A 57,671-nucleotide genomic window follows, 5' to 3' on the forward strand; every position below is an offset into this window, starting at 1 on the left:
CCCGGCCCCGCTCGGCCCGATCCAGTCCTGGCTGTTCGAGCGGATGGACGATCCGTGGCGGCTGACCATGTCCGTGCACCTGGTGCTGTCCTCAGTGGACGTCCCGAAGCTCGTCTCCGCCCTGAACAGTGTCGCTGAACGGCACGATGCCCTCCGCATGCGGTTCTCCCGCGCGGACGGCGGCTGGGTGCAGGAACCCGCGCCCGCCGAAGCGCACGACATCCTCCGGCACGTCGATCTGTCCGAAGTGGACGACACGGCGGCCGCCATGCACACCGAGGCGGTGCGGGCGCAGACCTCACTCGACATCACCACCGGACCGCTGTGGCGCGCGGTGCTGTTCACCTTCCACGACAAGCCGCCGCAGTTGTTCCTCACCGCCCACCACCTCGTCATGGACGGGGTGTCGTGGCGAATTCTGCTGGCCGACCTCGAACGCGCGTACCTCGGTGAATCTCTCGGCCAGGTGCGCACATCGTTCACCCATTGGGCTCATTCTCTGGCCGAGAACGTGAAAATGGGACACCTCGACAGGGAAACCGCGTACTGGAAAAATTCTCTGCGCGGTGCGCGGGCGGATATTCCGGTTGACCGTCCGGGCCGTAACGCCGCGAAATCGGAGCGCGGTGTCTCGGTGTCACTTGGCCGGGCCGAGACCACCGCGCTCCTCAGCGACGTTCCCGGCGCGTACCGCACGGAGGTCAACGACGTCCTGCTGAGCGCGCTCGGCCGCGTGCTGACCCGCTGGGCGGGGTCGCGGGTCATGATCGCGATGGAAGGCCACGGCCGTGAGGAAATCGCCGGGCCGCTCGACCTTTCGCGGACGATCGGCTGGTTCACCGCGCAGTACCCGATCGCGCCCGCGGTGTCCGAAGGCGACTGGGGCGACGTGCTCAAATCCGTCAAGGAACAACTGCGCGCGGTTCCGAACAAAGGCGCCGGTTACGAGGCGTTGCGGTATCTGAGCGCCGAAGACGCGCCGGGTTCCGCGGTGCGCGCGATACCCACGCCCCGGATCTCCTTCAATTACCACGGCCGCTGGGACATGGGCGGTGCCGAGGACGGGTGGTTCCAGGGGCGGGGCGAAAGCATCGGGCACGACAGCGACCCGGAAAGCGTCCGCCCGTATCTGCTCGACGTCGTCGGCGTCGTCGAAGGCGGCGAATTGCATCTCACCTGGCAGTATTCCGACGAGGTGCACGAGGAAAGCACGATCCGCGCGCTCGCCGAAGACACGCTCGGCGCTTTGCGGGGCATCATCGCGCATTGCGCCGGGGCGGGCGGGCGCACACCGTCCGACTTCCCGCTGGCCAGGCTCGTTCAGGCCGATGTCGACCGCTTCGCCGGGGACGGCCGCGACGTCGAGGACATCTACCCGCTCACCCCGTTGCAGACGGGCATGCTGTTCCACAGTCTGGTCGACACCGGTTCGACCGCGTACTTCGACCAGTTCCGGCTCCGGCTGGCCGGGGTGAGCCGTCCGGAGGCGCTCGCCGAGGCTTGGCAGCGCGTGGTCGACCGCACGCCGATCCTGCGCAGCAGTACCGCGTGGGAGGGCATCGAGGCGCCGATCCAGCGAGTCCATCGTGAGGTCCGGGTCCCGGTCCGGCAGTACGACTGGCGCGCGCTCGCCCCGGCGGAGCAGCACCGGGAACTGGCGAAGGTGCTGGCCGAGGACGTGGCGGCGGGGATGGAGCTGACCGCGCCGCCGCTGATGCGCCTGGCGATCGCCCGGCTCACCGAGGACGAAGTGCAACTGGTGTGGACCTCGCACCACGTCCTGCTCGACGGCTGGAGCACGGCGCAGGTCTTCGGCGAGGTGTGCGAGCAGTACGCCGCCATCGTCGAAGGCCGGGCCGCGCGCCTGGTGCCGCGCCGTCCGTTCCGCGACTACCTGGCCTGGCTCGCCGACCAGGACCGCGCCGAGGCGGAGGACCACTGGCGCGCGGTGCTGGACGGGTTCACCACGCCGACCTCGCTGCCCTTCGACCGGCGGCCGAGGGAAGCGCATCGAGCCGAATCGGGCGAAGCGATCCTGGTCGAACTGTCCCCGGAGGAGTCCGCGCGGCTGCACGAGACGGCGAAGTCCGCGGCGCTGACGGTCAACACCGTCGTGCAAGGCGCCTGGGCGCTGCTGCTCGCGCGCTACAGCGGGGAAACCGACGTGCTGTTCGGCGCCACCGTGTCCGGCCGCCCGGAAGGAATGCCGGGCGTCGAGGCGATGATCGGCATGTTCATCAACACCGTCCCGGCCCGCGTGGAGATCCGCGGTCACCAGCCCGCCGTCGACTGGCTGCGGGAAACCCAGACGGCACAAGCCGACGCGCGCCGGTACGACTTCCTCGCCCTGTCCGAACTGCAGGCGTTCACCGGCGTGCCCGCCGGTACGGCCCTGTTCGACAGCGTGGTGGTGTTCGAGAACTACCCGATCGAGGACAGCGGTCAGGCCGACGTGCGCGTGCTGGACGTCGAGTCGCTGGACACGACGAACTTCCCGCTCAACCTCACCGCCTATCTGCACGACAAGCTCGGGCTCGAACTGTCCTACGACCCGCGGTTGTTCGACACGGCCACGATCCGCCGTCTGGCGGATCAGCTCGCGGGCTTCCTCCGCGCCTTCGCCGACGACCCGCGGTGCCGCGTCGACGCGCTGTCCCCGCTGTCGCCGTCCGAACGGCGCGAACTGCTGGCCTCGAGCAGCGGGCCGGTGATCGACGTGCCGTCCGGCACGGTCCTGGACGTCTTCGAAGCCACGGTCGCCCGTGTGCCGCACGAGACCGCCTTGGTCTTCCGGGACACGGCCTGGGACTTCGCCGAGGTCGACGCCCGCGCCACGCGGCTGGCGGGGGAGCTGGCCGCACGAGGCGCCGGTCCGGAATCGGTGGTGGCCGTCGCGCTGCCGCGGTCGGCCGAGGCCGTCGTCGCGATCCTCGCGATCTTCAAGGCGGGCGCGGTGTATCTGCCGATCGACCCCGGCCTTCCGGAAGAACGCAAACGTTTCCTGCTCGACGACGCGCGGCCGGTGGTCGTCCTCGGCGAGCCGGGGCTCACGTCGGCGACCTCCGCCGGGACGCGGGCGAGTGTGGACACCGCCGCGTACGTCATCTACACCTCGGGTTCGACGGGAACGCCCAAGGGCGTCGTCATCGAGCACCGCGGCCTGATGAACATGCTCGCCGCGCACCGCCGCGGTTTCCTCGGCGGGGAGCGCCGCCGGATCGCGCTCACCGCCTCGTTCTCCTTCGACACGTCCTGGGAAGGAGTGCTGGCTCTGATCGACGGTCACGAGCTGCACGTGCTGGACGACGACACCCGGCTCGACCCCCGTGCCGCCGTCGACTACGTCCGGCACCACCGGATCGACCTGCTCGACCTGACGCCGACGTATCTGCAGCAGCTGATCGAGGCCGGACTGCTGACCGGGGAACACCGTCCCGGCACGGTTCTCGTCGGCGGCGAGGCGACCGGCGAGCGGCTGTGGCGTGAACTGGTGGAGTCCGGGGTCACCGCGCACAACTACTACGGGCCCACCGAAGTGACCGTCGACTCCGTCCACACGCCGGTGACGGGGGACCGGCCGCTGATCGGCCGTCCGCTGGCCAACCTGCGGGCGTACGTCCTCGACGCGACCGGCGTACCGGTCCCGGCGGGGATGCCGGCCGAGTTGTTCCTCGCCGGCGTCCAGCTCGCCCGCGGCTACCTCGGCCGTCCGGGGCTGACCGCGGATCGGTTCGTGGCCGATCCCTTCGGCCCGGCCGGCACTCGCATGTACCGCACCGGCGACCGCGTGCGCTGGACCGCGGACGGACGGCTCGACTACCTCGGCCGCGTCGACGACCAGGTGAAGATCCGCGGCTTCCGGATCGAGCCCGGAGAGGTGGAAGCCGTGCTGCGGCGGCATCCCGCGGTCACCGACACCGCGGTCGCCGCGCGCGACGGACGCCTCGTCGCCTACGTCGTCGGCGACACCGAAGGCCTGCGGGACTGGCTGCGGGAGCGCCTGCCGGATCACCTCGTCCCGACGGCGTACGTCGCCCTCGACGTACTTCCCTTGACTCGTAACGGAAAGGTCGACAAGCGGGCGCTTCCCGCGCCTGGCCGCGACACCGCCGCGGAATACGTGGCGCCCCGGACCGAGACCGAACGCCGTCTCGCCGCGATCTGGGCCGAAGTACTGAAACTGGACCGGGTCGGCGTCACGGACAGCTTCTTCGAACTCGGCGGTGACTCGATCCTGAGCATGCGGATCACGTCGCGGGTGCGTACCGAGCTGGGCGTCGATGTCTCGCCCCGCGCGTTGTTCAGCGCGCCGACCCTCGGCCGGTTCGCCGCGGCGCTGCCGGAGCAGCAGGCCGGTACCTCGCCCATCCCGGTCGTCGCCCGCGACGGTGCCTTGCCGTTGTCGTTCTCCCAGCAGCGGTTGTGGTTCCTCGACGAGTTCGAATCCGGTGGCACCGAATACCTTTCACCCACGGCGTTGCTGCTCCGCGGCGAGCTCGACGTCGACGCGCTGAACCGGACGCTGGACTTCCTGGTGGCCCGGCACGAATCGCTGCGGACGACCTTCGACGCCGTCGACGGCCGTGGCGTCCAGTTCGTGCACGAGCCGTACCACGTCGACCTGCCGGTGGAGGACTTCGACGAGAACACTCTGGTGCGGGAAGCGTCGCGGCCGTTCGAGCTGCGCACCGGACCGCTGCTGCGGGCCCGGCTGTTCCGGCGGTCGGCCGACGAGCACGTCCTCCTGCTGGTGCTGCACCACATCGTCACCGACGGCTGGTCTTCGGGCGTGCTGGCCGCCGAACTCGACGACTGCTACGCCGCTTTCGTCCGTGGCGAAGAGCCGCGGTTGCCGGAGCTTCCGGTGCAGTACGCGGACTTCGCTTCCTGGCAGCGCCGGCTCCTCGACGGCCCCGAGCTCGCCGGGCAGCTGGACCATTGGCGAGACCGTCTCGCCGGGCTGGAACCGCTCGAGCTGCCCACCGACCGGCCCCGGCCCGCGGTGCGCACGACCGAGGGGGAGTGGGCCGGATTCGACGTCCCCGCCGACGTCGCCACGAAACTCCGGGAGCTGGCCAACGCCCAGGACGGCACCCTGTTCATGACCCTCGTGGCCGCCTGCCAGGTGCTTCTGGCCGGTTGGGCGGGTCAGGAAGACGTCGCCGTGGGTACCGTGACCTCCGGCCGGGAGCGCGCCGAACTGCAACGCCTCGTCGGGTTCTTCGTCAACACCCTCACCCTGCGGTCCACTGTGGACAGCGGACGGTCGTTCCGGGAGTTCCTGGCGCGGGTGCGGAGCACGGTGCTCGACGCGTTCGCCCACCAGGACGTCCCCTTCGAACGCGTGGTGGACGCCGTGCAGCCTGCCCGCGACCCGAGCCGGACCCCGCTGTTCCAGGCCATGGTGGTTCTGCAGAACACCGGTGACCGGCCCGGCTCCGGCAAGCTGGTCGCGGAGGAGGTCGCGCTGCCCGCGGTGTCGGCCACCTTCGACCTGCTCGTGCAGTTCGAGCAGGACGGCGACGCGCTGCACGGGGCGATCAACTACAGCACCGGACTGTTCGACGCGGCGACGATCGACAGGCTGATCGCGCGGTTGCGGACCCTCCTGACCGCGCTCGCGGCCGAACCGGATCGCCCGATGGCCACCTTGCCGTCGCTGCCCCAGGTCGAACTCGACCAGCTGCGAGCGTGGAACGACACCGCGCGCGACGTCCCGGCCGCCTCCCTGGCCGAACTGGTCGAGACACAGGCCCGTCGGACACCCACGGCGCCCGCGCTCCTGTCGGACGAGGGCTCGCTGACCTTCGCTGAACTGAACGCGCGGGCGAACCGGCTGTCCCGGCTCCTCGCGACGAGGGGCGCCGGTCCCCAGCGGATCGTCGCCGTCCGGTTGCCGCGTTCGGTGGACCTCGTGGTCACCGAACTGGCCGTGGCCAAGACCGGAGCCGCGTTCCTGCCGGTGGATCCCGGCTATCCGGCCGAGCGCATCGAGTTCATGCTGCGCGACGCGGACCCGGTCCTGGTGGTGGACGGCGCGCTCGACGCGACCGGGTACGACGACACCGATCCGGGGACGCCGGTCGATCCGGCGCAGCCCGCGTACGTGATCTACACGTCCGGTTCGACCGGGCGGCCCAAGGGCGTCGTCGTTTCCCACGCCGGGCTGGCTTCCTTCTCCGCCGCCGGAATCGAGCACTGCGAGGTACGTCCGGGGGATCGCGTGCTGGCGTTCAGTTCGCCCAGTTTCGACGCGTCGATCCTGGAACTGTGCCTGTCCCTGCCCGCGGGCGCCGCGCTCGTCGTCCCTCCCGAGGGGCCGTTGCTCGGCACCCAGCTCGCCGAGGTCCTGCGGCGGCGGCGGATCAGCCACGCCCTGATCCCGCCGATCGCGCTGGCCACCGTTCCCGAGGTGGACCTGCCGGACTTCCGCACCGTGCTCGTCGGCGGGGACTCCTGCCCGGCGGCGCTGGTGGACCGATGGGCGCCGGGCAGGCGGATGATCAACGCGTACGGGCCCACGGAGTCCACCGTCGTCACCTCGTGGAGCGCGCCGCTGACCCCCGGCGGCACGCCGCCGATCGGCGCGCCGATCCCGAACACCGAGGTCCACGTCCTGGACACCGCGCTGCGGCCGGTGCCGATCGGGACGACCGGCGAGCTGTTCGTCGACGGCGCCGGTCTCGCGCGGGGATACCTGAACCGGCCCGGTTTGACCGCGGACCGGTTCGTCGCGAACCCCTTCGGCACGCGGGGAAGCCGGATGTACCGGACCGGTGACCTGGTCCGCTGGACGGTGCCGGGTGGGCTGGAGTTTGTGGGACGCGTGGACGAGCAGGTCAAGGTCCGCGGCTTCCGGGTGGAACTCGGTGAGATCGAAACGGCGCTGCGCCGGCATCCCTCGGTACGGGACGCCGTCGTGGTCGCCCGCGAGATCGCCGGCCACAAACGGCTCGTCGCCTACGTGGTTGGCGAGGCGACGGACCTCCGGGCCTTCCTCGGGGAGACGCTGCCGGACTACCTCGTGCCGTCGATCTTCGTCCCGGTGGACGCGATCCCGATCACCGCCAACGGCAAGGTGGACCGCGCGGCGCTCCCCGCCCCGGATCCGTCTCTGGCGCAGAGTGCGGACTACGTGAAGCCGCGCACCGAAACGGAAGAGACCCTGGCGAACCTCTGGGCCGAAGTCCTCGGCCTGGACCGGGTCGGGGCCACGGACAACTTCTTCGATGTCGGGGGCGACTCGATCCTGAGCATCCAGGTCGTCCACCGTGCCCGGCAGGCGGGCCTGGCGATGCGGTCGAAGGATCTGTTCACCCACCAGACGGTCGCCGAGCTGGCGACGGTGGTGAAACCGGTCGACACGGCGGCCGAGGATCGCGAGGTCGTCGTCGGTGACGTTCCGCTGACGCCGATCCAGCGGTGGTTCTTCGCCTCCGAACCGGCGAATCCGGCGCACTTCAACCAATCGGTGGTCGTCGAACTGGCCGGACCGGTGGAGGAGGAGTCACTGCGGCTCGCGCTCGACGCCGTCGTCGCCCAGCACGACGCGCTGCGCCTGCGCTTCGAGCGGACCGCCGCCGGGTGGACGCAGTACAACGAACCGGCCGAGCCGAGGCCGGTGCTGAAGAGGGTGCCCGCCGCCGATCTGGAGAGCGAGGCCGAGTCGGCGCAGGCGGACTTCGACCTGGCCCGGCCACCGCATCTGCGCGCGCTGCTGACCGAACCGGCGGGGACGGAGAATCCCCGACTGCTGCTCGCCGCGCACCACCTGGTCGTCGACGCGGTGTCGTGGAGCATCCTGCTCGAAGACCTCGAACGCGCGTACCGGCAGATCGAAGCCGGGGAGAAGGCGGACCTCGGGGCCAAGACGACGTCCTTCCGGGACTGGGCGCACCGGCTGCGCGAGTTCGTCGCGGAGGGCGGTTTGGACGGTGAACACGCGCATTGGGCGCGTGAGCTGCCCGGTCGCACGATCCCGCGAGATCAGACCGGCGCTCCGCCCGCTCCGCCGGAATCGGTGACCGTCGAGATCGACGAGCGGGACACCGACGCCCTGCTGCATCTGGCGCCCGGCGCGTACCGCACCCGGATCAACGACGTTCTGCTGACCGCGCTGGCCCGGGCGCTCACCCGCTGGACGGGACAGCGAGCCGTCGCCGTCGATCTGGAAGGCCACGGACGCGAAGAGATCCTCGACGACGTCGACCTTTCGCGGACCGTGGGATGGTTCACCACCCTGTTCCCGGTCGGTCTCACGGTCGAGGACTCCCTCGGCTGGAGAGAACTGGTCAAGGCGGTCCGGAAACAGCTGCGTGCCTTGCCGGGCAACGGTTTCGGCTATGGCGCCCTGCGGTACTTCCGGTACCCGGAGCTCGGTGACACGGCGTCGGAGGTCGCGTTCAACTACCTGGGCCAGGGCGATCACGCGGGGGAGGGGAGCGGGCTCTATCTCCGGGCCCACGCGCCTCTCGGCCGCGAGCAGGACCCCGCGAACCGCCCGCCGCACGTCCTCGAGGTGGTCGGCGGTGTGCGTGACGGCCGTCTGGAGTTCTCCTGGTACTACCAGCCTCACCTGAACACGCGGACCACGGTGGCGGCCGTCGCCGCGGACTTCGCCGAAGCCTTGCGCGCCATCGCGTCGGACTGCCGGGGTGAGGAGGCGTGAGCGGACTGAGGAGCAATCGCGACTACCGGCTCCTGTGGACCGGGCAGGTCGTCTCCGAGGCCGGTTTCAGTACCACGATGATCGCGTTCCCCCTGCTGGTCTTGGCGATCACCGGATCCGGTGTGCAGTCGGGGCTCGTGGTCGGCTCGGTGGCGATCGCCCAGCTGGTCGCCGGGCTGCCCGCCGGCGCGCTGGCGGACCGCTGGCACCGCAAGCGGATCATGCTCGGCTGCGAGGCCGTGCAGGCGATCGCGGCCGCCGCGCTCGTCCTCGCGCTGTGGTGGGACGGTGCCGGAGTCGGCCTCCTGGTCGTCGTCGCCGTGGTGATGGGGGTGTGCCGTGCCCTGTTCGAACCGGCGGAGGAGGCGAGCCTGCCCCTCCTGGTCCAAGCCGGGGAAGTACCGACGGCGGTCTCGCTGAACGCCGCGAGGACCAGCGCCGGGCAGTTGTCGGGCACCGCGCTCGGCGGGTTCCTGTTCGCCCTCGGCCGGGTCGTCCCGTTCGTTTTCGACGTCCTCACGCATCTTTTCGCGTTCGTGGCGCTGCTGTTCGTCCGGCTGCCCGCACGGCCTGCCGCGGTTTCCCGGCCGCCCGCGCATCTCGGCCGGGAGATCGTGGAGGGGCTGAAGTGGGTGTGGGGGCAACCCCGGCTGCGGGTCACGACGTTCTGCGTGGTCAGCCTGAACCTGTTCTTCTCGGCCTACTACCTGGTGATCATCGTGCTGGCCGACCGTCGGGGCATGCCCGCCGGCGAGATCGGTGTCATGGCGGCGATGCTCGGCGCCGGCGGGGTGCTCGGCGCCTTCGCCGCGCCCGTCCTGTATCGCAAGATCAGCCCGTACCTGTTGATCACCGGGGTGTTCTGGGCGCTGACCGTGCTGACGCCCATCGCGATCTTCGTGCACAGCGGTTATCTGATGGGACTGCTGTTCGCCGCGATCGCCTTCCTCCCGCCGTCGGTCAACACCGCCATCAGCACCTACCAGCTGTTGAACACGCCCGACGAGCTGCGTGGCCGGCTCGGCGGCGTACTGGGGGTGACCGGCGGCCTGGCCGCCGCGCTCGGCCCCGCGCTGGGCGGCTGGCTGGTCGAGGTGCTGACCGGACCCGCCGCGGTGCTCGCGTGCGCGGGCGCCATCGCGGTCGTCACCGTGTTCACCACGCTCAACCGCACCCTGCGCGGCCTCCCCGCCGCGTCCGAACCACTCGAAGCGGAAATCACCGGAAAATAAGGAGAGAAACCCGATGGACGACAACACCACCTTCCAGGTCCTGATCAACGACGAAGAGCAGTACTCGCTTTGGCCGTCGGACAAGGAGGTGCCGGAAGGCTGGCGCCCCGACGGCAAGACCGGCAGCCGCCAGGAGTGCATGGATCACGTGGACGAGGTCTGGACGGACATGCGCCCCCGGAGCCTCCGGGAGCGGATGGCCGCCGAGTGACCGGTCCCCGGGGACGGTGGCCCACCGTCCCCGGGAGCCAGGTTTCTCACTCTTCGGCAGCGGCGTGGGCATCGCTGAGCGCGTTGGCCTGGTCGATGCCTGCCATGTTCTCCTCGGCCCAGGTCCGGAGCGCCGCCAACGGGACTTCGAGGGACAAGCCCAGGTCGGTGAGCCGGTAGTGCACACGCGGTGGCACGGTGGGCTCCACGCGGCGGGCGACCAGGCCGTCGCGGACCAGGCTGTGCAGGGTCACCGACAGCATTTTCTGGGAGACACCGGGAATCCGGCGCCGCAACTCGGCGAAACGCACCTCGTTCGGGGCCGCCTCCGCGAGCACCTTGACCGCCATCGACGTCCATTTCGTGCCGATGCGGTCCAAAAGCCGCCGGGTCGGGCACTCGGGGTCGAACAGATCGCCCTTCTTGGGGGTCACCTGGAGCTCACCACCTGAGGGGAAAGTGCCGTCTTGGCGGCACCGCGGAAGTTACCTACGGTTTTCTGGTAACCAATGGTAACCACCGTGGAGGCACCGTGCCCGGCACACTGCGACAGATCACCGTCAACGGCATCCAGACCACCGTGGCCACCGCCGGTTCCGGACCCGCGGTTCTGCTGCTGCACGGGTTTCCGCACACCTGGCGGCTCTGGACCGAGATCATCGGGCCACTGGCCGATCATCACCGGGTCATCGCCCCGGACCTGCGCGGACTCGGCGACGGCACCCGCGCCGCGGAGGGCTATGACGCGGGCACGCTGGCCGCTGACGCCGAAGGCATCCTCGACGCCCTCGACGAACCCGCCGCGGAGGTGGTCGCCATCGACGCCGGCACCCCGGCCGCTTTCCTGCTCGCCATGCGACGGCCGGAGCGGGTGCGGCGACTCGTGCTGATGGAGTCACTGCTGGGGTCACTGCCCGGCGCCGAGGACTTCCTCGACGCCGGCCCACCGTGGTGGTTCGGGTTCCACGCCGTGCCCGGCCTCGCCGAAACGGTCCTGGTCGGACACGAGGCGGAGTACCTCGACTGGTTTCTCGCCGCGGGCACCCTCGGTCGCGGGGTGCCGTCCGAGATCCGCGACGCCTTCGTCGACGCCTACACCGGACAGGACGCCCTGCGCTGCGCTTTCTCCTACTACCGCGCCATGCCGGCCACGGCCCGCCAGATCGGCGAGGCCGTGGCGGCGGGCAGGCTCACCATGCCCACGATGGCGATCGGCGCCCATCCGGTCGGCCGCGCGCTGGAACGGCAGCTGCGTCCCGTCGCCGACGACCTCACCGGTCACCTCGTCGAGGATTGCGGCCACATCATTCCGCTGGACCGGCCCGCGGAACTGCTTCGGCTCCTCACCCCGTTCCTCGCCACCGACGTCAGCAGAAGACCTCGGTGAGCAGCTTGCGGAACGCGTCGTTCGGGTCGCCCGCGGTCGGCGCGCTCGTGATCGAGAGCTCCAGCCGCTTCGCGGTGTCCGGCGTGGTCAGCAGCTGTGAGGAGTAGCCGGGAATGCCGCCGCCGTGGCCCCACACCTTGGTGCCGCACGGCAAGGTCTCCACCTGCAGGCCCAGGCCGTACTGGGGGCTGACCGCGGTGGTCTTGCTGATCTCCTGCTGCTGCGCGGGCCGGAGCAGCCTGCCGCTCGCCAGCGCCACGCCGAACGTGTCCAGGTCGCGGGTCGTGGAGATCACCTCGCCCGCGGCCCAGGCGACCGACGGGTTGATGCGGGTGACGTCGTTCGGCTTGCCGGCCACGGTCGCGTAACCGTGGGCGTGCGGCCCCCTGATGTCGACGTTGTCGCCGGGAACCTCGGTGTCGTCGAGGCGCAAGGGCTTCAGGATCCGCTGCTCGACCGCCTTCGCGTACGGCCTGCCGGTCAGCTTCTCCACCAGCAATCCCGCGACCACGTAGTTGGTGTTGGAGTAGTTCCACCGGGTGCCGGGATCGAAGTCGAGCGGCTTGTCGGTGGAGATCTTGAGCAGTTCCCGGGGACTCCAGTGCTTGTAGCGGATCTTCTCGAACTCGTCCGGGTCGAGCGGCAACCCGTCGGTGTAGTTGTAGAGACCACTGGTGTGCTGCAGGACCTGGCGCACCGTGACGCGGCTGTCGATCAGACCGGGCAGATAGCGGACGACCGGCGCGTCCAGGGCGACCTTGCCTTCGCCCGAGAGCTGCAGCAGGACCGTCGACACGAACGTCTTGGTGATGCTGCCGACGCGGAACCGGCCGTTCTCCGGCACCGGGCGGTTCGAACCCAGTTCCGCCTTGCCGGAGCGCGCGGTGAAGCGCTGATGGCCGTCGGTCACCCTGACCTGCGCGCCGAGCGCCGCGCCGCTCGCGGTGAGCTGGTCCAGCGCCTCCTGCACGACCTTGCGGTCGGCGCTGGTGTCGGCGAGCGCGGTGCCCGTGGTGGCGAGCAGTCCGGCCGCGGTGAGCGCGACCACGAGCCGAATCCTCTTCAAAGGCCGAGGCAATGTTCTTTGCATAATCGGAAAAACTCCCCTCGAAGCCCGAAGGCTCTCCCCAGGCGGCGGTCCACCGCCGGCCCGACCGACGCTAGCGTCCGGTGATCAGCACCCCCAGCACCGGAAATCACAACCACTCGAACAGAGCAAAACACCCGGCACCGGATGATCCAGCCGGCGCGTCCTTCTGCCTTAGCCGCGTCCGTCGGCGAACCGTAGGCCACCAGGGTGGTTTCGATCGGAGAGGTCGTGGCCGCTCGCCACGCATCGACCGCTTCGCGGCATGAGAGGACGAAGTGACCAAGGAAGGGCAAACGTGTCGTGTTCGCGAGCGGGTCGCGCTGGGACTCAAGGCTCCCTTCGCCGCGTTCGATACGCGGGGTCGTCGCTATCGCGGATCTGGACTGGCCACCGGGTCCTGACGCCCGATTGGAGTACTTTGCGCGTTTTCGTGCGGGGGTCGTGAGTGATAAAGAGCGTTAGAACGACTCTTACCGCTCACGACCCCCGCGCAAACCACCCAAATCGGGCCAACATGCGCTGAAGGTGTCCTCTGTGGACACTCGAGGAGCATGTCTGGCCACGGATGACGAGCCCACTCCGTCACCCTTACGACCAGCGGATAGCCGACTTTGCCGGAACCCCGGCGCTAGACGCAGTGAAGGGGTCCTTCACATACTTGGGGACGGCGTGAAGATCGACTTACCCTCGAAACGCACCCCGTCGTTCACGGTCCGAAGTGGACATATGAGGCCCAGATGGCCGGGTTGCGGGGAGCCGAGTCGCGCAAGGCACGCACGGTGCGGTGGAGCAGGTGGGCGGTGCCGTCGAGACGCAGGCCCGAAGGCCCGAGCAGCCCGCTGTACATCATCTTGGTCACCTCGACCGCGGTCCGGTCCGTGATGGTCCACAGGGTCGCGATCACCTGCCGGTAACCCGCGAGCTGGAGTGCCGCGGCGAGGTGGATGGCCTCGTCGGGCAGGGTCGTGCCACCGATCGCCGTGCTGCAGGCCGAAAGATAGGCGAGTTCGGCGTGCTCGAGATCCAGCTCCGCGACCTCGAGCACGGTCAACGGTTTGTCCCACAGGTAGAGACTGCCCGTCGATGGCTGTTGCAGGTTTTGCCCGCCATGGCAGGCGAAATGTGCGAGAGCGTGGGTGCGCAGGTCGGCGGTGATCGCGGCGTGAGTGGCGGTGTCGGCGACACGCGACGTGAGACCGAGGGGGAGCGCGTGAGAAAGGAACTCGGCTTCCGCGCGGGCGCAGGGCAGCGGGCCCATGTCCGGGGTGCCCGGAACCGGTGGGGTCTCCGGCATGCTGACCACGAGGACACGTCGGTCGGCGGGTTCGACGGCGTCGGCGGTGTTCGCCTTCGCCAGCGCGCGCAGGGTCGGCGTGTAGGACGACACCGCGCGGTCGATCACCGTGCGCCCGGCGGGGGTGTCGGCCGGGTCGTGATAACCGGCGGCGTGCAGCGGGAGCAGGGTCAGTGATCCGGTGGGGCACCACCACAGCCGTGGCAACGGCTCGTCGTGGCCGCGGTAGCCCAACCGGGTCAGCACCGGATCGGCGACGTTGTCCCACAACCATTCCAGGGTCGCGTGCACCGTTTGCCTGGCGCCGGTGGTGGCGAAATTGCCTGGCCCGCCGGGATTTTCCAGCAGCCTCAACGCCCGCAGGTACCCCTCTGCCCGCCGCCCGGCCTCCCCGAACGACAGCGCGGGCAGCGGAACGTGCTCGACGTCGCGGTCCCGGTGCACGATCAAGGCGTCACAGCGGGCTTCGTCGACGTTGAGCAGGACGATGGGACCGTCGGGCAGGCCCTCGCGCAGGGTGGCCAGCGGCGGGATCCGCAGGAGGTATTCCAGTCCTGGCAAGGCGCGTGCTTCGGTGAGCAACCGGTCCCAGTCTTCGGCCAGCTTGATTCGGTCGGACCGCATGCGCTGGCTCGGGTCGCTCCACGGATCGGTCGTGGCGGCGGCCTCCGGGATGTCGGGCACGGCCGTGGCCGCCAGCTTCGTCGCCACGGCGCGCAGCCGGTCGTGCAACGCGACGTCACGTTCCCGCAGCATCGACAGGTCGTCCCTGGTCTGCAACGCCTGCGACCACAACACGGAGCGGCCCTGCTCGAGCAGTTCCACGGCGCGGCCGGGGTCACCGGCCTCCAGCGCCGCGGCGGCGGCCATCCTCGCCAGGCCCTCCCACACCGTCAGCCTGCGCTCGCGCGCGTCGCGTTCGACGCCGTGCCAGGCCACCTGGGGTATCAGCGCGACAGCGACGCCGAACGCCTCCGTCGCGGAGGCCCAGTCGCGCTGCCGGACGGCCAATTCGGCCCACAATCTGGCCGCGGCCGCCCGGTACGCCGGTGCCGTGGCGGGAGCTTCGACCGCGGTCCGGTAGGCGGCGACCGCGGCGTCGAGGCCGCCCCCGCCTTCGACACGCCTGCGTTCGTGCAGCCTTCCCAGCGTCACCCAGGCCACCGCGACCCGGGGGTCACCGGCGGTCATGCTGTCGATCGCCCGTCCGGCCAGCTCGATCGACTCGGCGGCGTCCGCGTCGTCACCACCGCGGTCGTACCTGGTGTGCAGGGCGGTCGAAAGGTTGAGGACGCACAGCGGGTACATCGAGTGCGTCACGTCGGTGATCGCGATCGCTTCCCGGACGAGTGCGACGGCCCGGTCCAGTGCGTCCCGGCCCGGGCGCCGGTCACGGCGGGTGCGCAGCAGCCCCGCCAGGTTCATCAGGATCTCTCTCCGGTTCGAGCTCTGGGGTGTGCTGCGGTCCACCGCCTCGTTCAGGGCGGCGACCGCGGCGTCGAGGTCCGCGGTGTCGCGCCCTTCCAGGTACCGGATGTGCAGCGCGGTCCCGAGGTTCATCAGGCATATCGACACCGCCGGGTGATCCGGCGGCGCGGCGGCGACGGCCGATCGCCCGGCGTCCACGGCGGCGTCGAGGTCGGCGGCCGAGCCGAGCAGCCCCGCCCGCGTGCGTAGCGCGTTGGACAGGTTGGTCAGCATGATGGGCCGCAGCGTGTGCCCGGGGTGGGCGCCCTCCGCCGCCTCGAACAACGCGTCGACGGCGGCGTTGAGGTCGGAAACCGTTCCGGTCCGATCGAACCGGGACCACAGTGCCAGCCCCAGCGTCATCAGGTTGACCGCCGAGGCGACGTACCAGTTGGGCGAGCGTGCGCCCTCGCGGCCCAAGTCGATGGCGGCGTCGAGGTCGTCGAGATCGCCCGTGGCCAGCGATCTGGTCAGCAGGCCAAGGGCCAGCGCGGTGACATGGACACCCCGTTCGGCCGGTGTCGTGCCCGGCAGGGTCGCGGCGCGCTCGGCGGCCGCGATGGCCTCGTCCAGATCGGCGCGCTCCGCCAGGATGCTGTGCCGGCCACGCAGTGCGGACGCCAGCTCGGACAAGGCGTTCGCCGCTATCGCGTTGTTCGTGCCCGCGGCGGCCACCCCGCGGCGCAGCACCTCGATCGCCTCGGCCAGCACCTCGAGGTCGCCGGTCCGCTCGAACCGCAGGGCCAGCAGCGTGCCCAGCATGATCAGCGTGTGAGCCCGGTTGGCCTCCTCGTCCTGGGTGTGGGCGAGGACCGCTCTGCCGATTTCGATCGCTTCGGTGAGCAGAGGCTCTTCTCCGGAGTTGAGGAAACGCAGACGGAGCGTGCCCGCCAAGAGGATCCCGGCCGTGATCCGGCCCGGGCTCGCCACCGGTAGCCCGTCACTCGCGACTTGCAGCAGTTCACTCGCCTCGGCGAGCGCGACCGGGTCGTTCGACCACTGCCCGTGCAGCGACAGCGCGCCTCCCAGCATCAGGCTGAATTGGGCTGTCTGGTCGCGCGATCGGGACGAAGCGAGACCGGGCCGCAGCACCGCGATCGCCTCGTCCAGATCCGCGGTGGAGGCCATGGCCTGGAAGCGGGCCCGCAGGGCGAAGCCGAGATAGAACCGGAGCGTCGGCAGATCTGGATTGTCCGCGCCGGCCCGGCCGAGCACCGACCGCAGCGCGTCGACGGCCTCGGTGAGATCGGCGGGGTCGCGGGCCCACTCGTACCGGTCGGTCTGTGCGGCCGCGACATTTCCCGCCAGCAGCAGCGCGTCGGGGCTGGTCCGAAGGGCCGCCTTGCCGCTGTCGATCGCCTCGGTCAGTGCGCTTTGGTCGCCATGGCGGTAAAAGCGGATGCGAAGCACTTGGATGAGGTTGTTCACGAACATGGTCCGGTTCATTCCGGTGGCATGCGCCAACGCGGCCCGCAGTGTCGTGGCGGCCGCCTCCAGGTCCGCTATGGCACCGGTGTTCTCGTAGCGGGACATAAGCGCGTTGCCCAGGGTGAGAGTGACCGTCACCGTCGGGACCTCGCCGGGTGGCGTTGCCGCGTAGCAGGTTTCGATGGCTTCGGTCAGCTTCTCGGGGTCGCGCTCCGAGGTGGCCGTCGAGGTCAGGATCGCGGCCAGAATGCCGAGCATTCGATACCGGCTCGAGTCGTCCGCGCCGGTGGCGGCGAGCGCTGAGCGGATCAGCCGGGCCGCCGTCTCCCTGTCGGCCGGTTCGCCCCTGGCTTCGAAGCGTTGCAGGTGTGCCCACGCGGTGTCGGCCCGCAGGTCGGGCAGTTCGGGACCGTCGGCGGGCAGGGCTTCGACGACCCGGTGCAACACGGCGACGGACTCGTCGAGGTCGGCCGGGTCCGAATTCCGGCTGTACCGGAAACTGAGTGCGTTCGAGAGGGCGGACGAACACTGCGTCAACGCGGAGGCGTCGGGAGCCAGCGGCACCGTCGCCCGCAGCGTCTCGATCCGTTCGTCGAGGTCCGCCGCCCGGCCTGTGCGCAAGAAGCGCCACCGCAGCAGTTCCGCCAGCTGCCAGAGCTGCTGGCCATGGATCACCGTGTCACCGGGGATGCCCTGCGCGCCCGCTCTCGTCGTCTCGATGGCTTCGTCGAGCTCACTGTCATCGATCGCGCCGTCGGCGCCCGCCAGCTTGACCGCCTCGTACAGCACCATCGAAAGGGCTGTGAGCATCGGCGCCCGGCCGTGTGGACCGCCCGCGCCGGCCGTCTTCGCCTCACGAAGGACGTCCACGGCTTCCCGGAGGACCTCCTGGCCACCGGTCGCCCGGTACTGGCGGCGAAGTGACTCACCGAGGGACAGCAGTGCGGTCCCGCGAAGCGGACTGTCCGCGGGCAGTCCCGCCAAGGTCGCTCTCGCCGCCTTTATCGCCTCGGCAGGGTCCGTGTTGTCGGCTCGCAGCACGGTCGCCAGCGTGGCCTCGACCGCCCACCTCAGCGGGTGGCCTTCTCCGATGGCCGCGTCGGCCTCCCTGGCCAGTGCGATCGCTTCGGCCAGGTCGGCTTCGTCGGGACCATCAGGTGTGGAGAAGGCCGAGGCATACGCGAACCGGGTCTGGAGCGAGCTTGCGAGGTTGAGCAGCGCGGGGACATGGGACTCGCTGCCCTCGGGGAGGCTCCTCAGCGTCTCCCGCAGGTACCGGACACTGTCGGCGATGTCGGCGGGATTGCCCGTACGGACGAACCTGACCCGCAGGGCGCTGCCTCGCAACAGGAGCGCTTCACCGAATGCCGGGTCGTCCGAAGGGCAGTTCGCGAGGACTTCCCTGGTCACCTCGACGTACTCCTCGACCACGGCGAGCGGACCGCCGATATTGCACTGGGTTTCCAAGGCCAAGGCGAACTGCGACAGGAAGGCGACGCGGTTCGGGTCGCCGGTCGGCAGAGACGACACCACTTCGCGCAGGAGCACCGTGCTGTCGGTGAGGTCCTGTTCCTGCCCGCGGATGCCGAACCGGGTGAGCAGTGCGACCCCGAGAGGAAACCGGACCGCCGGGGCTATCGGGTGCCCGGCCGACTCGAGTGCCGCGCGGCCCGCCGCGACGGCGTCGTCCAGATCCGCCTCGGCGGTCGTCCATTCGAAGCGCTGGTTCAACAGCACCATCAGGTTGAACCGGTGCGCCGGACGGTCGACCTCGCTGCCGACGTCGACGGCGGCTCGACAGGCGGCTACCCCCAGGTCGGTCAGGACGGGATCCGCGGCCGCCAAAGCGACGTCGGTGATCGCCGACGCGTAGAAAGGTCCGAGCTCCGCGGGCGTGAGTCCCGGATAATGGTTCTCCTGAAGCCAGCTGAGCACCGGCGGTGGCACTACGCCAGGAAAGGATTCGGCGAGCGGGGCGAACAGTTCCGTACAGATCTGGATATCAGGCCCGACGCTGCCCGGCGACAGGGCACAATGCCGCAGCCAGTGCAGCATTCCGAGTTCTCGAAGCAACTCGGGAGGCAGGTCGGTACCGATGGCAGGCAGGATCAGGCGAGCGGCGTCCGCCACGGCAGCGGGTGTGGTGACCTCGTCGGCCTCGCCTGTTTCCAGACAACGGCGAATGCGTTCCAAGAGCGAGATGTCCACTCCTCCTTCGCCACCCACTACGGTGCGGTAGACGATTCAGGATGGCACAGGGGAGGGGCGACGTGGCGGTATTCGACGAGGGACAAGCGCTCGTTCTGTGGTGCACCGTCATGCCGGATCTGCGCCAGGCCGCCATCGCCGGCCGATGGACCGACAGGCTCGAACGCGCCGCCTCCCGAGTGCGAGAGGGCGGTTCGGCCTTGGACGCGTGCAGGCAGTTCGACCTGCTGGACGCCGAGTCGGCGGAGCAGACCAGGAGCGCGGGCACTCCCGACAGCATGCCCGTGTATCCCACACCGCGGAGCGCTCGCGTGCCACGGACCGGGCGTGGCGACTACAGCTGCCCGCGCAAGGTGTGCGCACGCCACGACCACCGGGACGACGCCGGGCATCCGCCCGTGTGCGCCTTGTTCGACGACGAGCCGATGCTGCCGACGGGCGCGACGCCGTGAACCCCTTCTTGTCGTCGCTGAGCGGCAAACTCGCCGAGCGATGGGTCGCGACACTCGTGCTGCCGGGGGCGTTGTTCATCGCCGCGGTGGTGTGCGCGGTCCGGCTGGGCCACCGCTCCGCGTTCGACCTTGCCTCGGTCACCGGCTGGATCGTGCGGGAGGCGCCGCGCCTGCCGCTCGCGGCGGTGGCCGTCTTCCTGCTGGTCGGTGCCACGGCGGCGGCCATGGCGGCGCAGGCGGTCGGCAGCCTCGCCGAGGCAGTCTGGACCAGACCGTGGCGCGGACCGGCGCGTCTGCTCGCGCGGGGGCTGGTGGCCTTACGCGGCAGGCTGTTCGATCGCGCGGCGGCCAGGGCGGGGGTGGACCCGGTAGCCGCCTACCGGCCACGACACCCGGCCTGGATCGGAGAGCGGTTCCGGCTGCTGAACGCCCGGATCGCCGGGCAGTACCACGGCCTCGATCTGGGCCTGGTATGGCCGCGTTTGTGGTTGCTGGTCCCGGAAACGGTCCGTACTCCGGTGCAGGCGGCCGAATCCCAGTTCAGGTCGGCCACCAGGCTCGTCGGCTGGGGCGTGCTGTACCTCGGTCTCGGGATCCATTGGTACCCCGCGGTGCTGCTCGGAATCGGCACCGTCGCGCTGGGGTGGAGCCGGGCCCGATCCGCCGCCGCGACCCTCACCACGTTGATCGAAGCCACGGTGGACACCCATCTCGACACGATCCTCACCGCTCTCGGTCACACCGTGCCGACCGTGGGCTTCACCGCCGAGCTGGCCCGCCGGATCAACGACCGGTTGGCCAAGGGCGACTGACCACCCGGTCTTGAGAAACACCGTGCGGTCACAGGAACAACCGGCTCGGCATGAGCGGGTGTTCGTGCTGCTGTGACAGGTGTCTGCGGGTGGCTTGAGCTGTGTCGTCAGGATTCGGTGGTGCCGGCGGTCCGGGGCTGGTCGGGGTTTCGGCGGAAGTGGTCGAGGATCTCGCAGTCGCAGGAGCCCAGCAGTTTCACCGCGGATCGGGAGAGCAGATCCCAGGACAATCCTCGGGATTCGATCCAGTTCCTGGTGGCGGGGAAGGTGAACCGGTGGTCGCACGCCGCGCTCGCCAGGCGTTCCCTCAGGTGCCCCACGAGGGCGTGGCGGTCGTCCGGCGCCAGGCCGAGCCGCCGGTCCGCGCGCCGGACCCGGTCGGCGTGGAACTCGTCCCTCCGGGCGCGGGCGGCCTGGTCGGTCAGCCTGGCGGTCCGCAGCCGCGCGTCGAAGACCTTCACCCGGAACCGTTCCAGCGACAGGATGGTGGTGAAGTGGCCGTCGGTGGGCAGGACGGCGATCTCGTGCCCCTCCCGGTGGAAGCGCTCGAACACGTGGTCCAGTAACACGTCGACGTCGACCGGGACCGCTGGACCGGCGTCCTCGAACCCCATCGCCTCGGCGGCCATCACGGCCAGCCGGGGGTGCGGCCACAACGGGACCAGGGCGTTGTCCTGGTCGTCGATCTCCAGCAGGCCGGTCTCGAAGTCCCACGCCCACACCGTCTCGGTGGCGGCGACGGTGGAGAAGAAGTACTCGTCGCGTCCGGGCCGGCCACCGGCCCACAGGTCCCGGGCCCCGTCATCCGACAACGAAGAGATCGTGGTCATCGAGCCTGCTCCTCATCATCCGCAGTGTCAGAGGCGAAGACTATCCGGACAGGGCAACAAGAACCGCCACTTCGAACTGTTCATTCCCCTCACGGCATGAGCGTGCACTCGGCTCGCCAGGGCCAGGTGCACGATCGATCAGCCCGACGTTCGCCGCTTCTGGAAGACTGAGCTTCGTGTGGAGGGGCAGATCTGGCCGGAAGTCGGTGATCGCGGACGCGGTCGTCGTCATCGTTCACGAATCGATTCTGGTCATGAGAGCGATGGCCCATCGACGCGAAAGCATGTGCGACGAGTTCTTTCCAGGTTTCGACTACCACCAGCAGATCCGCGAGCTGGCGGACCTGTGTGACAACCTCGTGCCCGGGTTGCGGCCGACCGGCCCACGACGCCCGCAAGACGCGTTGCAGTTCACCTGGGACAACCGAAGTCGGCACCAACAGGGCTGGATCCGTCACTGCCTCGCCACACGTGGGCTCCGTGTCGAAGATCTGGTCTCGACGGCACCTCATCGGCATCGGGTCATGCCCAACTGACTATCCCGGCGCAAGCGCAGTGTCGACGGGAGCGACCGATCAGCGGCATGAGGGGGCGGTCTCCATGCGGCGGATCGGGCTTCTACTGGATGCGCGCGCTGGACAGCGAATCCGTAGCTGGCTGTTCTAACGACGATTGAGGATGTGTTGGCCTGCTGGTGCAAGGTTGCGGTTCGGTGATGACGCGGGCCACGCGACGTCGTCGATGGCGAGCCACGGCGCGACGGCCACGACCGAGGGCGTGTGCCCGGTGAACACCTTGACCTCGCGGTGGAGGTGGGATTGGTCGGCGTAGCCGCACTGGGCGGCGACGCTCGCGGCGGTGTGACCGGCCGCGAGGAGGTGGGCGGCGTGGTCGAACCGCACCAGCCGGATGGCGCGTTTGGGGCTGATTCCGAGCTGGGACCGGAAGCGGGACCACAGGCGCTTGCGGTCCCAGCCGACCTCACCTGCCAGGCTGTCGACCTGTATCCGCCCTCGGGTCGTGAGCGTTCGCCGCCACGTGTGGGCGACTTCCGGTTCGACCGGGATGCGGGCACGCATCCTCCGGCCCACGAACTCGGCCGCAATCCTGAACCGTTCGTCCCATGACGCGGCGGCGCGCAACCGGTCTTCGATTCGCCCGGCGTCGCGACCCCAGACGTCTGCCAGGGGTGCCATCGTCCCGCTGAGATCGGGTGCCGCGTCGAGCACCGCGGCCGCCACGTCCGGCTCCAGCCGGATCTGGAGACATTCGCCCACCCGGCCACCCGCCCGCAGATCACCGGGCACGAGCCCGATGACGACACTGCCCCGCTCGCGCCGGCCGCGGCTGTCGCAGACGATGCCTTCTCCCTCGCTCAGATCGATGAGCACGGTGACGGTGGGATGCGCGACCATGGTGATGTCCACGGGGGCGGGGAGACTCTGGCGGAACCCGGCCATGCTGATCCCCGGCAGCCGATCCGACCGGCGCGGAACCGCGATGTCCACCGTGTTCCAGTCAGGCGGTGTTCCAGTCGAAAGCACACGACCAGTCTAGGGATCAGGGACCACGGGCGTCGTGTCCACGGCCCGTTCTCGCGAGGTCCAGCTCAGCAATAGCTCGCTGATCGCCTCAGGCGCCTCGAACATGGGAAGGTGCCCGACGCCGGACAGCAGTTCGATCCGCGCACCGGGCACCATCTCGTACTGGCGCACCGACGACGGGTCCCAGCGAGGGTCGGCGCTACCGAAGACCGCCAGCACCGGAACGGTGAGGGCGGCGAGACGATCAGGCACGCCGCGCTCGGCGATGTATTCGGTGTTGCGGCGCAAGATCGTTCTGAACGTGCCGTAGGAGATGTGCTTGAGATCGGCGACCGCGTCGTCGGGTACGTCCACCGGGCGAGAGGCCGTTGCCCCGATTCCCTTGCGGATGACCGCATCCGAACGCCTCGGCCAGATCAGCGGGCCGAACGGCGGGCCCAGCAGGAGCCGAAGGATCAGCGGCTGGGAAAGCAGCGCGCCGGGATACGGACCACAGCTGATCAGCGCGACCGACCGCACCAGGTCGGGGCGCTGTTCGGCGAGGGCGGTGGCGACGTAGCCGCCACTGGAGTGCCCGACGACGGTGACATCCCTGAGGCCGAGGTCGTCGAGTACCGCCGCCACTCGGCCCGCCTGCGCGGGTACGTCGTAAGGCGGCGAAGGTGGGGATTGGCCACAGCCTGGGAGGTCCACCCGGATGACGTGGTGGTGACCGGCAAGGGCCGGGACCACCTGGCTCCACGAGGCCCCCGAAGCCCCCGATCCGTGGATGAGCAACAGCGGCGGGGCCTGCCACGGACCGTCGTGCGCCACGTGTATTTCCTGCGAACACTCAACGCCGTTCTCACTCATGCGGGGAGCGTGCACGATCGCTGACCGCCAGTCTTGGACAAATGTCGTCGTGAGATTCTCACCACGCGCTCCGTATGAGCGAGCACTCGGCCGAAGGCGTACCCAACGTCCGCTCATCGGCATGAGCGGACGCCACTCACTGCGCGCAACCGGCCAACTGAAGCGCCTTGAAGTTCCGAAGAAGTGCGAGTGCCTGCTGGACGATCTCGGCTTCCATCAGCTGACCCGCGCGATCTCGTTCGTCAGCAGCCTTGGAAGTGCTTGTCGGCCGACCAGCCGGTGTTGGCCCAGCTTTCCGCCGCCGGGGGAGTGAAGCCCGGGATCACCGCGGCCAAACCGGTGAGCAGCCAGCTGGTGAAGCGCGCGGCTCCTTGAGGGCAGGTGTGGATGCCGTCGGCGCTGCGGTCCGCTTTGCCGTCCTTCGTCTGCTCGTAGGCGCTGCCCCACACTTCGACGGCGTCGAGCACGACGGCCTTGCCGCCGGATCCCGCCGCCACCGCGCGGGCGACGTCCGGGGTGCGCTCGAGTTCTGCCATGTGCGGCTTGTAGAAGTCGTCCGGTTTCAGCGGGGGCATGGTGACGAAGACCAGTTTCGCGCCGGCGCCCGTCGTGGTGCTCAGCAGTTTCTCGTAGGCGGTCTGCTGCTCCTGCCGGGTTCCCCAGTCGTAGCTGGCTATCTGGTAGACGACCACGGTGGGCTTGGCGGAGGTGATCTGTTCCGGCAGTTTCTTCCAGTTTTCGTCGGAGAAGGGGCCGACGACGTTCCCGCCGCCCTCCGCGGCTATGGAGGTGAAACCGGCTCCACCGGCCTTGAACGCGGCGGCCAGCGGCAGGGCCTCGCCGACGGCGATGGAGTCGCCGAGGAAGAGCACCTTGGCCTGCTCCGAGCTGACCGTGGCCGGGCCTGGGGCGGCCTGGGTCGAGCAGGCCGAGGTCGCCAGGACCAAACCGGCCAGGCCGAGCATGATTTTTCGGTTCTTGGTCATGTCCTCGACCGTGCCGACGCCGTGTCCCGGGCGTTCCGCGATCGTGTCCCGGTTGTGTCGCAGAAGATCGCCTGACCGATGAGACGGACCGGAAGAGTCCATAATGGACACGTGGTGGCGATATTGCTCATCGAAGACGATCCGCTGGTCAGGCGCGGCCTTCAGCTGGCGTTGTCCAGACACGGACACGATGTGCGGACCGCGGAGACCGGCGAGGACGGGCTGGAGCAGTTCCACGTGTCCGCGCCGGACCTGGTGGTGCTCGACTTGATGTTGCCGGGGATCGACGGATTCGAGGTGTGCCGCCGGATCCGGGCGGCGGGCGAAGTGCCGGTGATCATGCTGACCGCGCGGGGTGACGACTTCGATGTCGTCGGCGGCCTGGCGGCGGGTGCGGACGACTACGTGATCAAACCGGCGCGGCCCACCGTGCTGGACGCGCGGATTCGTGCGGTACTCCGCCGTGGAGCCGCTCCGGCCGAGGGCGTGCGGGTGCACCGCGACCTGCGGATCGACACCGCCGCGCTCGCCGTGTCCGTGCGCGGCGAGCCGGTCTCGCTGACGCCGACGGAAATGCGGCTGCTGTTGACGTTGTCCCGGGCACCCGGTCGGGTGTTCAGCCGTAGCCAGTTGCTGGAAGAGGTGTGGGAGCACGACTACCTCGGTGATTCCAGGCTGGTCGACAACTGTGTGCAGCGGCTGCGGGCGAAGGTCGAGGACGACCAGGCGAGTCCGGTGTACGTGCAGACCGTCCGGGGGTTTGGCTACCGGTTCGGGCCGGTATGAGTGCCCGCCGGCTGGTGCCGCGGGGGCTTCGCGCCCGCTTGCTGGTCGCTTTCGTCCTGGTCGCCGTGCTCGCGGCCGCCGCGGCCGCCTGGTCGAGCGCCCGGTCGGCGAGCGCCGCGCTGGTCGCCACCACCCAGCAGCGGCTCGCCGGCACCCTCACCGGCCAGATCGCCGCGCTCGCGCCCCAGCTGACCTACCCGCCGACCCGGGACTCGCTCGACCGGCTGCGCGCGGCCCTCGGCGCGAACACGCTGGTCACCTACGGGGATCTGCGCTCCGTGGCCGGGGCCGACCTCGCCACGGATTCGCTACGAGCGGCCGTGCGCGGCGAGAAACGGCTGGTCACGCAGCGGCTCATCGCGGGCGAGACCCCGTGGTTGCTGATCGGCACCCCGGTCATGCTCACCGCACCGGACGGCGCCCGTGCCCCGTCCGGTATCGAGGTGTACTCGGCGCACGATCTCACCGGAGTCGAGGAGCAGATCGATCGCCTCACCCGCTCCGCCGCGATCACCGCCGCGCTGGCGTTGCCGCTGGCGGTGCTCCTGGCGCTGCTCGCGGCGGGCAGTGTCCTGCGGCCGGTGCGGAAGCTCCGTGACACCGCGCGCCGGCTCGCGGCGGGTGATCTCGACGCTCGCACACCACCGCGGGGCGCGGACGAACTGGCCGATTTGACCGTCACCGTCAACGAGATGGCCGAGTCGCTGCAGCGCATGCAGGCCGACGCCAAGCGGTTCGCCGCGGACGTCTCCCACGAACTGCGCACCCCGCTGAGCACGCTGACCGCGGTGGTGGAGGTGATGGCGGCCACGGCGGACACGATGGAGCCGGACGCCCGGGAATCGGCGCGGCTCGCGATCACCGAAACCCATCGGCTGGTCCGGCTGGTCGAGGATCTGATGGAAGTGTCCCGTTTCGACGCAGGCACCGCCCGGATGCGGTGGGAGGAGACGGACGTCGCGGTCGCCGTGCGGGACTGCCTCCGGTCCCGGGGCTGGCTGGAGCAGGTCGAACTGCTGGTGCCGGAGGAGATTTCGCTGCGGCTGGACCGTCGCCGCCTGGACGTCGTCGTGGCCAACCTGGTCGGCAACGCGCTGCGGTACGGCGCGCCACCGGTGCGCGTGCGGATCTCGGTGCTGCCGGACCAGGTCCGCGTCGAGGTGACCGATCACGGCCCCGGTTTGCCGGAGCACGTGCTGCCGAAGGTGTTCGACCGCTTCTACAAGGCGGACACCGCGCGCACGCGAACCCCGGGCAGCGGGCTCGGACTGGCGATCGCGCGCGAGAACGCGCGCCTGCACGGCGGCGACCTCACCGCGGACAACACCGTCGACGGCGGTGCGCGGTTCGAGCTGTGGCTGCCACGGAACCTGGAGGACCGGTGAAACGCATCCGCCTTGTGGCGCTGGCCGCCCTGCTGCTGGCGGGCTGCGGAGTCGCACCCTCGGGCCCTGCCGCCGACGGTGACGCCCCGACCGGTGTCGCGCCCGGGGTGACGCTGTACTTCGTCGACGCGCACCGTCGGCTCCAGCCACAGCTCAGGGAGACCGGGCGACTCGGCACGATCGCCGAAGCGGTATCACTGCTGCTCAACGGCCCCGGTGGCTCGGGGATGGACACGGAGATCGCATCGACGCAGGTCACCCAGGTCGTGGTGACCACCGAACCAGGCCTCATCCAGCTTCTGGTGCCGCTGACCGACCGTGAGGTCACGCCACTGGGTATCGACCAGGTCGTGTGCACGGCGCTCGGCGTCCACGTGCAGAGCGGGGGATCGAGGGACACCAAGGTACGGATCAGTTTCACGCAGCCCACCCCGGAATCGGATGTTCAGCGGACCTGCCCGCTGAACACGTGATCAGCGGGCACTTCCGAGCCGGGTGATGTCGATGCCGGGCGGTCCGGGGGCGGGAAGGGCGAGCCACAGCAGGGCAAGGGCGACCATGAACGCCGCGAACGCGAGCACCCCGCTCCGGCCCCGTGCCCACTTCGCGCGGAACCGGATGGAGTCTTCGACCGCGTACTTCGACAACGCGGCCAAGCCGATCGACAGGACGCAGACCAGCACGGTCCGGGGCCATCCGCCGGTCCCGGTCCACTGCGCGGACACCAGCACGAAAACGGGCCAGTGCCACAGATAGAGGCTGTAGGAGATCAGCCCCATCCAGCGCAGTGGCCGCCAGGCAAGGATCCTGGCGGGCACCGTTCCCGGAGCCCGGACACACAACCCGATCAGCACCGCGGCGGCCAGCGAGTGCGCGAAGAGGCCGCCGGTGAACAGCCACGGCGAGCCCACACCGTCGGCGAACCACCACAGCACACCGATTCCGGCAGCCAGGAACGCCGGCACCACTCCCGTTGCCCGGGCCGTCAAGCGGGCCAGGACGTCGCGCACCGGGCCGCTGGCGACCATCGCGCCCAGCAGCAGGGAGAACGCCCGCGTGTCGGTGCCGGTGTAGACCCGGGTCGGATCGGACGGCGTCAGCAGCGTGATCATCAGCACCAGGGAGACCACCGAGGCCGCGAGCGTGATCACGGCGACCCGCCGGTGCAGTAGCCGTCGCCCGGCCAGGGCCAGGATCGACAGCAGAACCGGCCACACCAGATAGAACTGCTCCTCGACCGCGATGCTCCACAGATGCTCGAAGACCCGGGCCGAGCCGAAGCGGTCCCAATACCCGGACGACTCCGCGATCAGGTGCCAGTTGACCAGGTTCAGCTGCACCCAGGGTCCGTCCCCGAGCGTCGTCCGCACCACGTCCGGTGACGCCGCGAGCCACACCACGACGGTGACCACGGCGAGCATGGCCGCCAGGGCGGGAAGCAGCCGTCGGATCCTGCGGCCCCAGAAAGCGGTCAGTGACACCGTCCCGGTCGCCTCGGCCTCACGCAGGATCAGGTCGGTGATGAGGTAGCCGGACAAGGTGAAGAACAGGTCCACCCCGAGGAAACCGCCGGGCAGGAGATCGGTGTGGAACAGCAGGACGCCGAGAATCGCGATTCCTCGCAATCCGTCCAGCGCGGGGACGTGCGTCCCGCGTCCGGCGTCCGCGCGAACCACCGGGGCCTGGTCGATGTTCGTCATGAGCCCGACTGTGCTGCGGCGATGTCGGCCGCCGGTCCCGGGACTGTCGCAGTCTTGTCGCAGGCAGGCTCATCTCGAGTCGGCGGGCGGTCCGGAGAGCGCGTGGCGGCCTCCGGTGAGGAGGTCCCGCAGTTCTTTTCGTGAACCGAGCCCCAATTTCGCGTAGATGTTCCCCAGGTGGAATTCGACGGTCTTCACCGTCACGAAGATCTCCGCGGCGATCTCCCGGTTGGTCAGGTGTTTGCCGACGAGACGGGCCACCTCGCTTTCGCGGTCGGTCAGCCCGGCCAGCGCGGTCGGATCGAGGGAGACGTCGACCTGCGACTCGGTCAGGTCCGCGTCGGCCCGCCGTTCGAACGGGACCGCGCCCAAGGCGGCGAAGCGGATTTTGGCCGCATGAAGCCACTGTGCGCCGGGGACGGGTCTCGCCGTTCCGAGGAGGCGGCGAGCGTGCTCATGGAGCAGCAGGCCGTCGGCGAGAGAGACGCCGAGCGCGGCCGGGGTGGGGTAACGGTTTTCCACGCAGTGGAGGGCGGCGGCGTGGTCACCACGGGCGGCCAAGAACGACGCCGTCAGGCGGATCACGGTGCTTTCCCAGGAACCGACGCCGCTCGCCTTCGCCGCGAACACCTTGAGCTGCGCTCGTGCTTCGGCGATCCTGCCGGTGCCCAGGAGGGCTTCCACCAGGAGCGGGCGCCACCAGAGACTCCACCATTCGTGCGCCCCCGTCGCCTCGGTCAGGCCCGGGATGGCTTGGAGCGCGGAGAGTATCGCGGCCGGATCGTCTTTCGCCTGTCCGAGAACGGCTCCCGCGATTCCGGCGTACCGCAGGTCTTGGAGCGCGCCGGTCCGCGCGGCGGCCTCTTCCGCGCGACGGACGTGCCGGGCGGCCGTCGCCCAGTCGCCGCGTCCCGCGGGGACCAGGGACGCGGCGAAACTGCAGAGAGCCTGGTTCGTGGGCTGCTCTTCCGCCTGGGAGACGGACACGACCTGCGCGATGGTGAGCGCGGCCGCGTCCCAGTCTCCCGACTGGTAGTAGGCCGCCGTCAGATACGAGTAGGGGCAGGTTCCGCTGAGGAAATGCGCGCCGCTCCGGTGACGGCGCCGCACCTCGTGCAGATCCCGTTTGGCCTCGTCGAGCCTGCCGAGCACGGTGCGCAGCGCGCCGCGGCAGGCGAGTGAATCCAGCTGGGGGGTCGGGACTTCGGCCGGTTCGGGGGACAGGTGCCCGAGTTCGTCGAGGCCGCTCTCAAGCCCGTCGCGTCGGCCCCTGGCCACCGCGAGCAGCACCTTGGTGAAGTCCGCGAGGCCGGTCGGCACCTCACCGAGCGACAACGCGAGCCGCCCGTGCTCGATCACCGAATCGGACTCGCCGCGCCAGGTCAGCGCGCCCGCCAAACCCGCCGCGGCCGACGCGCGCACCCAGCGGGGCGCGTTCTCCGCCTCGGCCTGGCGCAAGGCGGCCGTCAGTTCCCGCTCGGCCCGCACCCGTTCGCCCGAGCCGAACAGGGAGACGAGACCCTCGCACAGGGAACGCAGGGCGGACCGGGCGCAGCGGGCGATCCGGGCCTGCGCTCCCGAGGCGCGCCACCGTTCCTCGCTGAGCAGCTGATGGATGACCGACGTGAGCAGCAGACGTTCGGCGTCCGGCCCGGACGGCGAGATGTCGGCGGCCCAGCCGAGATAGGTGGCGGCGGGTCCGTGCTCACCGCGGTCGGCCTCCTCCTGGGCGGCCTTCTCCAGCTCCCGCGCGAGGTCGCCGTCGGTCATGGTCACCGCCGCGACCCGGTGCCGCCACGAACTCGCCCGGTCCACGGTCTCGGCCGCCCGCAGGTGCAGCCTGCTCCGCCGGGTCGGTGTCAGCGAGAGATAGACGGCTTCCCGCTGCACGTCATGGGTCAGCTCGACCGGACTCGACACCTCGCGTGGCCACCACGTCACCAGACCCGCTTCGAGCGCCGGTTGCAGCGCCTCTTCCGCGTGCTCGATCGCGGCCACCTGCGCCACCCTCGCCAGCGGAGACCGGACGCCGAGCACGGCGAGCGCGGCCAGCAGTTCCCTGGTCTCGGCGGGCAGCCCGGCGAGAGTCCTCCGCGCCGCGACGACCGCCGAACTCGGTGCCGTCCGGAACAGTTCCCCGGTGGCCAGAGCCTCCGGCTCGACCTCCTTGAAGAGGGTGCGCAGATGCGCGGGGTGCCCTCCGGTGTAAGCACACAACCGCTCGACGACCTTGCCGGGGATGGCCTGCCCGAGGATCGTGCTCGCGAGGGTGGCCACCTCGTCGGTGGCCAGCCCGGTCAGTTCCACCCGTACCGCCGCCGGCCCCTCGCCGAGCGGGTCGCCCGCCCGGGTGCCGTCCGCGGCGGTACGGCTGAGGGCGACCACGAGCAGCTGATCGGCCCAGCTGCGCCGCAGCACGAATCCGAGGGCGGTCAGCGACGGCGGGTCGGCCCAGTCGAGCCCGTCCAGCAACAGCGCGACCGGGCTGCGGTCCAGCAGCCCGGACAGCGCGGCGTGCAACTGCTTCCCGACCGCGAGCGGGTCCACTCCCGCCGGACGCCGTCCGGACAGCAGCGGCAACGACTCGCCGGCGCCCGCGGGCAGGCACAGCGCGAGCTGGTCGACGACACCGAACTCGCTGCCGGCTTCCGCGGGGTCGCCGACCGCGCGCAACAACCGGAAGTCCGGCACGCCCGCGAAGAACCGGCGGGCGAGCGCCGTCTTGCCGATCCCCGCGAGACCCTCCAAACGGACGAGATGGTGAGTGCCGATCCGGACCTTCCCCGTGACGTCGGCCAGGAACGCGAGTTCGGCGGCACGCCCGACGAAACCGCCGGTGAACGGGGTGATGGCGCCGCGTTCCCTCACATCGCCCCCGCTTTCTCCGCAGACTCAGGCATTCTGCCCGCTATGGGACGAATGGACCAGAAGGTTGGGCCACCCGGGGTAACGGCGTTCCGGTCAGGCCTGCGCGTACTTGAGTTCGACGGCCGTCATCTCGGCGATCCCCTCCTGCAGCTTCATCATCTCGACGTTGGAGATCAGCCCGGGGTCGTGCGCCGGATCGACGAAGCCCAGAACCTTCACGACCACCGGCCTGAGGCTCTTCGCGATCACCCCGTCGATGAGCCACTGAGGAGTCAGGTAACCGCCGAGCTTGTTGGCCTTTTCGACCGACGCCGCCGCCGCCTTCAGGCCGAGGCCGGAAAGAGCGGCCGCGTGCTTCTTCAACATCTTTTCGCGGGTCTTCACGTCCTTGATCTGATCGAAGTCCGCGACGAGCAGGGCCACCTCGGCCTTCAGCTCTTCACTCAGTTCCGTTTTCGCCTTCACCCTGGTTCGGGCCTTTTCGATGAGCCTGTCGACCTCCGAGTCGTCGTTCAACGCCGACCACTTGGCGATCATGGTCTTCTTGAAGTCGGTGAGGTCCTTCCGGCCCGAAGTCTCTTCCGCCTTGCGCGCCTCCTCGTGCACGCCCTTGAAGAACTCCGTCACGAGGGTCTTCACCGTGGGGAACACGAACGGGAAGACGCATTTGGCGACCACTCCGCCGACACCGGTGAGGTCCAGTCCGTAGCTCGCGACCGAGAGGAATGCGGCCGCCGCGGGTTCGGCCCGGCACAGGGCCCGCTCGAGGTCGGCTTCGTTGCGCTCGATGATGTAGTCGAGGATCGCCAGGGGATTGTCCGCGAGAAACTTATCCGCCTCCTTCTTGTACCCCGGATCGTTCATGATCTGCTTGGCCCGGCGCTTCCGGTCGAGTGATTCCGCGATGGCGCCGAACTCGCTGATCATCACCCCGCCGATCAGGTTGGCCGCGCTCAAGGCCTGCGAAGTGCCTTCCTCCGGCACCGCCGAAGCGGCGACGCCGGCACCGGTGTTGGCGCCCTTGAAGATCTCCTTGGTCAGCTTGATCGCGCTGGTGACCTCGTCGCCGGTGAACTTCTTCCCGCCGACACGGAACTCGTCGTTCTCGGCCACCGCCGCGTACCGCTGGAGGCTCATTTCCTTGGCGACCATCTTACGGCAGGCAGCGAGATTCTCGACGATGTCGTCGATGCACTTGCGCATCCGCGTGTGCATTTCGACGACATCGCAATAGACGTCCTTGCTGATGGCCGCCGCCGCGTCGCCCTTGGCGTACTTGTGGGACTTGCCGTAGATCTCCTTCACGTGATGGCTTCGTTTGAGGGTGAAGGAGAGCAGGTTCTCGGCGTTGCTGAGAGTGACCGCAGAACATTTGTGATAGAGAGTGATGTTTTGCAGCGGGAAGGTTTTCTGGTGCAGTGAGTGGATGACACCCTGTGCCGCGCCCGCGTCGACGGCCATGAGTTCGATCTCCTTGCGCAGCCGGATCATTTCCGGGTTGTCCTCGCGCAGGGTGCCGAACTCGCGATAGTCCTTGGCGGCGGTTTCCCTGGCCTTCTTGGCGTCCGAGTGATGTTTGATCCGGACTCCGACGTGACCGACCCCGACCCGGCTCAGGCCCCAGATCGAAAGAGTGAGCGTCGTTCCGTAATCAAGGTCGAGATCCCGGACGGCCTGCTTCACGGAAGCGGCTGCCTTGGCGTCCTTCTTCGAGGACGGCGGCGTGCTCGTCGTCATGGTCTTCCTCCTGGTTCACGAATGATCAGTGCTGTTCGGGGAGAATCGCCTTGACTTTCCCGGACACGGCCTCGTTCGCGCTCAGGCCCCTCAGCTCTTCCGCCGATGCCTGGTCGGTGAACTCCTGAATTCTTCCGAGGATCGCCTCCTCCCAGAGCTCCTGGATCTCGTCCCCGGTCAGGCCCTCGAACTCCGAAAGATCCGCATTCTCCATGATTTCGGTGACGACCTTCTCGAAGAACTCGTCGTTCTTCTCGAATTCTTCGGCCGCCTGCCGCATCTGCTCCTCGGATGCCTCGACGAGCTCGGCCAGTTCCGCTTCCACTCGTTTGTCGCGTTCGGCGACCTTTTCGGCGATCTCGCCACTGGGCTCCGCGGGCTGCTCGTCCGGCAGCGTGATGCCCTGCTCGGCGAACGCGGCCCTCTTGTCCTCACCGGCTTCGACGAGGGCGAGGAACTTCCCGGCTCCTTCCCCGACACCCCGGTCTTGGGCGAACTTCAGGAAGTAGCGCTTGAACTTTCCCCAGTCGGCTTCCCGGCCGGACCAGCCGCCCCAGCCCTTGGTCAGGGTGGCGTACCAGGCCTTGGGCTCGTACTGCGACCAGAGATCCGGCGCTTTCGTCCGCGCGACGAGTTGCTCGTGCGTCGCGATGGCGATGCCGTACCCGGCGAAGCCCCCGATCTTGTCCGGCGCACGCTCGACGTCGTCCAGCAGCAGCTGCGCCTGGGGGCGGACCCCGGCCTGATCGGCGTATCCGAGGAAGAATGCCTTGAAGCGATCCCATTCCTCTTCCTTGCCCGACCAGCCGGGCCAGCCGTTGCCGAGCACCTGGGTGAGGTGTGCGTACCAGCGTGGGGCGACGGCGCTGTCCCACGCCGGCAGCGCGGCGTTCTTTTCCGCACGGGACTTCGTCACGAGATCGTCGAAGAGCTGCGGCAGGTCGTTTTCCCGCTGCTTCATCCTGGACAGGGCGTCCAGTTGATCGCTGACCCGGGTGTCCATGTACTCCACGAACGTCTCCAGCGCCTTGTCGGGCAGAGAGCGCTCTTCCACTTGGGCTTTCAGGAGTTCCTTGCACCGCGACCAGTCCTCTTCGGACGCCGCGTAAGCGGTGCACACCGCTTCGAACCAGGACTCCACCTCGTTGCTGCTGAGTTTTCCCGCGACCGAGACAATCGCCGCTTCCATCGGTTCCACGTGCCTCACCTCGTTTCGGATTCGATCGGTTTCAGCCGGCCAGTACGGTGCCGATGGCGACGACGGTCCCGGTCGGGGCGGGCGCCGGATCGTTGCAGTCGAGAACCTGATCCCCGTCGCGTGCCAGCGGTTTCCCGTTCACCAGCACGAGCGGGCTGCCCGCCAGCACAGTGCCGCGGTTGTCCGGCGGCCGCTGGAAGATGCCACCGGTCGGCACATGCGGTGGGGTGTTGATCGCGACGCTGCCCACGACCGCCGCGGGCTGCCCGCCGATGAGCACGTCGGTACTGCAGCCGAGCGTGATCTTCCCGGCGAACGGCAGCTGGGTCGGCGTCGGCACGGGCCCGCCCGCCGAAGGGACCATGACGACATGCGTGTCGGTCCCGGTGACGAGGTCACCCATTTTCGCCGCGGCCCTGCCCATCGCGCACCCCTTCCGTGATCTTGGCCGGCAAGCGCCGCATACCGCCGGTGGACGGCCGAGGTGGCCTTAGCGTGCGAGCGCCCAGATCGACCGAGTTCGGCGGCGGTGCCGGTTCGCCGGACTCCGGCGGGGCCAGCGGGGCGACGACCACCAGGTCCAGGCAGCCGCGCGCGACCAGGCCCAGTGCCGCCCAGATGTCCACCGGCGCACTCGAAAGTCCCGGCCTGGCAACGGAAACGGTGACCGGAGAGGTCGCCGCCGAGAGAGTTCCGGTGAGGTGAGCCGCGGAGAGCCGCGCGGTCCGGGTGCAGGCCGAAAGGACGGCGCCGAGGAGCAGATGCTCCCGTTCGATGTCGTCGGCCCAGGCGGTGACCAGATAGCAGAGCTCGTAGCGCCGTGCTTCCTGCGTACGCCGCACGACGCGGCCGTCCGGCGCGCGTTCGTCCGACCAGCCGATCGGCGTACCCGCCGCGACGTCTTCCCGCACCCGGTGCAGGAAGATGCCGACCGTTTCGGTACCGGAGCACTCGGCGATCCAGTTCTCGCCTGGCGTGTCGAAGCGCACGACGACTTCGGGAGGCAAAGACTCCCTCAGCAGCGACCGCAGCGCTATGTCGACTTCATCGAACATGGCGCCAGTGTGCAGAGAACCGGTGCCCCGGCGGCAGCGATCCCGGTGCATCGGAGCGGCCCGAACGGTCTACCCGATCGGGCAAGCCGGTGTGCCCCCGGGCTCGTGGTGCGGCCCCGTTCCGGCGAGCACTGTGATCGAGAAGCCCGCATCGTTCTCTTGGAGGCGCCATGCCGTCGTACCTGTCACCGGGTGTCTACGTCGAAGAGGTGTCATCCGGCTCGAAACCGATCGAGGGTGTCGGCACCGCTGTCGCCGCGTTCGTCGGCTTCGCCGAGACGGGACCGGTGGACGAGCCGGTCCTGGTCACCAACTGGACCCAGTTCACCCAGAACTTCGGCCAGTTCACGGAAGGCGCGTATCTGGCGCACGCCGTCTACGCCTACTTCGCGAACGGCGGTGGTGCCGCCTACGTCATCCGGGTCGGTGGCGGCTCGGCGGAACAGCCCGCCCCCACCGGCACCGAACTGCCGAGCGAAGGCGCCGGCAAGCCGATCGTCGTCCGGGCGCTGAAGGCACCGGAGCAAGGCAGGCAGTTGAGTGTCGAGGTGCAGGAAGCGACGGAACGCGGCGACGACGCGTTCAAACTCGTCGTCCGGTTCGGGGACGAGGAGGAGGTCTTCGACAACGTGACCAACCGCCGCGGCGCGACGAACGTGGCGACCGCGTTGCGGAAGTCCACTTTGGTCACCGTCGAGGAGACCAAAGGGGCCACGCTGGCCTTGCCCGCGAAGAACACCCGTACGACGATCACCGAGGCGCCGTCGGGCGCGCTGACCGTCCAGGACTACGTCGGTGATCCCGAGGAACGGACCGGATTCGGGACACTGGAGGCGATCGACGACATCACCATGCTGTGCGTCCCGGACCTCATGACGGCCTACGAGTCCGGGCAGATCGACATGGACGGCGTCAAGGCGGTCCAGCTCGCCATGATCGCGCACTGCGAGCTGATGGCCGACCGGGTCGCGATCCTCGACCCGCCGCCCGGACTGCGCCCGCAGCAGGTCGTGCGATGGCGAGAGGAAATCGCCGGCTACGACTCGAAGTACGCCGCGCTGTACTGGCCGTGGGTCAAGGTGGCCGATCCGCGCTCGGGCAAGCCGGTGTTCCTGCCGCCGAGCGGGCACGTGGCCGGTGTGTGGGCCCGCAACGACGACACCCGCGGCGTGCACAAGGCACCGGCGAACGAGGTACTGCGCGGGGTGACCGACCTGCAGTGCGGGATCACCCGCGGCGAGCACGACCGGCTGAACCCGGTCGGCGTGAACTGCATCCGGTTCTTCCCCGGGCAGGGCATCCGGATCTGGGGCGCGCGCACGCTGTCCAGCGATCCGGAATGGCGTTACCTGAACGTGCGGCGGCTGTTCAACTACATCGAGAAGTCCATCCTCACCGGGACGAGCTGGGTGGTGTTCGAGCCCAACGACCATTTCCTCTGGAACTCGGTCGAGCGGATCATCAGCATGTTCCTGCGGCGGATCTGGCGCAGCGGCGCGCTGTTCGGCCGGACCCCGGAGGAGGCCTTCTACGTCAAATGCGACGAGGAGAACAACCCGCCGGAGAACCGTGACGCGGGCATCCTCACCGTGGACATCGGCGTCGCGCCGGTCAAACCCGCCGAGTTCGTGGTCTTCCGCCTCGCCCAGTTCTCCGAAGGCGCGGAGCTGAAGGAATGACGACCGCCGCGTCCTTCGGCGGTATCCCGGCGCCCGCGGTGCTGAGCGCGCCCCGGTTCGTGATCATGTGCGAGGGCTGGGCGGCGGGGCTGGGGTTCTCGAAGCTCGGCAGCCTGCAGTCCGAAGTGGAGTTCCAGGAGTACTCCTACAACAGCAGGCTCGGGAACACGCACACGAAGCAGTTCGGCCGGGCGAAGCCGCCCTCGATCACCTTGGAACGCGCGCTGGACAGCCTCGGTTTCGCCCAGCTCTACGGCTGGCACCTGCTGGCCAGGGTGAACAACCCGCTGGCGAAACTGCCGGCGTCGTTCGACATCCTCACGAAGTCGGGGGAGCCGGTGCTCGCCTGCCTGCTGGAGAACGCCTGGTGCCAGAAGCTCGAAATCGACCAGACCCAGGCGGACGCCTCGGCGGTCTCGATGATGCGGGTCACCATCGTGTGCGACAGCATCCTGCTGCTCTGAAAGTCCTCGTGGCAAAGGAGTCCTGCTCATGACGTCCAGTCTCACCAGCCAGACCCAGGTGGTCAGCGCGGCGAGTTTCGTGGTGGAGTTCACCGGCTCGCCCATCGGCCGGATGGCGTTCTCGGAACTCGGCGGCATCACCTCGAAGGTGGCCTCCCAGGAGTACATCTTCAGCGACGCCACCGGAAAGGTGAACCACACCAAGCAGTTCGGCAAGACCGAACCGCCGACGATCTCCGTCAAGCGCGGCCTCGACCAGGCGGGCAGCAACGCCATCCTCGCCTGGCACGCGTTCGCTCGCAGCGGTGACAACAGCGCGCGGTGCCCCGGCACGCTCACCGTCTTCGACGCGGGCGGAACCGTCCAGGCGACCTACCATCTCGAAGAGGCATGGATCTCCGAAGTGAACATCACCAGCGTCAAGGCGGGAACTTCGGACGTCGCGATGATCGAATGCAAGATCACCTGCGCGTCGATCACCGGTGCGGGGAACCGCTGATGACGCTCGCACCCGATCTCTCGCGGGCCGAAGCGGGGCTGCGCACCGAGTATCCCTTCTGCCTGCCGCGCGGATTCGTCGACGAGCACGGTGTCCTGCACCGCGAAGGCGTCATGCGGCTCGCGACCGCGCGGGACGAGATCTCGACGCAGACCGACCCCCGGGTCCGGCAGAATCCGGCCTACCTGACCGTGCTCCTGCTCGAACGCACCGTCACCCGGCTCGGCTCACTGGCCACAGTGGACACACTGGTGGTGGAATGCCTGTTCGCTTCGGATCTGGCGTTCCTCCAGGACCTGTACCGCCGGATCAACCAGAGCGGGCACACCGAGGTCGACGTGACCTGTCCCCAGTGCCGGCACGACTTCGCCGTCGACGTGGCCGGTGATGCGCCGGGGGGATCTTGACGTACACGGCCGACCGCCTCTGGAAGGAGGTCGTGTACGTGGCCTACTACCTGCATTGGCCGTCCCCCGAGATCCTCGACCTGGAGCACCACGTCAGGACGAAGGTCATCGGGGAGATCGGCGGCATCCACACGGAACTCGGTCCCTGAACTCCAGGAGGTGAACCATGCGCTGGCCGTTCCGGCGGAATCGCCCGCCCGGCCGGGTGCCGAAGCCCCGGCGCCACTGGGCCCGGCTGCCCGTGCTCGGCACGACGGTCGCGCTCCGGCCGCCCTTGCTCAGCCCGCTCCACCGGCCTCCACCGGTCACGGGCGCGACGTCCCTCGTCGCCGATGCGGCGGTGGCCGTCCTGCTGTTCCCCGAGCCCCGGGGTGGCGCGCATCGCGGCCGGATGAACGGTCTGGTCCGGCTCATCGAGCCCTTGGAGGAGCCGCCTTCTGGAGAAGTGGGGGAGACGGTCGCTCCGGCCGTCACGGCGGGGGAGACGTTCGAGCCGGAACAGCCATCGCCAGTACGGCGACGGGCGTCACCGGCTCCCGCTCCGGCGCCGCGTCCGGTGCTCACCAAGGTGACGGAGGAGTCCGTCGGCGAGCCGACCGAACCGGCGCAGCCGTTTCGCAGCGTCACCGAGGTCGAGCGGCTGTTCGCCGAGTACGAGGCGAACGACGTCGCCGGATTGGCGGCACTCACCGGGTTCTCTTCGGTCGCCGGGCCGCCGACGACGGTTCCCGAGCCTCGACAGCCCGAGGTGCGACGGCTTCGACGCCCGACGCTGGGCCAGACACGCAGGCTCGCGCGGGCATCGTCCGCCGGGGAACTGGGTGCGCCGACCTCGGAGGAGGGCACGGCTTCGGTCCAGGATCGTGGTCCGGCCGAACCTCCCGTGGTTCCGGGTGAAGTCTCCGAGCCCGTCGTGGTCGAGTACGAGCCGCCTGCCGTTCTGGATCCCGATGTCGCTGTGCCCGTTGAGATGGCAGGTGATTTCGCTGTGCCGCCGGAGGTGGTGAGCCATCCGGATGCCGGTCCGGCGGTACCGGAATCGTCGGGATGGGTGGAGCCGGTCGCCGGTCCGGTTTCAGACACCCCTGTGCCTGTCGAGGCCGCAAGCGTTCTCGCTGTGCCGCCGGAGGTGGTGAGCCGTCCAGTCGCCGGTGCGGCGATACCGGAACGGCCAGAGTGGGCGGAGCCGGTCGTCGGTTCGGATTCCGGCATCGCTGTGCCCATCGAGACCGCGAGCGTTTTCGCTACGCCAACGGAAGCAGCGAGCGATGTCGCACCGGAGGCCGCCTCAAGCCTGCCTGTCGAGACGGAATCGCCGAGTTACGGCGACACCGCGAAGGAGACGAGTACTTCCGAGTTCGTCCTGCCGGAGCCGATCCCTCAAGCCGACATGCCCCACCCGGCCGTCACCACTCGGAAGTCCCTTGTGCACGAGGAAGTGAGCCCGCACGTCTACCGCGCCGCGATCGCGCCGCTGACCAGCCCGCCCCCGCTCCTCGAAGCGGACCACCCCGAACGCTCGACACTGCAGGTGCCCGAGACGATCGCCGACTCGTTCCGCGCACAGTTCGGCGTCGACGTCGCGGATGTCCCGGTGCGGCGAGGGAAGGCCGTGAGCGCGCAGGCCGCCGCGATCTCCGCGCGGGCGTTCACGACCGGCGGGGAAGTCTTCCTGCCCGACGAGGCGGGCGCGCTGGACACCGTGAACGCCCGTGGCCTGCTCGTGCACGAGCTCACCCACGTCGCGCAGCAGCGGATGCTCGGGGCGGCCATGCCACCCGAGGTCTCCGCCGACGGCGCCGAGCTCGAACGCCGGGCGCTGGAGGCCGAACGCTGGGCACGCGGCGAGAACACGGCGCCCGAAGCGCTGGTGCATCGGCAGGTCGCCGCCGGAGCACCGCAAGCCGCACCGCCCGAGGTGGTGCGGGCGGAGGAGAAAGCACCTGATGGCGTCGCTCCTGTCCAAGCTGAGCCGGAGCAGGGGCTTTCGTGGTCGATCGACGACACGTTCCCGGACCGGGCCGTCGCCCCGGAACCCGCCGCTCCCGAGCGGAGCGACGCCGACCTTCTCACCCGGCTCGACCGCATGGACGCGGCGATCACCCGCCTGGACGAGCGGGACCGGGAGGTTCCCGCGCGCGAGAACCCCGATCTTCTCGCCGACCGCCTCTACCACCGCCTCCGGCACCGGCTGCGCGGGGAACTCCTTGTCGACCGCGAGCGCCGGGGCACGCTCGCCGACCGCTGGTGAGGACGCCATGCCATCGATAGCCAAACCGGGTCTTTCGACACCGGGAAAAGCGCTGGAGATGCTGACCGGGCAGGTCAGCATGAGCCACCACTTCGTGATCCAGATCGACCACGGGCAGTACGACTTCGGCCGGTGGGCCAAGGCGTCCGGGCTGAGCGTCAGCTGGGCGAAACACGGCTACCGGCCGGGGAACACCAACGTCGAACGGTTCCAGCCCGGCGTGCCCTCCTACGGCACCATCAGCCTTTCGCGCGCCGCGTGCACCGACTCGTCCACCGTCCAGAAGTGGCTGGCCACCATCGTCCGGAGACGGCAGCTGCTCAGCGGCGCGGTCTACCTGGTCGATTTCCTCGGACTGCCGATGATCACCTGGAAACTCAAGGAGTTCTATCCGATCGGCTGGAAGATCGGCGAGTTCGACTCGGGCGGCGCCCGGCCGGTGATCGAGACGCTCGAACTCGCCCACGGCGGCTTCCTCGACGACGAGGTGCGCAAGCCATGATCCACGGGAAGATCAACTCGGCGGCCGCCGCGGCGGGCTTGAGCCCGGCCAGATCGGGGGCGAAAACGCGGGCCGACCGCTACGGCATGACCATGTGGTTCAACGTGATCGTGCCGGACCTCGACGGCTCGGCGCGGACCGGTTCGCTGGGCCTGTGGTCGGGCTGTTCGGGGCTCGACGTGCAGTTCGCCCCGGAGGGCCCGCTCGACGAGGCGGGCAGCTACGACTCGCCCCGGTACCTGCCCGGCAAGATCACCTACGGCAAGGTGACCCTGGAGCGCGCCATGACGACGGCGGGGTCGCTGAAGGTCCGGCGATGGCTGCAACAGCAGGTGGCCGACTGGCTGGACGGCGGAGGCGGCCCCCGCCGGGACCGGCCGGCGATCACCGTCCAGCTGTTCAGCGGGCTGAGCCCGGAGGACCACGTCGTCCACACGTGGAAACTGCGGGACGCGATGCCCGTCTCCTGGTCCGTGCCCACGTTGTCCAGCTCCGGCGGCGGCATCGCGATCGAGAAGCTTTCGTTCGTGCACAACGGTTTCCTGGACACCGCCGCGGTCGCCGGTGGCCGCCCGACCGGGGAACGGGCACGGCTGCGGATCACGGAGGCGCAGGCCCCGGCCACCGGCGTGACGTTCCACTGCAGCCCGGCGAAGTTCAGCCTCAACCAGTCACGGCAGGTGAAACTCAAAGAGGGCAAGACCTACCGCGACGGCGCGAAGGTCGTCGACGACGACGCGCTCAGCCTCAAGCTCAACGACCTCCTCCTGGAAGGAACCGACGACGTCCAGGACGGGATCACCAAACTCAAGAAATGGCTCGAACCCCTTCCCGACGGGAAACCCGTCAGCTCCGTGCCGCCGCCTATCAGCAAGGACGCCAAACCGCTCAGCTGTGGACAGTGCGGCCAAAAACCCCCGCCGACCCGTCCGGAGGCCCGGTACGCGAACCTCACGCTCTCACTCGGTGCCGACGTCGCCTACCTGCCCAGCGCCGTCGTCCTCAAGAGCATCGACGTGAACTTCACCCGGTTCACCGCCGACGGCAAGCCCAGCCGGGCCGTCATCGGCCTGGTACTGCAGGAAAAACCCGGCACGAAGGGACGGCCGTGAGCACCCCGTGGCAGGACGACCCGGTGGCCTCGTCGATCCACATCGGACCGGCGAAGCGCCCGCTTCCGCCCGCCGTCGCGAAGTCCGTCCTGCGTGTCACCGTGGACACGCATCTGCACCTGCCGGACATGTTCGAGATCGTCGTCACCGACCGGGACGCGAGCGCGCAGGCGCTGAAGGTGCTGGCGATCGGCACGGAGGTGGCGATCGGCGGCGCGGCGCCCGGGCATCCGAACGATCCGCGCCTCCTGATGAGTGGCGAGGTGACGTCGATCGAGGCCGAGTACCACTCGACGGCGTCGATCGTCTTCCGCGGCTACGCGGAGGACCATCGATTGCAGCGGACGAAGCGGACCCGGACCTTCCTCGACATGACGGACTCGGACATCGCGCGGAAGATCGCCACCGAGGCCGGGCTGATGATCGGCGTGATCGAGCCGACGACGGTCACCCACCAGCACACCGGCCAGGTGAACCAGACCGATTGGGACTTCCTCGTCCGCCGGGCCGCGGCCATCGGCTACCAGGTCGGCGTCACCTGCGGCCGCTTCGAATTCCGCGCGGCCGCGGGCCCGAGCGAACCGGTGGTCCTGGCGCTGGGCGCGAACCTGCTGTCGTTCTCCGCCAGGGTCACCGCCGGGAACCTCGCCCCGTTCACGGAGGTCCGGATCTGGGATCCGCTGGCGGCGAGAGTGGTCAGCGAGCAGCGGTCGCCGTCCACCTCCACCGCCCGGCTGCCGGACGACGTCCCCGTTGTCGCCAGGCGCTTTTCGGGCATCGCTCCCGCTGCTCCGGCGGCGCCGGGCGGTATTCACGGACCGGCGCCGTCCGAGCAGGCGACCGTCGTCTCGGAACTGCCCTTGGGCTGGGGTGCGGCGATCGGCGCGGCCGCGAGGCAGGCGGCGGACGGACTGTCCGAGCGGATGTCGGACACGTTCGCCGAAGCCTCCGGTGAGGCCGTCGGTGATCCCTGGCTCGGCGCGGGGCGGATGGTCGAGGTCCGCGGGGTCGCCGCGACCTTCGCGGGGACCTGGCTGCTCACCCGGACGCGGCACCGGTTCGAGTTCGGGTCCTACCGGACGTCGTTCGAGGTCAGCGGCCGTCAGGACCGTTCGCTGCTCGGCCTCACCAACGGGGTCGCGGACACCGGTGAGCGGGTGCCCGGCGTGGTCTGCGGGATCGTCAGCAACATCAACGACCCGCTCCGGAAGGGCCGGGTCAAGGTGACCCTGCCGTGGCTCTCACCGCAGTACGAATCCGACTGGGCCTGCCCGGTACAGGCGGGCGCGGGACAGGCGAGCGGGACCGTCTTCCTGCCGGAGGTCGGCGACGAAGTGCTCGTGGGCTTCGAGTTCGGGGACATCCGGCGTCCGTACGTGCTCGGCGGGATCGTCAACGATCACAGCCAGGCCACCCTCGGCGGTGAACCCGTCCGGGTCGAGGGCGCGACGGCTTCGGTGGTGCGCCGGGGGATCGTCGCACCGTCGGGCTCCCGGCTGCTGTTCCACGACGAGGCTCCCGCGGTGTCACTGATCGAACTCGGCACCGGGGCCGCCGATCTCACCCTGCAGGTCGACCAGCAGGCGGGCACCGTCCTGCTGCGCTGCGATCCCCAGCCCGCGGCCGGCGGTGGCCCCGCCGTCGGCAAGCTGACCATCGAATGCGGCCCGGCGGGAACGATCGACCTGGTGGCCGGGCAGGGCGGAACGATCACCGTGGACGGTGGCGCGCAGCTGAATCTCACCGCACAGGCCGCGATCAGCATCGAGAGCGCCGGTGTCGTCGAGATCAAGGGCAATCCGATCAAGCTGAATTGAGGTGTCCGATGAGCGACCACGGGATCGCCTTCCCGATCGGCTTCACGCCGTGGGGGACCTTCGCGGTGGCCGGGCGGGCACGCAAGGTCGAACAGGCGATGGTGCTCGTCCTGCTGACCTATCCGGGTGAGCGCGCGCACCGGCCCGAATTCGGCTGCAGGCTGCGGGATTTCGTCTTCGAGCCGGTGACCCCGGACACCGCGGCCCGGCTCGCCGCCGAGGTGCGCCGCGCGCTGGAGGTGTGGGAGGAGCGGGCCGAGGTCCTCGCGATCGACGTCACCCCGGACGAGGCCGCGCACGGCCTGCTGCACATCGCGATCGGCTACCGGCTCACCGGGTCCTCCGAGCGGCGCGAACTGGTGGTCCCGTTCTCCGTGCTGCCGGAAGACAAGGTGTCCTGATGCCACTGCCCACCCCCGATCTGGACGACCGGCGGTTCGCCGACCTGGTCGAAGACGCGATCCGCCTGGTGCGCCAGTCCTGTCCGGAATGGACGGACCGGACCGCCTCCGACCCGGGGATGACGCTGATCGAGGCGTTCGCCGCGATGACCGATCAACTGCTGGGCAGGCTGAACCGGGTCCCGGACCGGCTGCACGTGAAGTTCCTCGACCTGATCGGGCTCCGGCTGGTCCCGCCGACCCCGGCCGGGGCACCGCTGACGTTCTGGCTGTCCAGCCCCGCCAGGACGACGATGACCGTGCCGCGCGGGACGGAGGCGGGAACCGACCGCACCGAAACGGCCGAGCCGATCGTGTTCACCACCACCGAAGAGCTGACCATGCCGCCCTGCGCCGTCGAACTGCTCCGGACCAGGGACCCGGACGAGGAAGAAAGCGTCCAGCGCGCCAGTGGCGCCGGGTTTCCCGCGTTTTCCCAGCCGCCCAAGGTCGGCGACGAACTGCTGATCGGGCTCGACCACGCGGTACCCGGTTGCGCCGTGCGCCTCGACTTCGCCTGCCGGACCGAAGGACTCGGTGTCGCCCCAGCCGACCCGCCGCTCGCGTGGGAGGCGTGGACCGGCGAAGGCTGGGCCGCCTGCGAACTGGACAGCGACACGACCGGCGGGCTGAACCAGGACGGCGCCGTCGTCCTGCACCTGCCCCCGGAGCACTGCTCCGGGACGGTGGACGGCGCTCTCGCGGCCTGGCTGCGGGCCAGGGTCGTTCCCGTGGAGCACGGCGGGCCCTACTACACCGCGCCGCCGGTCATCGGACGGCTCGGCGCCGGCACGGTCGGCGGCACGGTGGAATCCCTGCACGCGGAACTGGTCTTCGGCGAGGTGCTCGGCACCGCGGCCGGCGTGGCGGGTCAGGTGTTCGAGGTCAGGTCGCGGCCGCTGCTGGGCGGGGTGGGCGCGCCGGTCGTCGAGATCGGGTCGGACGACGGGTGGCAGGAGTGGACCGAGGTGCCCGACTTCGCCGACAGCGGACCGGACGACCGGCACTTCCGCCTCGACGCCGTGCTCGGCGAGGTCTCTTTCGGCCCGGTCGTCCGGCTGCCCGACGGCGGCCTCCGATGGCACGGCGCGATTCCGGCCGAGGGGGCGGTGGTCCGGCTGAGTGGCTACGCGACCGGCGGCGGCTCGGCGGGAAACGTGGCGCGGGCGGCGATCCGCGTGCTCAAGTCTTCGGTGCCGTTCGTGTCCGCCGTCGAAAACCGCAAGGCGGCCCAGGGCGGTACCGAGGGGGAGACCCTCGCCGAAGCCCGCGACCGCGCCCCGCTGCTGTTGCGGAGCCGGGCGCGCGCCGTCACCGCGGAAGACTACGAAGTCCTGGCCAGGCAAGAGGTTCCGGAGGCGGCGCGGGTCCGCTGCGTGACCGCCGGGGGTGAGGACGTGCCGGGCGGGACGGTGAAGGTGCTGGTGATCCCGGCCGCCGCCCAGGAGACCGGCCGGATCGTCTTCGCCGACCTGCTCCCGCCGCCCGCCATGCTCGACAGGCTCGCCGCACGGCTCGACCACGTACGCGTCATCGGCACGACGGTGCTGGTCGAGCCGCCGCGCTACCGGGGCGTGACCGTGGTCGCCAGGCTCACCACGCTGACGCGCGCCGACCGGCGGCGGATCTCCGCGGACGCGCTCGACGGGCTGTACCGGTTCCTGAACCCGCTGCCGGGCGGCGGCCCGGACGGGCTCGGCTGGCCGTTCGGGCGCTCGGTGCGGATCGGCGACATCTACGGCGTGCTGCAGGCCGTCCGCGGGGTGGAGTTCGTCGAGGAGGTGCGCCTGTTCACCGCCGACCCGGTGACCGGCAAACGCGGCACGGAGCAGCCGAACATCACGGTGGAGCCGAACAGCCTGATCTATTCGTTCGACCACCAGGTCCGGGTGGAGGAACGCTGATGCTGATCTGCGGGAAATGCGGCCATCCGAACGCGGATCCGGACACCTTCTGCGGCGCTTGCGGGAAGTTCCTCGAATGGGACGGCAAGCGGGTCAAGGTCGAGGTCGCGCCCGCGCTCATCGAGCAGGCGGAGGAGGCCGCGACCAAACGCGGTCTGCTCGTCCGGATCCGGCGCGCGGCACACGAACTCGTCGGCGGGACACCGCTTCCGGACTCGAAGCCCGCGAAGAAGCCCGAACCGGCCGAAGCTCCGCCGGCCGCGCCTCCCGGCCTCCCACCGGGACCGCCACCGGGAATGCCGCCCGGCATGCCTCCCGGGCTCCCGCCGGGGATGCCACCGGGTTTGCCTCCAGGACTTCCGCCGGGGATGCCGCCCGGGATGCCCGGCGAACCGGCCGGTCTCGTCGATTTCGCGGATCTCCCGGACGATCCGGCGGATCTGCCCGGTCCGGAACGTCATCTGGCGGCACCGGTGGTCGAAACCGAACCCCCCGAACAGAAGCCCCAGCCCGACCGCCCGCGAGCGGTGACGGTCAGCCGCGTTCCGCCGAGGACCAAGCCACGGCCGGGCGACCTCATCTGCGGTGAGTGCGGCGAGGGAAACCCTGCGCACCGCAAGTTCTGCCGCCGGTGCGGGGACTCGCTCGCCACCGCCGAGGTCGCGAAACGGCCGTGGTGGCGGCGGTTGCTGCCCCGGCGCCGGGTGCGGAAGGCGGGCAGCCGTCCGTCGAGACCGGGCGACGGCCGGGGACGGCGGGCCCTTTCGCTCGCCGCGCGGCGGATCCGCGCCGCGATCGGGGTCGTGATCCTCGTCGGTGGTCTGGTGGTGGGGCTCTACCCGCCGTTGCGCACCGCCGCGCTGCACCAGGTGGACCGGCTCAGGCAATGGGTGCTCGACACCGCGGAAACGGCACTGGGCCCGGTTCGCCCGTCCACTGTGGACGGTCCAGGTGGGTCGCCGGACCATCCGCCCAAAGCCGCTTTCGACACGTTCAAGAACACCTACTGGGCGACGGCCTGGGACGCCCAGAAACGACCCTCGCTGGTGATCAAGCTGAACGGCCCGGTCGCGTTGCGCAAGGTCATCGTGACCAGTGGCGCGAGCGACGCCTTCGCCGCGCACGGCCGTCCCGCGTCCCTCGAGTTCTCGTACTCGAACGAGAAGTCCGACATCGTCTCGGTGCGCGACAGCCCGCAGCCCCAGGAACTCGCCCTCACCAACGCCGTCGGGGTGACCGGGCTGAAGATCACCGTGTCGGCGGTGCACGCGGCGCAGGACGCCAAGGACGTGGCGGTCGCCGAGGTCGAGCTGTTCGGTATCGGTGGCTGACGGCAAGGGAGGACGGTCATGCGAGGTACCCCGTCCGGGCTCGGGACCCCGAGCCCGCTGGGCGAGATCCTGCCCGCGGTGTTCCAGGACGACGTGACGGTGATGATGCTGACCGCCGCGCTCGACCGGGTGCTGGCGCCGGTGTTCGCGGTGCTCGACTGCCTGCCCGGCTACCTCGATCCGGCGCTGGCACCGGAGGACTTCCTGGACTGGCTGGCGGGCTGGGTCGGCGCCGAACTGGCACCGTCCTGGCCGCTGGGCAGGCGCCGCGCCGTCGTCGCCGCGGCCGCCGGCCTGCACCGGGCTCGAGGGACGGTCGCCGGGCTGCGCGCGGATCTGGAGACGGCGACCGGCGGCCGGGTCGAGATCACCGACAGCGGCGGGGTGGAGTGGTCACTGACCCCGACGACGCCCGAGCCGGACCGGGCGCCCGAGCTGACGGTCGTCGTCGAGGGCGGTTCCCTGGACCTGGCGGCGGTCGAAGCGCTTGTCGCGGCCGCGAAGCCCGCGCACGTCCACCATCACGTCACGGTCACCGCCGCGAAGTGAAGTTCGGCGGCTGGTAGGTGCCCGGCTGGACCAGCAGGGGAGCCTCCGCGGTCAGCGGCAGACCCGGAACGGCCGCCACCACCCGCCGGTCGCCGATGTCCGTGTACGCCGGCACGAGCACCGGCGCGCCGAACGCCCCGTCCGCGCCGGTGCGCACGGTGGTGGTGAACCCGCCGAAGGCCACGGTGACGTCGTGCGCGGCGGGGAAACCGGAACCGGTCAGCTGGACGACGCGCCGGGGTCTCGCCACTGCGGGCGACAAGCTGACCGCGGGCGCGATCCCCGCGTCTTGAAGCGGTACGAGAAGCGAGAGTTCGGGTGGCACCGCCTGGATGAGCAGCGCCCCGATCCGCTGTCCCGCGCCGCGCGGTGAGGCCGTGACCTCGATGGTGCACGTGGCGCCGGGCGCGAGCACCGCCGGTGCGCAGGTCGTCGCCGTGATGGCGAAGTCCTCGGCGGAGAACCGGGGACCGGCGGCGATCGAAACCCGCTCGACGGTGATCGGGACGCCGCCGGTGATCCCGACGCGCAGGAGCCGCGGTCCGGCGGGGGACAACGCGAGGACCGGCTCACCGAAGACGACGGACGGCGGATCCACGGTGAGCCCGCCCCGCGGCGGTCCGGCGCCTCCGGTCAGGGCGATCGCGACCGGCGTACCGCCCGCCGTGACGACCAGTGCGGCGTCCTTCCGGCCGGGCGCCACGGGCCGGAAGGAAATCGTGACGAGGCAGGTTCCGGTCGTATGCAGAACCGCGCCCGCACAGGTCTCCGCCGTCGAGACCACGAAGTCCCCGGCCGATGGCCCGGACACGGCCACGCCGTCCACTTTCAGCGGCCCGAAACCGTTGTGGCGTACGGTGATCGTCCGCTCCGCCGACTCGCCCACGGTGACCGTCCCGTAGTCGGTGGCGTCTCCGGAGACGGTCGGACGAAAGGCACGCGCGAACACGGAACCCGCGCAGCATCCCGGCACGAGGTCGTCGGCGGCGGAGGCGAAGACGGTCACCGAGCCGTCGCTCGACAACGCGGGTCCCGTGCTCGGCCCGTTCGCGGGGCAGGTGCCGCAGGGGCCCGCGGACGGCGAGGCCAGCTCGGCGTCCAGACGGGGGAGACCCGCCTGTTCTCTCGCCGTGTCCACGGTCAGGTCTCGCACCAGGACCACCGTCGACGTCAGGAAGGTGAGGTATCTGCCGTCGCCGGAAAGGGCGGGTTCGGCGCTGTCCGTGGCGGCGCCGCTCGCGTCGCGGCTGGCGACGAAGAGGCGCGACGGCGAGTTCCGGTCGGCCACGACCACCTGGCCGGTCCCGTCCGGTTCCCGGTGCTCGAACGCGATCAGCCTCCCGTTCCCGGACACCGAGGGAAGCCGGGCGCGCCCGGAGAACGCGCCGGAGTCGACGCGGCCGGTCTTCGCGCCGCCGACGTCGTGGACCCACACCGAAGTGGCCCGGTCCTCACAGTCCTCGCACGAAGCCCGGCCGAAAACGACCTGAGTGCCGTCGGCGGACACCCGGGGGCGATCTTCGATCCCGACCGTGGCCTCGGGCGCCGGTCGCCGGTAGGTCGTCGGATCGGGTGGTGCGAGCGCACCCGAGGAGTCCTTGGCGAGCCGTGCGACGACCACCCTGGTGTCTTCGGAATCCGTTTCGTTCCAAGCGATCGTGGTCCCGTCGCCGGAGAGGGACGGCCGGTCGTTCCGGGTTTCGTTGGGCACACCCAGCGAGACGAAGCCGTAGTCCATGCCGCCGTCTGCGCGTAGTTCGTCGTAACTCCCGTCGCGGTCCGGGTCGCGGTCCGCGACGACGATGTGCCGCCCGTAACCTACGTAGCCGTCCGCGATGTTCGTCGCTTCGGTCGCGAACGCCACATACCGTCCGTCGGCGGAAATCGACGCGCTCCCGCTCGATCCGTTGGCGGGCGCCTCCCAAGGCGCGGCCACAGCGGAGAGCGTGAAAGCTTCGATCGGATAGCCGCGGCTGATCAGCACGGTACGCCCCGGTGCCGACCGATCGCGAACGTACACAGTGGACAGTCCGCTCGGCGCGGCGAGCGGGTCCAGCGGCGCCGTCGACGAGAAGGCCACGTAGCGGGCGTTCCCCGAGATGTCCGGGTCGAGCCCCGTTCCGGCCGTTCCGTCTTGGGCGACGGAGACGACTTCCGTACCGCCGGGGGAGGTGGCACCCCAGGCGGTCACCTCCCCGGTGAGCACCGTGACCGCGACCGCGAGCGTGGCGAACCGTCGTATTCCCATCGGCGTCCCCTTCTCGGAACCGGGTCCGACGTTAAGGCATTCCAGGCCTGCCGAGAGGGCAGTCCATGCCACCGCGGGGAGCGCACTTCTTGCCCGATGAGGCCGCCGTGCGTGCCCTCGCACCACTGGGGCCGCGGGTCCGGCCGCGGGAACACTGGACGGATGGCATCCACTGTGTCCTTCACCGGCGACGCGCCCACGGTCGTACCCGGCGAAACGATGACGTGTGCGGTGAGCATCGCCAACACCGGCGACCTGGTCGACCGGTTCACCTTCACCGTGGTGGGCGAAACGGCCGCGTGGACCTCGGTCGAACCCGAGTCGGTCAACCTGATGCCGGGAACGTCCGCCGTCGTCACGGTGACGTTCGAGCCACCGCGCTCGCCCGAGGCGATGGCCGGGGAGCATCATTTCGGGCTGCGGTCGGAGTCCCGGGAGGACCCCGAAAGCTCGATCGTCGAGGAAGCCGTCCTCACGGTCGAACCGTTCACGGAGATCGTCACCGAGCTGATCCCGGCCAAACGGCAGGCCAGGCGCAAGGCGAAGTACCGGCTGGCGATCGACAACCTCGGCAACACCACCACGGTGGTCGAAATCCTTCCGGAGGACCCGGACGGCGACCTGCTGCTCCACGCAGACCCCGCCCTCGTGCGCACCGAGCCCGGCACCGCCACCTTCGTGACGATCAAGGCGGCGCCACGCAAGCGATTCCTCCGCGGGCAGACCCGGATCCTGCCGTTCCAGGTGATCGCCACCCCCGTCGAGGAGGATCCGCACACCGAGGACGCCGTCCTGCAGCAGGAGCAGCTCATCCCGAAGTGGCTGCTGCCCGCGCTGCTGGCGCTCGTCGCGCTCGTGGGCGCGGCCATCGCGTTCTGGTTCGCCGTCCTGAAACCGGCTGTGGTCTCGGTCGCCACCGAACAGGCGCAGAAACAGGTCGAACGCGCCGAAAGCGCGGCGAGCCGAGCGGACGACTCGGCGAAGGCCGCCGGCGCGGCGGCGTCGACGGCACAGGCGGTGAGCGGCGGCACCAGCGCGGGCCAGTCAGGGGCGAAGCCACCGACGAGCCCGCCGCAACCTTCCGGTGAGGCCCGTCCCGGTACCGCCGAATCGGGCAAGAACCCGGTCAGCTTCCGGGTGCAGACGGACGCCGCCCCGGTCACCGACGGGTCGTTCAAGGAATTCACTTACCGTGTACCGGACGGGAAAACACTCGACATCGGTGACCTGGTGCTGCAGAACCCTAGGGGCGACACCGGGATCCTGCGGATCGCGCTCGGTGCCGACGTCGTCCTCGAAACCGGTCTCGCCAACTTCCGCGACCTGGACTACCACTACCTCGACCCGCTGCACGCCGTCCCCGGGACGTCGGTGATCGTGTCCGTGAACTGTGCGACGCCGGGACCGGGCGCCGCGCGGTGCACGCCGTCGGTGTCGTTCTCCGGCAAGCTCAGCTGATCGCTTCAGCGGGTCCGTGTGGATCGTGTCGGTTCCCAGGGGTCTCGTGAGGGCACTAGGGATCTTCCCTAGTGCCCTCGGGTGCGTGGGTGCGGCATCGTTCGTGGTGCCGTCACCGTGCGAACCGGAGGTGCCCATGGGAAGTCGAGTGCCGGTCTACGCGTTCGCCGCCGACCCGATCTCGCGGGCCGGGCTGGAAAGCCAGCTCCGTTTCCAGCCGAGCCTGGTCCTGATGCCGGAGGAGCGCCGCGCGGACGCGGTGGTGGCCGTGGTGGCGGCGGAAACCGTGGACGACGCGACGATGCGCACCCTGGGCGACCTGAAACGGCACGGCTTCGAGCGGCTCGTCCTGCTGGTCACCGCGGTGAACGACAACGACCTGCTCACCATCATCGAAGCCGGCGTCTGCGCCCTGATCCGCCGGAACGAGGTCACCGCGGCGAAACTGGCCGCCCTGATCGAGAAGGCCGCGTCCGGTGAGGCGGCGATCCCGCCGGACATGCTCGCCAAACTGCTCAAGCAGGTCTCCCATATGCAGACCGAAGTGCTCACCCCGCGCGGCCTGCGACTCGCCGGGCTGACCGAACGCGAAGCCGCGATCCTGTCCTTGGTGGCCGACGGCCTCGACACCGGCGAGATCGCGTCCGAACTCTGCTATTCGGTCCGGACCGTCAAGAACGCGCTCCACGACGTGACCATGCGTTTCCAGCTGCGCAACAGGTCTCACGCCGTCGCCTACGCGTTGAGAGAAGGACTCATCTGACTCGCCCTTCATCGAGACGGCACGGGCAAAGCCCAGCACTCTCTGATCTCTGCATAGCCGTTGGCGACCGCGGTGCCCCGGCTGGGATAGTCCGCTTGTGCCGAACCTCGACTTCTACGCCGTTGGCGACGATTGGGCCGCGGTCCTTGAGACCGTCTTCGGTCTCGGTTTGTTCCGTGTCTTCGAGTCGGACTCGGAGCCGGACCGTGAGCTGCGCGAGTTCCACGCCGCCGCGGAGGTCCCTGGCGGCCGGGCGGGACGAAGTCTGGCGTTGTTCGTCATCGGGTCGGGGCCGGGGCCCCTCGCGAAAAGGATCGAGTTCCTTCCAGGAGTGCATCCTGACGCCACTTTTCGGTACTGCTGCGAGGGTTGGGGGCTCATTCAGCTTCACCATGGCTGGGTGGCCGGGACGCAGCAGTTGCGGTGGAGTCATACGAATCACAACTCGGAGAAGCGGGCTGCGGCCTGGTCCACGACCTTGCAGCGACTCGGTGACCCCGCCGAGTGGAACTGGGCGACGGTCACCAGTGCCTCCGGCCGGCTCAACCGCGCCCTTCGCCGGATGGCCGTGACCAAGATCGGCTCGCACCCGGTCCTGCCGGACGCGGCGCGTTTCATCGACCACAACGGCTTGCGCTACGAGTACGGCACGGGCATCCACGCGACTCCGGCCGCCGGCATGAGACGGCCGTGACGGGCACGTCTGCTCATGCCGATGTGCGAGCTTTCCGGCACGAGGCAACGACGGAACGCGACGGTGAGATCGACGGCGTCGAATTGATCGGCGGAACGCGCGCCGCAGGGGGCGACGTACATCTCTTGCGAGCACTGGCACCGTACGTCGACGCCGGCGGAGAACTCATCTGGCTGGGCAAGATGACAAGCTGCAGCGCGGGTTCAGGACCGGCAGCTGGAGTTGCCTCGGTGATGCGACATGGGGTTTCGCCTCGTGGCAGGCCATGGGCTCCGGATCGTGGTGCCGATCTCGGTTCACGCGAACGAGTGAAAGCTCGTCAGGCTGTGTGCGGCTGCCGGGAGTATGGCGGGATCTTTGACTGAGTGACGTGATCCGGGGAGGTTTCGTGTCGCCTGATGCGCTGCATCGCACTGTTCTGGTTGTGGACGTGGAGAAATTCAGCGGCCGGAAGAACCCGGAACAGAGAAATGTGCGCTACGCCGTCTATGCGGCCTTGGCTCATGCGCTCGGCTCGCACTGGAGCGCCTGTCATCGCGAAGACCGGGGTGACGGTGTGCTTCTTCTGGCGCCGGCGGCTGTTCCGAAGCAACTGTTCGTCGAGCAGGTGCCCGGTCGCCTGGTGAAAGCGTTGAACAGGCACAACCGGGCGCACGGGACCGGCGAGCAGATCCGGTTGAGGATGGCGGTGCACGCCGGGGAAGTTCTGCTCGACGCGTACGGCGCGACCGGCGTCGCGATCAACCACACGTTCCGGTTGCTCGACGCGTCGCCGTTGAAGGACGCCCTCGCCGGGTCGGGCGGTGTGCTCGCGGTGATCACCTCCGACTGGTTGTTCCGTGAAGTGGTCTGGCACAGCGCTGCTGATGAGACCCGCTATCGGCCCAAACGCGTCCGGGTCAAGGAAACGGAGACGGTGGGGTGGATCTGCCTGCCGGACGACCCGTACCCGCCCGACGTCAGCCAGTCGGAGTGGCCGGAGGACGTCTGCCCCTATCCGGGTCTGCGTGCGTTTCAACCTGACCAAGCGCGTTGGTTCTTCGGCCGCGAGGCGACCTTGTCGGTGTTGATGGACAAGATCGATCACCGCAGTGGACCGGTCTTCGTCGTCGCACCGTCCGGTGTTGGCAAGTCGTCGCTGCTTCGAGCAGGCGTGACAACCGCGGTCGCCGACAGTGGACGCCCATGGCTGTTGCTCACCCCGGCAAAGGAGCCTTGCGAGACACTGGCACAGCAGGTCGCGCAGCTCATCGACGGCAGCGTGGATGGCGTGCTCTCAGCAGTCAGATCTGATCCTGCCCTGCTGGCAAGCATGCTGCCTGACGGGACTGTCATCGTGGTGGATCAGTTCGAAGAGGTGTTCACCCTGTGCGCCGGCGAGGCCGAACGGCGGCGTTTCATCGCCGCACTGATCGCGATGCGTGCGGTTCTCGGGGTGCGGGGCGACTTCTACGACCACTGCCTCGCTGACGAACAGCTCGCAACGTTCCTGCCGGCAAGCCAGTTCAACCTCCAGGCGATGACTCCGGACGGGTTGCGAGCGGCCATCGAGCGGCCGGCTCGGCAGATCGGCGTCGACGTCGACGTCGAGCCGAGTCTGGTCGAGATCCTCCTGCACGAGATCGGGACGGATGCGGGCGGGCTCCCACTACTGGCCCACGCATTGGCCGTCACCTGGCAGCGGCGCGCGGGCGACAAGCTGACCTTGGCGGATTACGATCGGACCGGGCGGATCCAAGGCGCGATCGTGGCTACCGCGGACGAGGCCTACGCGCGTTGTTCCACGGCCGAGCAGCGTGTGATTTTCCAGCACATCCTCATGCACTTGGTCGTGGTCAGGCACGACGCGCCGCCTGCCAGGCGGCGCGCGGATCCGGCCGACCTTGTCAAGGGTTTCGAAGCACCGCGGACCGCTGAGACAGTTCTCGGCTGGCTGATCGAGAAACGTCTGGTCACGCTGGAGGACAACGCCGTCGAGCTTTCCCACGAAGTGTTACTGCGAGCGTGGCCGCAGCTCGGCGCCTGGATCGAGACGGGCCGCAACGATCAGGTCATCCGGCAGCAGTCGATCGAGGCCGCCGAACAGTGGGAGAGAGAAGGGAAACCGGTCGGATCGCTGTATCGCGGCGATCGGCTGGCCATCGCGAAGGGGTGGCACTACAGGAGTGAGCACCGCGCCGCCATCACGCCGCTCGGAGCGGCCTTCCTCAGCGCGTCGACCCGGCACGAAAGCCGGCGGGCCAGAGTTCGTCGAACCGCGGTCACCATGCTGGCCGTTCTCGGTCTTGTCGCGTCCAGTGCCGCTGTCTACGCCTTCCAGCAACGCGACATCGCCCATGAACAACGTGACGCCGCGATCTTCAACAAGGTCACCGCAGAGGCGAACCGGATACGGACCATCGACGTGTCGCTGGCGGCGCAGCTCGATCTCGTCGCCCACCGCATGCGCCCGGCCGATCTGGACACGGGCACCCACTTGATCGTTGACGCGAACGCGCCGCTGTCCGCCACATTGCCCTCGGGCGCCAAGGACGTCAGCGTGGTGGCGTTCAGTCCCGATGGGCGAACGCTGGCCACCGGCAGCGGCAGCGGTGACAGACTCGTGCGGTTGTGGAACGTCGCTGATCTGGCCCGCCCGGTGCTACTGAACGAAACCATCAGTCACGGCGAAGCAACTCGTGCGCTGGCGTTCAGCCCGGACGGACGCACTCTGGGCACCGGCGGCGCTGACAACAGAGTGCGGCTGTGGAACGTCACCAACCCGGCCCGCCCTGAGGCGCTCGGCCTGCCGATTACGAGGCACACCAAGACGATCCGGTCGTTGGCGTTCAGTCCTGACGGGCGGACGTTGGCCAGCGCGGGCGACGATCGGACCGTACGGCTGTGGAACGTCACCGACCTCACTCAGCCCACGGCCCTCGGCCCACCGATGGCCGCGCACACCGACACCATCTACTCCGTGGCGTTCAGTCCTGATGGCCGGACTCTGGCTACCGGCGGCGATGACCGGACAATGCGTCTATGGGACATCGCCGCGCCGGACCGGGCCAAACCCTTCGGGCCACCGTTGACCGGACATACCGGGGCTGTCCATTCGGTGGCGTTCAGTCCCGATGGACGGACGCTGGCCAGTGCGAGCAACGACCGGACAGTGCGGCTGTGGAACGTTGCCGACCCGGCTCGCCCGGTGACGCTGGGCCGGCCGATCACGGGGCATGCCAGCGCAATCCGGTCGTTGGCGTTCGGGCCCGACGGGCGGACGCTGGCCACCGGCGGCGATGACTACACCGTGCGGCTGTGGGACGTCACCGATCCAGCCCGCCCGGCGCCCATCGGCGCGCCGATCACCGGGCATGCCGACGGCGTCCGGTCGATGGCGTTCAGCCCGGATGGCCGCATCCTGGCCACCGCCAGTGGTGACCGGTCGGTAAGGCTGTGGAACATGCCCGACACTGTCCTAACTGGACATACGAGAGAAGTCAACGCGTTGGCGTTCAGCCCGGACGGGCACATCCTGGCTACCGGCGGCGGCGACCGGACCGTCCGGTTGTGGACGCTGGCCGATCGACGGCAGCTGGGCCGGCCGCTCACCGGCCACCAAGACGACATCAACGCCTTGGCGTTCAGCCCGGATGGCCGCGTACTGGCCACCGGCGGCGGCGACCGGACCGTGCGGCTGTGGGACGTCAGCGATCCAGCCCGCCTGGCGCCCATCGGCGCGCCGATCACCGGGCATGCCGACGGCGTCCGGTCGATGGCGTTCAGCCCGGATGGCCGCATCCTGGTCACCGGCGGCGATGTGAAGGACGAGAACACCGCGCGGTTGTGGGACGTCGCCGACCCGGCCAAACCCGTGCTGCTGGCCCAGATCGTGATCGGACCGGACGCCAATGCCCTGGCGGTGGCGTTCAGCCCAAACGGAAGAACTCTGGCGACGGGCGCCGAATACAGCGACGTCGCCGTGAGGTTGTGGAACGTTTCTGATCCGGCCAAGCCCACGTTGCTGGCCGGACCCCTCAAAGGGCACCAGGACGATATACGCCAGGTCGCGTTCAGCCCGGATGGGCGGACATTGGCCAGCGGCAGCGACGACGAGCAGGTGCGGCTGTGGGACGTCACCGATCCTGCTCACGCCACACCGCTCGGTGAACCCCTTGTCGGCCACACCAACCCCGTCTTGGGGGTGGCGTTCAGCCCTGATGGACACACGGTGGCCAGCGGCAGCGGCGACAACACCGTGCGGCTCTGGCGGACAGCCGACCGGACGCAGTTGGGTCAGCCGCTCACCGGACACCAGGCCGACGTCAACACGGTGGCGTTCAGCCCCGATGGCGCCACCCTCGCCACCGGCAGCCATGACCACA

General features: G+C 69.6%; 41 protein-coding genes (2 of these 41 only partly in view). 27 read left to right on the top strand and 14 right to left on the bottom strand.

The window, feature by feature from the left end:
• The 3 genes in view from ACLJPX_RS01410 to ACLJPX_RS01420 are tightly spaced (at most 13 nt apart) and all read left to right on the top strand, a layout consistent with a single transcriptional unit that may run on beyond the window.
• Positions 1–8,668, top strand: the 3' portion of a protein-coding gene (locus ACLJPX_RS01410) for a non-ribosomal peptide synthase/polyketide synthase (protein WP_410599075.1). Its footprint begins 6,119 nt before the window's first position; only the last 8,668 of its 14,787 coding nucleotides appear in the window; its start codon lies off the left edge, out of view; its stop codon occupies positions 8,666–8,668.
• The gene (locus ACLJPX_RS01415; RefSeq protein ID WP_410598329.1) at positions 8,665–9,900 is read left to right on the top strand and encodes an MFS transporter; all 1,236 of its coding nucleotides are present in this window, start codon (positions 8,665–8,667) and stop codon (positions 9,898–9,900) included. The genes ACLJPX_RS01410 and ACLJPX_RS01415 overlap by 4 nt, the downstream gene beginning before the upstream one ends.
• A gap of 13 nt (positions 9,901–9,913) precedes the next feature.
• Complete coding sequence (locus tag ACLJPX_RS01420; RefSeq protein WP_101607171.1) at positions 9,914–10,111, top strand: MbtH family protein; 198 nt, start codon at positions 9,914–9,916, stop codon at positions 10,109–10,111.
• A gap of 46 nt (positions 10,112–10,157) precedes the next feature.
• On the opposite strand, the gene ACLJPX_RS01425 is transcribed toward ACLJPX_RS01420, so the two are convergent.
• Positions 10,158–10,544: a winged helix-turn-helix transcriptional regulator gene (locus ACLJPX_RS01425; RefSeq protein ID WP_410598330.1), complete on the bottom strand. Its 387-nt coding sequence runs from the start codon at positions 10,542–10,544 to the stop codon at positions 10,158–10,160.
• Positions 10,545–10,642: 98 nt separating this feature from the next.
• On the opposite strand from ACLJPX_RS01425, the gene ACLJPX_RS01430 reads away from it, so the two are divergent.
• Complete coding sequence (locus ACLJPX_RS01430) at positions 10,643–11,497, top strand: alpha/beta fold hydrolase (protein ID WP_410598331.1); 855 nt, start codon at positions 10,643–10,645, stop codon at positions 11,495–11,497.
• Here ACLJPX_RS01430 and ACLJPX_RS01435 read toward each other — a convergent pair.
• Both ACLJPX_RS01435 and ACLJPX_RS01440 read right to left on the bottom strand, forming a co-directional pair.
• Complete coding sequence (locus ACLJPX_RS01435; RefSeq protein WP_410598332.1) at positions 11,478–12,587, bottom strand: serine hydrolase domain-containing protein; 1,110 nt, start codon at positions 12,585–12,587, stop codon at positions 11,478–11,480. The two genes, ACLJPX_RS01430 and ACLJPX_RS01435, sit on opposite strands and share 20 nt — an antisense overlap.
• 706 nt (positions 12,588–13,293) lie before the next feature.
• A complete protein-coding gene (locus ACLJPX_RS01440; RefSeq protein ID WP_410598333.1) occupies positions 13,294–18,984 on the bottom strand; it encodes a CHAT domain-containing protein in 5,691 nt (1,896 codons plus the stop codon).
• 62 nt (positions 18,985–19,046) lie between these two features.
• Between ACLJPX_RS01440 and ACLJPX_RS01445 the strand changes: the two genes are divergently transcribed.
• Both ACLJPX_RS01445 and ACLJPX_RS01450 read left to right on the top strand, forming a co-directional pair.
• Positions 19,047–19,436 carry a hypothetical protein gene (locus tag ACLJPX_RS01445; RefSeq protein WP_410598334.1) on the top strand — a complete coding sequence of 130 codons (390 nt, stop codon included), beginning with the start codon at positions 19,047–19,049 and terminating at the stop codon, positions 19,434–19,436.
• On the top strand, positions 19,433–20,248 hold the full coding sequence (locus tag ACLJPX_RS01450) for a hypothetical protein (protein WP_410598335.1): 816 nt from the start codon (positions 19,433–19,435) through the stop codon (positions 20,246–20,248). The genes ACLJPX_RS01445 and ACLJPX_RS01450 overlap by 4 nt, the downstream gene beginning before the upstream one ends.
• A gap of 107 nt (positions 20,249–20,355) precedes the next feature.
• Here the strand turns inward: ACLJPX_RS01450 and ACLJPX_RS01455 are convergent, their stop codons facing one another.
• The gene (locus ACLJPX_RS01455) at positions 20,356–21,078 is read right to left on the bottom strand and encodes a DUF2695 domain-containing protein (protein WP_410598336.1); all 723 of its coding nucleotides are present in this window, start codon (positions 21,076–21,078) and stop codon (positions 20,356–20,358) included.
• A gap of 206 nt (positions 21,079–21,284) precedes the next feature.
• Here ACLJPX_RS01455 and ACLJPX_RS01460 point away from each other — a divergent pair, with 206 nt between their 5' ends.
• Positions 21,285–21,614, top strand: a complete 330-nt coding sequence (locus tag ACLJPX_RS01460; protein ID WP_410598337.1) for a hypothetical protein — start codon at positions 21,285–21,287, stop codon at positions 21,612–21,614.
• 126 nt (positions 21,615–21,740) lie between these two features.
• Here the strand turns inward: ACLJPX_RS01460 and ACLJPX_RS01465 are convergent, their stop codons facing one another.
• From ACLJPX_RS01465 to ACLJPX_RS01475, 3 genes are all read right to left on the bottom strand, one after another.
• A complete protein-coding gene (locus ACLJPX_RS01465; RefSeq protein ID WP_410598338.1) occupies positions 21,741–22,622 on the bottom strand; it encodes a helix-turn-helix domain-containing protein in 882 nt (293 codons plus the stop codon).
• A 9-nt stretch (positions 22,623–22,631) separates the two neighbouring features.
• Positions 22,632–23,435 (bottom strand): alpha/beta fold hydrolase, encoded by an 804-nt coding sequence (locus ACLJPX_RS01470; RefSeq protein WP_410598339.1) that lies wholly within the window; start codon positions 23,433–23,435, stop codon positions 22,632–22,634.
• A 281-nt stretch (positions 23,436–23,716) separates the two neighbouring features.
• The gene (locus ACLJPX_RS01475; protein WP_410598340.1) at positions 23,717–24,460 is read right to left on the bottom strand and encodes an SGNH/GDSL hydrolase family protein; all 744 of its coding nucleotides are present in this window, start codon (positions 24,458–24,460) and stop codon (positions 23,717–23,719) included.
• A gap of 111 nt (positions 24,461–24,571) precedes the next feature.
• Here ACLJPX_RS01475 and ACLJPX_RS01480 point away from each other — a divergent pair, with 111 nt between their 5' ends.
• From ACLJPX_RS01480 to ACLJPX_RS01490, 3 genes are read left to right on the top strand one after another with little or no spacing between them, the layout of a single operon-like run.
• Positions 24,572–25,246 (top strand): response regulator, encoded by a 675-nt coding sequence (locus tag ACLJPX_RS01480; RefSeq protein ID WP_410598341.1) that lies wholly within the window; start codon positions 24,572–24,574, stop codon positions 25,244–25,246.
• Positions 25,243–26,631 (top strand): sensor histidine kinase, encoded by a 1,389-nt coding sequence (locus ACLJPX_RS01485; RefSeq protein ID WP_410598342.1) that lies wholly within the window; start codon positions 25,243–25,245, stop codon positions 26,629–26,631. The genes ACLJPX_RS01480 and ACLJPX_RS01485 overlap by 4 nt, the downstream gene beginning before the upstream one ends.
• Positions 26,628–27,104, top strand: coding sequence for a hypothetical protein (locus ACLJPX_RS01490; protein WP_410598343.1), 477 nt, complete (start codon positions 26,628–26,630; stop codon positions 27,102–27,104). Before ACLJPX_RS01485 ends, ACLJPX_RS01490 begins: the two co-directional genes overlap by 4 nt.
• Here ACLJPX_RS01490 and ACLJPX_RS01495 read toward each other — a convergent pair whose 3' ends face one another.
• From ACLJPX_RS01495 to ACLJPX_RS01520, 6 genes are all read right to left on the bottom strand, one after another.
• Positions 27,105–28,331 carry an acyltransferase family protein gene (locus ACLJPX_RS01495; protein WP_410598344.1) on the bottom strand — a complete coding sequence of 409 codons (1,227 nt, stop codon included), beginning with the start codon at positions 28,329–28,331 and terminating at the stop codon, positions 27,105–27,107.
• A 69-nt stretch (positions 28,332–28,400) separates the two neighbouring features.
• The gene (locus ACLJPX_RS01500; RefSeq protein ID WP_410598345.1) at positions 28,401–31,199 is read right to left on the bottom strand and encodes an AAA family ATPase; all 2,799 of its coding nucleotides are present in this window, start codon (positions 31,197–31,199) and stop codon (positions 28,401–28,403) included.
• 93 nt (positions 31,200–31,292) lie between these two features.
• The gene (locus ACLJPX_RS01505) at positions 31,293–32,936 is read right to left on the bottom strand and encodes a hypothetical protein (protein ID WP_410598346.1); all 1,644 of its coding nucleotides are present in this window, start codon (positions 32,934–32,936) and stop codon (positions 31,293–31,295) included.
• A gap of 25 nt (positions 32,937–32,961) precedes the next feature.
• Entirely contained in the window at positions 32,962–34,134 is a 1,173-nt protein-coding gene (locus ACLJPX_RS01510; protein WP_410598347.1) for a hypothetical protein, read from the bottom strand.
• Between the two features lie 31 nt (positions 34,135–34,165).
• Positions 34,166–34,558, bottom strand: coding sequence for a PAAR domain-containing protein (locus ACLJPX_RS01515; protein ID WP_410598348.1), 393 nt, complete (start codon positions 34,556–34,558; stop codon positions 34,166–34,168).
• Positions 34,530–35,189: a DUF4255 domain-containing protein gene (locus tag ACLJPX_RS01520; protein WP_410598349.1), complete on the bottom strand. Its 660-nt coding sequence runs from the start codon at positions 35,187–35,189 to the stop codon at positions 34,530–34,532. Before ACLJPX_RS01520 ends, ACLJPX_RS01515 begins: the two co-directional genes overlap by 29 nt.
• A gap of 170 nt (positions 35,190–35,359) precedes the next feature.
• Between ACLJPX_RS01520 and ACLJPX_RS01525 the strand changes: the two genes are divergently transcribed.
• The 13 genes from ACLJPX_RS01525 to ACLJPX_RS01585 are packed head-to-tail and all read left to right on the top strand — an operon-like array spanning position 35,360 to position 48,144.
• Positions 35,360–36,868 (top strand): phage tail sheath family protein, encoded by a 1,509-nt coding sequence (locus ACLJPX_RS01525; protein WP_410598350.1) that lies wholly within the window; start codon positions 35,360–35,362, stop codon positions 36,866–36,868.
• Positions 36,865–37,332, top strand: a complete 468-nt coding sequence (locus tag ACLJPX_RS01530) for a phage tail protein (RefSeq protein WP_101607202.1) — start codon at positions 36,865–36,867, stop codon at positions 37,330–37,332. The genes ACLJPX_RS01525 and ACLJPX_RS01530 overlap by 4 nt, the downstream gene beginning before the upstream one ends.
• Positions 37,333–37,360: 28 nt before the next feature.
• The gene (locus ACLJPX_RS01535) at positions 37,361–37,831 is read left to right on the top strand and encodes a phage tail protein (RefSeq protein ID WP_101607203.1); all 471 of its coding nucleotides are present in this window, start codon (positions 37,361–37,363) and stop codon (positions 37,829–37,831) included.
• Entirely contained in the window at positions 37,831–38,238 is a 408-nt protein-coding gene (locus ACLJPX_RS01540) for a hypothetical protein (RefSeq protein ID WP_101607204.1), read from the top strand. Before ACLJPX_RS01535 ends, ACLJPX_RS01540 begins: the two co-directional genes overlap by 1 nt.
• Positions 38,235–38,387 (top strand): DUF6760 family protein, encoded by a 153-nt coding sequence (locus ACLJPX_RS01545; protein WP_410598351.1) that lies wholly within the window; start codon positions 38,235–38,237, stop codon positions 38,385–38,387. Before ACLJPX_RS01540 ends, ACLJPX_RS01545 begins: the two co-directional genes overlap by 4 nt.
• 17 nt (positions 38,388–38,404) lie before the next feature.
• Positions 38,405–40,489, top strand: a complete 2,085-nt coding sequence (locus ACLJPX_RS01550; RefSeq protein ID WP_410598352.1) for a DUF4157 domain-containing protein — start codon at positions 38,405–38,407, stop codon at positions 40,487–40,489.
• 7 nt (positions 40,490–40,496) lie between these two features.
• Complete coding sequence (locus tag ACLJPX_RS01555) at positions 40,497–40,991, top strand: phage tail protein (RefSeq protein WP_101607206.1); 495 nt, start codon at positions 40,497–40,499, stop codon at positions 40,989–40,991.
• On the top strand, positions 40,988–42,103 hold the full coding sequence (locus ACLJPX_RS01560) for a phage tail protein (protein ID WP_410598353.1): 1,116 nt from the start codon (positions 40,988–40,990) through the stop codon (positions 42,101–42,103). Before ACLJPX_RS01555 ends, ACLJPX_RS01560 begins: the two co-directional genes overlap by 4 nt.
• Positions 42,100–43,920 (top strand): VgrG-related protein, encoded by a 1,821-nt coding sequence (locus ACLJPX_RS01565; RefSeq protein ID WP_410598354.1) that lies wholly within the window; start codon positions 42,100–42,102, stop codon positions 43,918–43,920. The genes ACLJPX_RS01560 and ACLJPX_RS01565 overlap by 4 nt, the downstream gene beginning before the upstream one ends.
• An 8-nt stretch (positions 43,921–43,928) precedes the next feature.
• On the top strand, positions 43,929–44,321 hold the full coding sequence (locus ACLJPX_RS01570; RefSeq protein ID WP_410598355.1) for a GPW/gp25 family protein: 393 nt from the start codon (positions 43,929–43,931) through the stop codon (positions 44,319–44,321).
• Entirely contained in the window at positions 44,321–46,264 is a 1,944-nt protein-coding gene (locus tag ACLJPX_RS01575; protein WP_410598356.1) for a putative baseplate assembly protein, read from the top strand. The genes ACLJPX_RS01570 and ACLJPX_RS01575 overlap by 1 nt, the downstream gene beginning before the upstream one ends.
• Positions 46,264–47,595 (top strand): NADase-type glycan-binding domain-containing protein, encoded by a 1,332-nt coding sequence (locus ACLJPX_RS01580; RefSeq protein WP_410598357.1) that lies wholly within the window; start codon positions 46,264–46,266, stop codon positions 47,593–47,595. The genes ACLJPX_RS01575 and ACLJPX_RS01580 overlap by 1 nt, the downstream gene beginning before the upstream one ends.
• 18 nt (positions 47,596–47,613) lie before the next feature.
• Complete coding sequence (locus ACLJPX_RS01585; protein ID WP_101607213.1) at positions 47,614–48,144, top strand: phage tail protein; 531 nt, start codon at positions 47,614–47,616, stop codon at positions 48,142–48,144.
• Here the strand turns inward: ACLJPX_RS01585 and ACLJPX_RS01590 are convergent.
• The gene (locus ACLJPX_RS01590; RefSeq protein WP_410598358.1) at positions 48,128–50,392 is read right to left on the bottom strand and encodes a choice-of-anchor D domain-containing protein; all 2,265 of its coding nucleotides are present in this window, start codon (positions 50,390–50,392) and stop codon (positions 48,128–48,130) included. The genes ACLJPX_RS01585 and ACLJPX_RS01590 overlap by 17 nt on opposite strands.
• 162 nt (positions 50,393–50,554) lie before the next feature.
• Here ACLJPX_RS01590 and ACLJPX_RS01595 point away from each other — a divergent pair, with 162 nt between their 5' ends.
• The 4 genes from ACLJPX_RS01595 to ACLJPX_RS01610 form a co-directional block, all read left to right on the top strand.
• Positions 50,555–51,850 (top strand): hypothetical protein, encoded by a 1,296-nt coding sequence (locus ACLJPX_RS01595; protein ID WP_410598359.1) that lies wholly within the window; start codon positions 50,555–50,557, stop codon positions 51,848–51,850.
• A gap of 136 nt (positions 51,851–51,986) precedes the next feature.
• Positions 51,987–52,613: a helix-turn-helix transcriptional regulator gene (locus ACLJPX_RS01600; RefSeq protein WP_101607216.1), complete on the top strand. Its 627-nt coding sequence runs from the start codon at positions 51,987–51,989 to the stop codon at positions 52,611–52,613.
• 97 nt (positions 52,614–52,710) lie between these two features.
• Positions 52,711–53,307 carry a hypothetical protein gene (locus tag ACLJPX_RS01605; RefSeq protein ID WP_410598360.1) on the top strand — a complete coding sequence of 199 codons (597 nt, stop codon included), beginning with the start codon at positions 52,711–52,713 and terminating at the stop codon, positions 53,305–53,307.
• Between the two features lie 388 nt (positions 53,308–53,695).
• Positions 53,696–57,671 carry the 5' portion of a hypothetical protein gene (locus ACLJPX_RS01610; protein ID WP_410598361.1) on the top strand. Its footprint extends 134 nt past the window's final position, so the window shows 3,976 of its 4,110 coding nt (coding positions 1–3,976); its start codon is at positions 53,696–53,698; its stop codon lies beyond the right edge, outside the window.

Source organism: Amycolatopsis sp. lyj-90 (assembly GCF_046549035.1).
Classification (GTDB): Bacteria; Actinomycetota; Actinomycetes; order Mycobacteriales; family Pseudonocardiaceae; genus Amycolatopsis.

Bases quoted from the DNA above. Each gene is read 5' to 3' on its own strand.
- ACLJPX_RS01435 (WP_410598332.1), bottom strand. From the start codon at position 12,587: ATGCAAAGAACATTGCCTCGGCCTTTGAAGAGGATTCGGCTCGTGGTC.
- ACLJPX_RS01560 (WP_410598353.1), top strand. From the start codon at position 40,988: ATGATCCACGGGAAGATCAACTCGGCGGCCGCCGCGGCGGGCTTGAGC.
- ACLJPX_RS01585 (WP_101607213.1), top strand. From the start codon at position 47,614: ATGCGAGGTACCCCGTCCGGGCTCGGGACCCCGAGCCCGCTGGGCGAG.
- ACLJPX_RS01530 (WP_101607202.1), top strand. From the start codon at position 36,865: ATGACGACCGCCGCGTCCTTCGGCGGTATCCCGGCGCCCGCGGTGCTG.
- ACLJPX_RS01550 (WP_410598352.1), top strand. From the start codon at position 38,405: ATGCGCTGGCCGTTCCGGCGGAATCGCCCGCCCGGCCGGGTGCCGAAG.
- ACLJPX_RS01525 (WP_410598350.1), top strand. From the start codon at position 35,360: ATGCCGTCGTACCTGTCACCGGGTGTCTACGTCGAAGAGGTGTCATCC.
- ACLJPX_RS01570 (WP_410598355.1), top strand. From the start codon at position 43,929: ATGAGCGACCACGGGATCGCCTTCCCGATCGGCTTCACGCCGTGGGGG.
- ACLJPX_RS01590 (WP_410598358.1), bottom strand. From the start codon at position 50,392: ATGGGAATACGACGGTTCGCCACGCTCGCGGTCGCGGTCACGGTGCTC.
- ACLJPX_RS01495 (WP_410598344.1), bottom strand. From the start codon at position 28,331: ATGACGAACATCGACCAGGCCCCGGTGGTTCGCGCGGACGCCGGACGC.
- ACLJPX_RS01485 (WP_410598342.1), top strand. From the start codon at position 25,243: ATGAGTGCCCGCCGGCTGGTGCCGCGGGGGCTTCGCGCCCGCTTGCTG.
- ACLJPX_RS01575 (WP_410598356.1), top strand. From the start codon at position 44,321: ATGCCACTGCCCACCCCCGATCTGGACGACCGGCGGTTCGCCGACCTG.
- ACLJPX_RS01535 (WP_101607203.1), top strand. From the start codon at position 37,361: ATGACGTCCAGTCTCACCAGCCAGACCCAGGTGGTCAGCGCGGCGAGT.
- ACLJPX_RS01505 (WP_410598346.1), bottom strand. From the start codon at position 32,936: ATGACGACGAGCACGCCGCCGTCCTCGAAGAAGGACGCCAAGGCAGCC.
- ACLJPX_RS01455 (WP_410598336.1), bottom strand. From the start codon at position 21,078: ATGACCACGATCTCTTCGTTGTCGGATGACGGGGCCCGGGACCTGTGG.
- ACLJPX_RS01600 (WP_101607216.1), top strand. From the start codon at position 51,987: ATGGGAAGTCGAGTGCCGGTCTACGCGTTCGCCGCCGACCCGATCTCG.
- ACLJPX_RS01520 (WP_410598349.1), bottom strand. From the start codon at position 35,189: ATGTTCGATGAAGTCGACATAGCGCTGCGGTCGCTGCTGAGGGAGTCT.
- ACLJPX_RS01475 (WP_410598340.1), bottom strand. From the start codon at position 24,460: ATGACCAAGAACCGAAAAATCATGCTCGGCCTGGCCGGTTTGGTCCTG.
- ACLJPX_RS01420 (WP_101607171.1), top strand. From the start codon at position 9,914: ATGGACGACAACACCACCTTCCAGGTCCTGATCAACGACGAAGAGCAG.
- ACLJPX_RS01595 (WP_410598359.1), top strand. From the start codon at position 50,555: ATGGCATCCACTGTGTCCTTCACCGGCGACGCGCCCACGGTCGTACCC.
- ACLJPX_RS01540 (WP_101607204.1), top strand. From the start codon at position 37,831: ATGACGCTCGCACCCGATCTCTCGCGGGCCGAAGCGGGGCTGCGCACC.
- ACLJPX_RS01515 (WP_410598348.1), bottom strand. From the start codon at position 34,558: ATGGGCAGGGCCGCGGCGAAAATGGGTGACCTCGTCACCGGGACCGAC.
- ACLJPX_RS01580 (WP_410598357.1), top strand. From the start codon at position 46,264: ATGCTGATCTGCGGGAAATGCGGCCATCCGAACGCGGATCCGGACACC.
- ACLJPX_RS01555 (WP_101607206.1), top strand. From the start codon at position 40,497: ATGCCATCGATAGCCAAACCGGGTCTTTCGACACCGGGAAAAGCGCTG.